The organism is Marivita sp. S2033 (assembly GCF_046592965.1).
Taxonomy (GTDB): Bacteria; Pseudomonadota; Alphaproteobacteria; order Rhodobacterales; family Rhodobacteraceae; genus Marivita.
Map to the genome: position 1 here is coordinate 1 of NZ_JBISBV010000001.1, position 55,612 is coordinate 55,612.

Consider the following 55,612-nt stretch of genomic DNA (forward strand, 5'->3'; position numbering starts at 1 on the left):
CGTCCGTCCCGTCAACCGCCCCAACGTGCACCTCAGCGCCGCCGGTGAAGGGGGTTCTAAGCCTACCAACCCAAACCCGCAAGCAGAAAATGAAGAAAAATCGGTAAAAAATGAATTTGTCATTTTCTATTGGAAATCATGCGCTTGGCGTAACTTTTGTTTGCAAAAGTCTGAGTTGGTGAAAGTTTGCGTCCCGCACCGCAATATCTAGCGACGTGGCTCGGAGCGCTCACAAGACCTACCGTGCCTCTGCATTGATGAAGTTGCTCAGATCAGGGTGGATTGCCGGAGATTCGGTGGCGACTCGGCTCGATTTGCGGTGCCCGATCGGAATCACCCGGCCAAACCCACCTGCCGCGCCGCTCCTCACATTCAATTCGTTGCATTGGTGCGAGGCATCGCGCTACACATGAAAGGTGTATGCCGTTCGCTGCCACCCTTCCGATATGCAAAAGGAAAGATCATGAAAAAACTTCTCCCCTCATTAGTACTGGCTATCGTCGCCTCCTCCGTGTCCGCGGCGGACCTGGTGACATACGAGTCCGATCAATCCTTTGAGGACGTCACTTTCGGGCTTGAGAACGCCATACTCGACGCCGGTCTGGTGATCGACTCCGTCAGCTATGTTGGCGATATGCTTGAGCGCACCCGCGGCGATGTCGGCTCTGACGTCACATTGTATGAGCACGCCGATGTTTACAGTTTCTGCTCTGCCCAGGTATCGCGCGAGGTGATGGAGGATGATCCGATGAATATCGTGTACTGTCCCTACGATATCTTTGTCATGGTACGCCCGGACTCGGCGGATGTCACAACCATTGGCTACCGTACCTTTCCTGAGGGTGCGATGAAGAAGGTCGAGGACCTTCTTGACAGCTTGAGCCGTGCCGCGATCGGGCTGGAAGAGTGACGAAATACTGACGTGACATCACAAGGAGTTCATTTGAATTCCTGAAGGGCGCGGGCTTAGCGGCTCGCGCCCTTTCGTCAAGCGGGACCGGCGGGTTTCCCCGCTCATCCAAACCCGCCTCTCCTTCGTTAAAGGTATAGGACGCGCAGGACGCCTCCCAACGCATGACGAAAGGACGACTTAAATGTTTCGCAAGACAACTCTCGCTCTGACCACTGCTGCAACCATGTTCGCCGGCTCCGCTTTTGCCGAAGGCCATTCCATGGATATTGTCGACACGGCAATTGACGCCGGGTCTTTTGAGACACTCGTGGCTGCGGTGCAAGCCGCCGGTTTGGTTGACACGCTGAAAGGTGATGGCCCGTTCACGGTTTTCGCCCCGACTGATGAAGCGTTCGCCGCATTGCCCGAAGGGACCGTGGACACTCTTCTTCAACCGGAAAACAAAGATCAGCTCGTTTCGATCCTGACTTACCACGTCGTGCCGGGCAAGGTGATGTCAACCGATTTGACCGACGACATGGAAGCCGAGACCGTGGAAGGCTCCACAGTCATGATCGATCTTGATAACGGTGTGATGGTCGACGGTGCCACCGTCACCACCGCCGATATCGAAGCGTCAAATGGCGTTATCCACGTCATCGACAAAGTGATCATGCCCGACAGCTAAATTCGGCAATCGGACTGATGCTTGGAGAGGCGGCATTCTTGTCGCCTCTTTTCTTGAGCCCCGAGCCATACACTTGCAGCCGCTGATTGCGTCGTTATGGATTGGGGATGTTCCAACGGCTCTCTGAAAATGGTTTCGACATCGCAATCCGCAATCATGCGGGTGCCATTCTTGCCGTAGATTTCCCCCACATCGCTGACGAACTGATTGACGCGCTGTTGGACCTGACGATTCCGGCGACCGAATTGATCGGATCGGGGGGTGGGGAGGCGCCGTCAACGCAGCGCTTGCGCCGCCGTCTTTACGACGCGCACTGGCCCAAGCACAATTTTGAATTCAAACTGATCGTCGATGGCGTCGAAAGGGTGTCTCAAAGCCACGAGATCGACCATGTTCGACTAACCGAGTCGGGCACGATTGCGCTGGAAATAGAGTGGAACAACAAGGATCCGTTCTTTGATCGCGACCTCGAGAACTTTCAGCGCCTTCATGCCCAGTCCGCGATTTCCGCGGGTATTCTGATTACGCGGGGACAAAGCCTGCAAGACCAAATGCTCGCCATCGTCCAGCGGTGCATCGAAACGCACGGTTTCGTGGACGAGGCCGAGATGGTCACCGCTTTCCAGATGAAGGATCGGACCAGACGTCAGCGGGACGCGGTGCAAAGACACCTGCACCGGCAGGTTCCATTTGCCGAGGCATTTGCCAGACAGTTTGTGAGCGACAAGTTTGGTGCCGCAACCACCCATTGGAGCAAGCTCAAGGATCGCATCGACAGAGGTGTCGGAAATCCTTGCCCGCTGTTGCTGATCGGGTTGCCCGCATCAATCATTCAGGAGTGATCACTCCGCCGCAGTGCTGACCCCGGAATTGTGTTTGTAGGTTTTCCATGTGGGCTTGTAATCATCGTCAGCCTGGTTGCCCCAAACGGTCCAACCGTCACGCACACCACGACCGAACAATTCGAGATACGGACCCCAAGAGCAATTCTCGATGATCTTGTACTGTTCGTCCGGCTTGCGGCTATGCTCGCGTTTGCGCGTTTTCAGAACGTCGCTATCGGGCTCTTCGGCTTCGATGTAATTCACCTGCGAGCGCCCCGGTCCAAGCGTTCTGACGTTCTTGCCGCGCACTCCGAACAGCAAAATCTCGGTCACATTGCGGAAGTAGAACCCGACGCCGCGCCCGTCCGGTCCGCCGTCCTTGCGAATCTTCTCCCACACGATGTTGGATTTGTATTCAAACCCCCAGGCATTGAGGACCTGAAGCCCTTCGGGCAGCAGCGCATTGGGGACCCAGAGATAACAATGGGCACGATCTTCCATGTGCTCGGCCACTGGCAGCGCACAGATGTCATCCAGCGTCATCGTTGGATATCGGGCCAACCGCTTGTGTTCGGGCGCGATTTTACCGGTTCGGTTCTGAAACCGCCAAGGCGGATCAGCCATAACGGTGGCAAACCGGTCGTCGCCCAAGAACGTGCGGAGATCATTCGCAGCCGTCATGTGTCACCTTCGGTTGTGGTTTCGCTCCTGTCTAGATCAATATTTTGTATCGGGCAAACAAAGAACGCGGCCATGACCAGCATAGCATCATCCGATATCGACCTGTCCAAGGATGCCCGACACCCCTTAACAAATCATCAAATTGATCCGACAGGTTTTAAAAATTATGGCGACCGACACTATCCTCCCCGCAACATAGAAAAAAGGCGGGGATTGCCCCGCCTTTTTAGCCACGATGCACTGTGAACGTCAGTGAATAACGGCATCTTCCGGCCGCGGCCGGTTCGAAGCCGCGACGCGATCGCCGATTATCAGACCGTCCGCTCCGGCGCTTACCGGAACCATGTCGCCATCCGATACATCGCCTGCCAGCAGCATCTCGGCCAGCGGATCCTGTAGCGTCCGCTGGATCACTCGCTTCAAGGGCCGTGCGCCGAAGACCGGATCATATCCTTCCTCCGCAAGCCACTTGCGAGCACCGTCGTCAAGCCGAAGGTCGATCTTCCGCGCCGCAAGGCGCTTCAGAAGCCGGGCCATCTGGATGTCGACGATCCCGTCCATATCCTCGCGCTTGAGCCGATCAAAGATGATCGTCTCGTCCAGTCGGTTGAGGAATTCGGGCCGGAAATGCCCGCGCACCGCTTCCATCACATCGCGTTTCGCCTGTTCGGGATCGGCCCCGTCGGGCAGGCGCGACAACGCTTGCGACCCAAGGTTCGACGTCAGGATAATCAAGGTCTGCTTGAAATCCACAGTTCGGCCCTGCCCGTCGGTCAGAACGCCATCGTCCAGAACCTGAAGCAGCACGTTGAAGACATCGGGGTGGGCTTTTTCGACCTCATCGAACAGCACCACCTGATACGGACGCCGCCGAACCGCCTCGGTCAGAACACCACCCTCGTCATATCCGACATATCCCGGAGGCGCACCGATCAGCCGGCTGACCGCGTGTTTTTCCATGAACTCGGACATATCGATCCGGACCATTGCATTGTCGTCATCGAACAAAAACTCGGCCACCGCCTTTGTCAGCTCTGTCTTGCCAACGCCAGTCGGCCCCAGAAACAGAAACGACCCAAGAGGACGGTTTTCGTCGTTCAGTCCGGCCCGCGCACGGCGCACGGCGTTTGAGACGGCACGCACTGCCTGCTCCTGTCCGATCACCCGCTTGTGCAGACCGTCTTCCATGCGCAACAATTTCTCGCGCTCGCCTTCCAGCATCTTGGATGTCGGCACACCGGTCCACCGCTCGACAACACCGGCGATCTGTTCGGGGCGCACGGCCTCTTCGACCATGACGTCGTCATCGGACTCCTCGGCTTCGGACAGCTGCTTTTCCAAGCCCGGAATGACCCCGTAGGAGAGTTCACCAGCCTTGGCCAGATTGCCTTCGCGCTTGGCGATCTCAAGTTCCGCCCGCGCCTTGTCCAGTTGCTCTTTCACATCGCGCGCAGAAGCCAGCTTGTCACGCTCCGCTTGCCACTTGGCCGTCATCTCGGCCGACTGCTGTTGCAGCTCCGACAGATCTTTCTCCAGCTTTTCCAAACGATCCTTGGACGCCTGATCGTCCTCAAGCCGCAACGCCTCGACCTCGATCTGCTTTTGCAGGATGTCACGGTCCAGCGCGTCCAATTCCTCGGGCTTGCTGTCCACTTCCATCCGCAGTCGCGACGCCGCTTCGTCCATCAGGTCGATCGCCTTGTCGGGCAGGAACCGATCGGTGATGTAGCGATGCGACAGGGTCGCGGCCGCCACCAAGGCCGAGTCCGAAATCCGCACACCGTGGTGCAGTTCGTATTTTTCCTTGATGCCACGCAGGATGCTGATCGTATCCTCGACCGTCGGCTCCTGCACCATCACCGGCTGGAACCGGCGGGCCAATGCCGCGTCTTTTTCGACGTGCTTGCGATACTCGTCAAGCGTGGTTGCACCAACGCAGTGAAGCTCTCCGCGAGCCAACGCAGGCTTGAGAAGGTTCGACGCATCCATCGCGCCATCGGCCTTGCCTGCGCCAACCAGGGTGTGCATCTCGTCGATGAACAGGATGATTTCACCGGCAGCAGCGGTCACTTCGGACAACACGCCCTTGAGCCGCTCTTCAAACTCACCGCGATATTTCGCACCGGCGATCAACGCGCCCATGTCCAGCGACAAAAGCCGCTTGTTGCGCAGGCTTTCGGGCACATCGCCGTTGATGATGCGCAGGGCCAGACCTTCGGCAATCGCGGTCTTACCCACGCCCGGCTCACCAATCAGAACAGGGTTGTTCTTGGTTCGACGGCTCAACACCTGCATCGCACGACGTATTTCATCGTCGCGCCCAATGATCGGGTCGATCTTGCCTTCGCGGGCACGCTCGGTCAGATCGAGGGTGAATTTCTTCAGCGCCTCGTATTGATCCTCGGCACTCGCGGAATCCGCCGTGCGCCCCTTGCGCACGTCGTTGATTGCAGAGTTCAACGCCTGCGCATTGACAGCGCCCGCTTCCAAGGCTTCCTTGGCCGGGCTCTTCACCATTGTCAACGCCATCAGAATGCGTTCGACGGGTACAAAGCTGTCACCGGCTTTCTTGGCGATCTTTTCCGCCTCGTCCAGAACCTTGCCGGTTGCACTGTCAAGGAACACCTGACCGGCGTCACCCGTCACTTTCGGAATTTTCGCAAGTTTGCCATCCAGAGCCTGAACCACACGCTCCGGCGCACCGCCTGCATGTTTGATGAGGTTAGAGGCCAACCCCTGTTCGTCGTCCATCAAAGCTTTCAAAATATGTTCGGGCGCAAGCCGCTGATGGCTTTCCCGCATCGCAATCGTCTGGGCCGCCTGAATGAAACCGCGCGACCGTTCCGTGAACTTCTCTAAGTTCATGGTATTCTCCTTCATGTTAAGCGCCCGGATGATCAGGAACCCGCTGTTGCAGCGTCCCTACTGCGTGGGCCTCAAAGGATATTTGGGGAGAGTCCCACTCGTTCGCAAGCCCTCTGGCGCTTGATACAGACCGACGCAGCGCATAGGACATCAAAAACTTTAAGGAATGCGCAAATGTCCGATGACCGCCTGATTGTCGCCCTCGATGTGCCGAATGCCTTGGCTGGAATGGCGCTGGCTGAAAAGCTGGGCGATGCCGTGTCGTTTTACAAGATCGGTCTCGGGATGCTGACCGGCGGCGGCCTTGCACTGGCAAATGAGCTGAAGCAGGAACATGGCAAACGCATCTTTCTTGACATGAAGCTGTTCGATATCGGGGCCACAGTCGAATCCGCCGTGCGCGGTCTGGCCCAGTTCGATCTCGATTTCCTCACCGTGCACGGCGATCCGCATGTTGTGCGCGCCGCCAAGGAAGGTGCCGCGCGGTCGGACATGAAGATCCTTGCCGTGACGATCCTCACCTCACTGGAGCGGTCCGATCTTGACGACTGCTTGATCCGCGATGGCGCCATTCCGGATCTTGTTGCGGAACGCGCGGGGCGCGCTTTTGAGGCGGGTGCCGACGGCGTGATCGCCTCGCCCAATGAAGCAGCGATGATCCGCTCTTTGCCACAGGCAAAGGGACGTCTGATCGTAACTCCCGGCGTGCGCCCGGCAGGGTCGAGACTCGACGATCAAAAGCGGGTGGCGACGCCAGCCAATGCGGTGAAGGACGGTGTTGACCATATCGTCGTCGGCCGGCCGATCTGGCGGGCCGACGATCCGCGTGCCGCAGCCGAGGCGATCACCGCCGAGATGCGTCAGGCGGACGCAAAGGCACCCGACGCTTGATCTTTGCCGCGCGCGGCAAGCGGCCTATACTGAGGCACTTCACCCGGAGCGTTTGATGCCCGCCCTTTGCCGCGATTGCCTGCACGAGTTTGACCACGGCACACGCTGCCCGATGTGCCGCAGCCCGCGCGTGCTGGCGCATGACGAACTGTTCGACCTGAGCATCGCACACATGGACTGCGATGCGTTCTACGCCTCGGTCGAGAAACGCGACAATCCCGAACTTTCAGACAAGCCGCTGATCATCGGCGGCGGACGGCGCGGCGTCGTTTCTACCGCCTGCTACGTCGCGCGGATCAGGGGTGTTCGCTCGGCGATGCCGATGTTTCAGGCTTTGAAACTGTGTCCCGACGCGGTCATCGTAAAGCCGCGCATGGACGCGTATGTCGACGCCTCGCGCGCGATCCGCGCCATCATGGAAGAGCTCACGCCTTCGATTGAGCCGCTCTCGCTCGACGAGGCGTTTCTTGATCTCACCGGAACCGCCCGCCTGCATGGTCATCCACCTGCGGTAATGTTGGCCCGGTTGGTCAAGCGGATGCAGAATGAACTGGGCCTGTCCGGCTCGATCGGGCTGAGCCACAACAAATTTCTGGCCAAGATCGCCTCGGATCTTGATAAACCTCGCGGCTTTTCCGTCATCGGGAAAGCCGAGACCGAAGCGTTCCTGCGGCCGAAATCGGTCCGCATGATCTGGGGCGTTGGTATGGCCATGCAAGGAGCTTTGGAGACTGCGGGCATCAGGACGTTCGAAGATCTTCTACGCTGGGATCAAGACGACCTGACCCACCGCTTCGGCAGTATGGGGAACCGGCTCTGGCATTTGGCACGCGGACAAGATCAAAGGCGCGTGTCTGCCCACGCGCCGATGAAATCGATCTCCAACGAGACAACCTTCCACGAGGACATCAGCGATCCAGACCTGCTTGACGGTCACTTGTGGCGGATGTGCGAAAAGGTGTCAGACCGGGCCAAGGCCAAAGCGCTGGCGGGCCGGGTGGTCACGTTGAAACTCAAGCGGTCAAACTTCACGCTGGTCACCAAACGCACGTCACTGAGTGATCCGACGCAAATCGCGGATCGCATCTATCGCACGGCTCGGGGGCTTTTCGATCAGGTGGGCGACAACGGGCCATACAGGCTTTTGGGTGCCGGCATAAGCGACTTGCGTGCGGCCGACAGTGCAGATGTCTCAGGCGACTTGCTTGATCCAAATGGTGTGAAGCGCGCGCTGGCCGAACGTGCAACAGATTCGATCCGCGAGCGTTTCGGGCCCGGTTCGATCCTCAAGGGACGCGCGCTCAGATAGCTGTCACATCAGTTGGTTTTCTTCGTCAACCGCGGACACTCCAAGTGCATCCAGACCCGACTCCAGATGATCGGCAAGATGCGGAGTGCCAATCAGATAATCCGCCGTCGGCGTGGTCGCTTCGGTCACGGCGGTGTTATAGGCCTCGTCCCATTCCTCAACTTCGAACACACCGCGCCCGATCCACATCACGGCGACAAGTGCGGCCTGTTCTTCTTCGTCCATCCGGTCGATAAAACCGCGCATCTCGCCTTCGGCGCGGTCCAGTTCGCGCGCCATCACGATCACTGCGGCGACCTTGGTTGCACTGATTTTTTCCATCTCGATTCTCCCATTCGGTCAACCATACCATGATCCGGCGCAATGCCTGCGGCATTGATCTTACGCAAACAGCCGGTAGTAGAGCCAATCCGGCAAGAATTGGCTGCCCCGGAACACCCAGGAAAAGACCGCCGGAAAACTGCGTTTGAACGTGTCGGTGGTCATATGTTCGAAAATCTGTTGCGCTGCCTCTTCCGGCTGCATGATGAATGGCATCTTGAAATCGTTCTTCGCCGTCAGCCGCGTTTTCACGAAGCCTGGATTGATCAGCTGAACCTTCACGTTTGTCTTGTGCAAATCTGCGTGCAACGACTCCGCCAGCACCATGATGCCTGCTTTCGACGCGGTGTAGGCCGCCGCTCCGGGCAGGCCGCGGAAACCGGAAAGCGATCCGGTCAACACGATATGGCCCTTGTCCCGCTCGACAAATTTCGGAACAACCGCCCCCATGAGCCGCATCGCGCCGGTGAAGTTCACATCCGCCATCGCATTGGCTTGCTCGGCGTTCCATTCCTTGGCACCAAAGGGCCAATAGACGCCAGCCAGCTGCACGACGCCATCGACCTCACCAATCTTTTCAGCAGCGCTGTTGATCGAATCCATGTCCGAGACGTCAACCGTCACAACCTCTGCACGCCCCGGCAGGGAGTCGGCCAGTTCGTGCAACTTGTCCTCGCTTCGGGCGGACAGAATCAGATGCACGCCGGCTGCACTCATCTTGCGCGCCAGCGCCTCGCCAAGGCCTTCGCTCGCCCCGACCAACCAATACCGTTTGCCCGCCCAATCACTCACATCGTATCCTTCCTACGCAGTCCGGCCTTCAGATCGGCCATCGTCATTCCATACTTTCGAAACTGGACGCGACTCACAATGGTTCCAATTGGCGCAACACGAACCCTGTCGTGGATCGCCCTAGTTTTTCGCAATCGGCGTTGCGCTCAAAAGCGCGATCGCCACCAGCTTCAACAGACACGGCACGCCAGCATAAAGAAGTGTCAGCATCCGTAACGCAGAGGCACTGTTATCCTGCCCCGATTGAAAGCCGCTGGCCTCGAGCGCAGGCAGCAGTGCAATGGCGGCGAATGCCAGGGTGAACTTTGATACAAAGCTCCACAATGCAAATCCCTCGGTCGCATTGGGCGCAACGCGTTCCATGCGTTTGGCAAAGATCGCCGGAAGCAGGGTGAGGTCCGCCCCAACCGCGGCTCCCGAACCGACGCATATGATCGCGAACCAAACGGTGTCTCCGGCACCCAGCAACATCGCAAAGCTGAACGCAACGATGGCAAGCATCATTGCAACCATCAGCGCCGCTTTCGCGCCGACCCGTTCCGCCATAACGCCCCAAAGCGGTGCGGCGGCAGCGGCGGACACAAAGAACAGCAGCAACAGCGGCCCCTCCCATCCGGGGGCGAGAAGGCGGCTTTCCACAAAGAACAGAAACAAAGTCGAACTCACCGCCACCGGTGCGGCATTCACCAAAGCGATGAGCAACAGTCGTCTCGAAATGGAATCTCTGAGGATGACTCCAAAGCCTGTCGATGGCGCGGAGGTGCCGCCGCGCCATTCGGCGTGCATCGCAACGCCAGCGATCAGACACGCCAGCGCGAATACCATCGCATAAACAACAAATTCAGGCCAGGCGAGCGCCAGAAACACCGATGGCAAAACCGAGGCGATACACACGCCCAGAAGTGCGCCGGTCTCGCGCCACCTCGCAAGTCTGAGGTGACCAAAGCCAGAACCAAGGGTTTCGGCTTTCTGAACTCCACGCGCATAGAAATTGATCGTCAGAAAGCTGAAGGTGGAAAAAACCAGCGTCAACATCAACGCGAACCAGACGAGGGGATCGACCGGCGGCGCAATCGCGAACAGACCGATCATCGCAGCCCCCATGATCGCCAAGGCACACGCAACTGCGGCGGCTTGATAGCGCCGTACCAGAACTGCCAGTTTGCCCAAAAGCGGATCCTGTATCACGTCCAGAAGCCGCAGCGCGAACAGCACGGCGCCCAATGCGGCGAGGTTTACCCCGTACTCGTCGACATAAACTTTCGGCGCGTGGATATAGATCGGCAAACCGGCAGCGGCGAGAACGGCCGCGAACACAGCGTAGCGACCCAACGATTGATTTTGGTCCGACACTATCGGCTGACATCTTCCATCGGCGGCTCGGGGCGGGTGCGGTAGCGCACGCCTTTCCACCAAAGCTTGAGCGCTTGCCAATGGATCAATGCCAGAACGCGCCGCGATCCCAAGGGGCGGCGCAGCATCGAATGCAGTATCGAGCCGTTGCTGATTGGCTTCCGCGGCCCAGTCAGCGTGGCGATCAACCCTCCGGCGCCTTGGGTGTAGTCGATCCAGATGCCGATCTTGTCCGGGCGGATATCGAATCTGAACTCATATCCACCCTCGACAGGCTGGAATGGGGAGACGTGGAAAATCTTGGTTGCGCTCAATCGATCAGTCGGGCCGATGGCTGAATTGTCGGGCTTGAAACACAGATAGGAGTGTCTGTCTCCAAAGGTGTTTGACACTTCTGCAATCACGGCAACGAGTTGGTCCGTCTCGTCATGCGCCAGCCAGAACGAGACCGGGTTGAAGACATGCCCCAACATGCGCGGTTGCGCGAGCAACAAAAGTTTGCCCTTGGCGCGCACCTGATGGGCATCCAAAACCTCGCGCGCCCATTCTGCACCACGCCCCTCACCCGGTTTGCCACCATGATCGCAATCCTGAAGGCTGGTCAGGTTGCCGGCATTCCGCGAAAACAAAGCGGGCGTTTCGGGCTCTGCTTCGGCGTCCAGCAAGACGTAGTCGATGGAGTAGCGAAACGCGTTGTCAGGCCCGCCTTTGCGCGCATGATAGGTGTGGCCGATGATGTGATCGACACCGCTCATGCCGCCGCCACCGACGCCGCACTGCGCGCGCGGATTGCCTCGACCACGTCAACAGCACTGCTCAGCCCGTCCTCGTGAAAGCCATGTTTCATCCATGCACCACAAAACCATGTGTGATTCGTACCATTCATGTCGTGAAGCACATCCTGCCCGGCCAGCGCTTCAAGATCATACACTGGATGGCGCAATGTGCATTCATCATAAACAAGATCCTCGCGGATGGGGCGCGTGCTGTTCAACGTGACGAAATGCGGATCGTCATGCGGGATCGGCTGAAGGTTGTTCATCCAGTAGGTCAGATCAATCGTGTTCATGTCCTTGGCCGGGCGTTCCGTATAGTTCCAGGACGACCAGCAAATGCGGCGCGATGGCATCACGCGAGTATCGGCATGTAGCACGACGCGGTTGGGCTGATACCTGATTGCGCCAAGCGCGCGCTGCTCTGTCCGGCTTGCGTCAGACAAAAGCCGCAACGTGTCGTCGGAATGTGTGGCAAAGATCACCTCGTCGAACCGTTGCCATTCACCACCCCGCGCCTTGACTTCGGCACCGTTCATGTCGCGTCGCACTCCGTCAATCGGCGTACCGGGGCGCAAGGTGACACCGCGCTGCGCCATCGAGGCCTCCAGTCGGCGCACATACTCAACCGATCCGCCTTGGACGGTGTACCATTGATGTTGGCCGGAATACGACAACAGCGCATGGTTTTCCATGAACTGGACTAGAGCATGAGCGGGGAAGTCCATCACCTTTTCCGTCGGCGTCGACCAGATCGCTCCGGTCAGGGGCAACAGGTAATAGTCGCGGAACCAGGGACCGGTGCCCAGTTTGTCAAGAAACGCGCCCAGGCTCAGCGTCCGGTCATGCGTCGCGTCGAGCGCATTTTTGTTGAATTTCGCGATGTCGCGCAACATTCGCAGGAATTTCGGATTCCACAGGTTCTTTTTCTGCGCGAAAATCGACCCCAGCGTCGCGAGCGCATACTCGATCCGCCCGCCATCAAGACTGGCTGCAAAGCTCATGTTGCTTTTGGTGACCGGCACATCAAGCGCCTCGAAGAGACGGGCAAGATGGGGGTAATTCGCGTAATTGAACACAATAAAGCCCGTGTCCACGGGCTGATCGCCGCGCTTGCCGGCCATGATCGTGCGCGCGTGCCCGCCAAGTCGCGGTTCTGCCTCGAACAGTGTCACGTGATGATCCTCGGCCAGCATGTGTGCGGCACCCATTCCAGATATACCTGCGCCAATCACGGCAATTCTTCTGGGTGCGCTGGCGCTGGCTTCGAATGGCATAGTCAACTCTCTTTGTGTGGTTATACACAGGGTTACGCAGCCAACGGCACTTCGGATGAGAAAAGAACAAAGAATTTAACTTTGATCCGATTCCTCACCCGCCGCGTAACAGCAGTATGATTCCCGCCACACAGCCAAATTTCGATACCAATGCCGCAACCGTTGCCATCGGTGGCGAAATCGGTAACTCGTATATGAAAGCCGTGAACGGAAGCGAAACCTTGACCAACCGATCACCAGACAGCCTTGCGCCGTGGGTGGATGACCTTCTCGCAGTCCGCGACATGCGCGACGAAGATGCGTTTATCAGAGTGTTTGAGCATTTCGGACCCCGTGTGAAGGCGTTTCTGATGCACACGGGTCTGAACGGCGCGCTGGCCGAAGAATGCGCCCAAGACGTTCTTGTGACGGTTTGGAACAAGGCCCACCTTTACGATGCCACCCGGGCGAGCCCATCGACATGGATTTTCACCATAGCCCGGAACAAGAAGATCGACGTGCTGCGCAAGCAAAGGCGCCCCGAGCCCGAGGATTTGCCTTGGGGCCCGGAAGCAGAGCCCGACCAGACCGACGTGTTGAGCCTGCAACAAGAGAGCAAACAATTGGGTCGCGCATTGCGTGATCTGCCCGACAACCAACGCGAATTGATCGAACGCGCCTATTTCGGCGACCTGTCGCACAGCGAAATTGCCGCCGAGACCGGTCTGCCCCTGGGCACGATCAAATCCCGCATTAGATTGGCGCTGGACCGCTTGCGCCACGCAATGAAGTGAAGACTGATATGAGCATCAACCATCATCTGACCGACGATCTGGTCATGGCCTATTCAACAGGCGCGCTGCCCGAGGCGATGAACCTCGTGATTGCGACACACATCTCGCTGTGTGACGATTGTCGCGCTGCCCTGGAGAGCTATGACGCACTTGGCGGCGCGGTGTTGGAAAACTGCGCCTCTGCCGAGATGTCGGGCGACAGTCTGTTGTCCGTTCTGGGGACAATCCAATCCGGCGCGACATCCATGCCAAAGCCTGTTCAAAGCGCGCGGAAGCAGGATGACGGGCTGCCCCTCCCCCTGTCCGAGTATGTTCCGGGCGGGTTGGAGAAGGTGAAATGGCGTTCCCTTGGCATGGGTGTAAAGCAAGCTGTCTTGCCGACCACCGCTGAGGCGACAGCGCGCCTTTTGTATATTCCCGCCGGTACGGCTGTTCCCGATCACGGACACAGAGGGATCGAACTCACGCTGGTCTTGCAGGGCGCGTTTCAGGACGCAGACGGCTATTTCGCGCGCGGTGACATCGAAGTTGCCAGCGAAGATCTGCATCACACTCCGATCGCGGATATTTCGGAAGATTGCATCTGCCTTGCCGTCACCGACGCGCCGCTGAGGTTCAAAGGGATCGTCCCTCGTATCGTGCAGCCGTTCCTGGGCATTTGACAGACACTGCACGACCGTATCTTGTGGTCTACACAAATTGCGCGAGGATCACATGGGCCCGAGACTTCTGACGACCCTCGCCATAGCGCTGGCATGTCTTTCGGCGCTTTTCGGTCTGATGGAAATGGTGATGTTCGGAGGTCGGATTGGCGACACCGGCGTCGTTCAGGACAGTCTGTTCATGCCTCTGACCTATATCTTCGCGCTGCTGTCGGCTGTTTTCTTCGTTTTGGCGATTGTGCGAAAATTCAAGAAATAGCCCGAGGTTTGTCAGCCTTCGCGATCCATACTCATAACGACCGCTTTCAATGGACAGCGTCCGTTTGAAAAGGGAGCCAGAAGGCTCCCTTTTATTCGTTACTTCTTTTTCTTCTTCGGCGGCATCAGATCGGTGATTGTGCCTTCGTACATTTCGGCGGCAAAGTTCACCGTTTCCGACAATGTCGGGTGCGGGTGAATCGTATGTCCAAGGTCAACCGCATCCGCGCCCATCTCGATGGCCAGGGCCACTTCCGAGATCAGATCGCCGGCGCTGGTGCCGACAATACAGGCCCCGATCACCCGATCATCTTCGGGATCGAACAGCAGCTTTGTGATGCCTTCGCTGCGCGCATTCGACAATGCCTTGCCTGACGCTGCCCAAGGGAATACGCCCTTTTCGTACTTGATGCCCTTGGCCTTGGCCTCGGTCTCGGTCACGCCACACCATGCCACTTCGGGGTCGGTGTAGGCGACCGACGGGATCAGTGACGCATCGAAGAACCGCTTGTGACCGGCACAAACCTCTGCTGCCACCTTGCCCTCGTGCACCGCCTTGTGCGCCAGCATCGGCTGGCCGACCACATCGCCAATGGCAAAGATATGGTTCACGCCGGTGCGCTGCTGTTTATCCACGGCAATAAAGCCGCGATCATCCACCGCCACGCCGGCCTTTTCAGCATCGATCAGCTTGCCATTGGGCTTGCGCCCGACTGCAACCAGGACCTTGTCAAAGGTGTCGGTAAAGCTTTCGCCCTTGTCGTCCTCGAACGTGACCTTGAGACCCTTTTTCTGCGCCTCGACAGCCGTGACCTTGGTCTTGAGAAAGATATTTTCATACCGTCCCTTGATCCGGTTGTGCAGCGGCTTGACGATGTCCTTGTCGGCGCCGGGAATGATCTGGTCCATGAGCTCGACGACCGTGATCTTCGACCCCAGCGCATCATAGACGCAGGCCATTTCTAGACCGATGATACCGCCGCCGAGGATCAACATCCGCTTGGGAATGTCTTTCAATTCCAACGCACCGGTCGAATCGATCACCCGTTCGTCGTCATGTGGAATAAACGGCAGGTTCACAGGTTCGGAACCGGCGGCGATGATGCACTGGTCGAAACTGACCGTCGTCTTGCCGTTTTCGCCCTCGACCTCGATCATGTTCGGCCCGGTGAACTTGCCATAGCCTTGCACCACCTCGACCTTGCGCGCCTTGGCCAGACCGCTCAGACCACCCGTCAATTGGGTGATCACGCCGTCCTTGAAACCACGCAGGTCATCAAGGTCGATCTTGGGCTTGCCAAAACTGATACCATGCGCGCCCATTTCCTCGGCGTCGGTGATCACCTTGGCAACATGCAGCAATGCCTTGGACGGGATGCAGCCTACGTTCAGACACACACCGCCGAGCGAAGAGTACCTCTCGATCAGCACGGCCTTCATGCCCAGATCCGCCGCCCGGAACGCAGCGGAATAACCGCCGGGGCCAGAGCCCAGAACAACCACCTCGGCGTGAACGTCACCCTTGCCCGATGCGCTTCCGGTCGCCTCGACCGACTTCGGCGCGTCCTGTTGCGGTGTGGCGCCACGGTCGCCATAGCCGCCCTTGCTTTCGCCATCCTGACCGCCGGACGCGTCGCCACCTGAACCGGAGTCGGCGCCTTCCAGTATCATGATCACACTGCCCTCGGAGACGCTGTCGCCCTCGGCCACCTTGATCTCTTTGACAACGCCCGCTGCTGGCGACGGCACTTCCATCGTCGCCTTGTCTGACTCCAATTCGATCAACGGATCTTCTGCGGCTACGGTATCGCCCACGCTGACAAGAACGGTGACGACGGGAACATCTTTGAAATCCCCGATATCGGGTACTTTAACTTCCATCATGTCGTCTCCTTACCACATCAACTTGCGCATATCGCCAAGCAGCGTCTTGAGCGTCACGCAGAAGCGCGCGGCCAAGGCACCGTCGACGGCACGGTGATCATAGGATAGCGACAACGGCTGCATCAGGCGCGGGACGAACTCTTCGCCGTTCCAGACCGGTGCCATCTTGGACCGTGTGAGGCCAAGGATCGCCACTTCGGGTGCGTTGACGATGGGGGTAAAACTTGTCCCACCGATGCCGCCCAAGGATGAAATCGTGAACGTCGCACCCTGCATGTCCTTGGACTTGAGGTTGCCTTCGCGCGCGGCCTTGGACAGTTCCATCAGCTCTTTGGAGATATCCACCAGCCCCTTGCGATCGGCATCCTTGATGACTGGCACCATCAGGCCGTTCGGCGTGTCCGCCGCAAAGCCGATGTTGTAAAAGTCCTTCTTGATCAGCTTGTCGCCATCGGGGTGGATCGACGAATTGAATTCCCAATGCTCTTTCAGCGCGGAAACCGACGCCTTGATCACGAAGGACAGCAAGGTCACGCGATAGCCGTTTTCCTTGGCATGGGTGTCCATTTCCTTGCGGTACTTGTCGAGGTCGGTGATGTCGGCCTCGTCATTATGCGTGACATGGGGAATGTTGAGCCACGAGCGGTGCAACGCAGGACCGGAGATCTTCTTGATCCGGGGCATTTCGATTTCTTCGACCGGCCCGAACTTGGAAAAATCCACCGCCGGAATGGGCGGGATGCCCATGCCGACTTGCGCGGATACCGCGCCGCCAGCCGCCGGAGCAACTTGCGACTTGAGCGCCTTTTCCACGTCTTCGCGCAGGATGCGGCCTTTGCGGCCCGACCCGTTGACCTGTGTCAGGTCAACCTCGACCCGGCGCGCATAGGCGCGCACGGACGGAGAGGCGTGAACCTTGCCGAAACCGGCATCCGTTTTCGCCGGAGCGGCAGCCGGTGCCGCCGGAGCCGGCGCCTCCGACTTCGGCGCGTCTTGTTTCGGCGCTTCGGATTTCGGCTCGTCCTTGGGCGCGTCACCTGCACCATCCGCCTCGACGATCAGGATCACCGATCCTTCCGAAACCTGGTCGCCTTCGCTGACCTTGATCTCCTTGACGACACCGGCAGTGGACGAGGGAACTTCCATCGTCGCCTTGTCGGATTCCAGCTCGACAATCGGGTCTTCGACGGCAATCGTGTCGCCCACGCTGACCAGAACTGTGACAACGGGAACGTTGTCGAAATCACCGATATCGGGAACTTTTACTTCTACAGTCATAATTTTTGTCTCCTCCCGCTCACACCAGACGCGGGTTCGGCTTTTCGCCGTCGATGTCATATTTTTTCAAAGCTGTTTTCAGGTCTTTCTCGCTTACCGCGCCTTCGCGGTGAAGATCGACCATCGCAGCTGCTGCAATGTGGTTGGCGTCCACCTCGAAGAACCGGCGCAGGTTCACGCGGCTGTCCGACCGGCCAAAGCCGTCGGTGCCGAGAACCGTGAACCGACCCGGCACAAATGCGCGGATCTGCTCGGCGTAGTTCTTCATGTAATCGGTGGCAGCAATGATCGGGCCATTGGCATTCTGAAGCTGTTGGGTGACATAGGGCACCTTCTCGTCAGCCAGCGGGTTCAGGCGGTTGTGGCGTGCACAATCCTGACCGTCACGGGCCAATTCGTTGAGCGAAGTTGCCGACCAGATATCCGAAGTTACGCCGAAATCCTCTTTCAGCATCTCTGCCGCCTTGATCGCCTGCACCAGAATGGTGCCCGATCCAAGAAGGTTCACGTGCTTCTTGCCGGGCTTGTCCGTCTTCCGCATCCGATAAAGACCCTTGATGATCCCTTCCTCTGCACCCATCGGCATTTCGGGATGCTGATAGTTCTCGTTCATCAGGGTCAGGTAAAAATAGACATCCTCCTGATCTACGAACATCCGCTGCAACCCGTTCTGAACGATCACCGCGACTTCATAGCTGAATGTCGGGTCGTAGGTGATGCAGTTCGGAATGGTGCTGGCAAGAATGTGGCTATGCCCGTCCTCGTGTTGCAAACCTTCACCGTTCAGCGTGGTCCGCCCGGCGGTGCCGCCCAGCATGAAACCACGCGCGCGGCTGTCGCCCGCCGCCCAGGCCAGATCGCCGATCCGCTGGAAGCCGAACATCGAATAATAGATGAAGAACGGAATCATCGGCACGCCGTGGTTGGAATAGGACGTTGCCGCCGCAATCCAGTCTGCCATTGCGCCCGCTTCGTTGATGCCTTCCTGAAGAACCTGGCCGCTTTCGGATTCCTTGTAGTACATCATCTGATCGCGGTCTTCGGGGGTGTAGTGCTGGCCCAACGGGTTGTAGATCCCCACCGAGCGGAACAGCCCCTCCATACCGAACGTCCGGCTTTCGTCGGGCACGATCGGCACCACGTTCTTGCCGATCTGCTTGTCGCGCAAAAGCGTGGTCAGGATGCGCACAAAGGCCATCGTGGTCGAAATCTCGCGGTCACCGGTGCTTTCCAGCTGACCCTTGAACTTGTCGAGCGCCGGAATCTCCAGCTTCGGAGCATTGCGCCATTCGCGTTTGGGGAATTCGCCCCCCAACTCCTTGCGCCGATCCGCCAGATACGCCTTTTGCGCATTGTTCAGACTGACAAACGGAATGTCCTTTTCAAGCTCTTCGTCGGTAACCGGAATCTGGAACCGGTCCCGCATCGCCTTGAGCTGGTCAAGCTGAAGCTTCTTCTGCTGGTGCGAGGTGTTCATGCCCTCACCGCCAGAGCCCATGCCGTAGCCCTTGACCGTCTTCACCAAGAGGCAGGTCGGTTGACCATCCGCCTTGGTGGCCCGCAAAAACGCGTTGTACACTTTCTTGGGGTCATGCCCGCCGCGCCGCAGCGCCCAGATCTGATCATCGCTCCAATCTTCGACCAGCGCCGCGGTTTCGGGATACTTGCCAAAGAAATGCTCGCGGATATACGCCCCATCCTTGGATTTGAACGTCTGGTAATCACCGTCGACCGTTTCGTCCATCAACTGACGCAGCTTGCCGCTTGTGTCTTTCTCAAGCAGCTCGTCCCAGCCGCGGCCCCAAAGCAATTTGATGACATCCCAGCCGGAGCCGCGGAAACCGCCCTCAAGTTCCTGCACGATCTTGCCATTGCCGCGCACAGGCCCATCCAGACGCTGCAAGTTGCAGTTGATGACAAAGATCAGGTTATCAAGGCCTTCGCGAACAGCCAGGTCAATCGCGCCCCGGCTTTCCGGCTCGTCCATTTCGCCGTCACCCAGGAAACACCAGACCTTGCGGTCGCCTGCGTCGATCAAACCGCGATTGTGCATGTATTTCATGAACCGCGCCTGATAGATCGCCATGAGCGGCCCCAGACCCATCGAAACGGTCGGAAACTGCCAGTAATCCGGCATCAGCCAGGGGTGCGGATAAGAGCTGAGACCGCCCCCCGCCACTTCCGAGCGGAACGCTTCGAGCTGCTCTGTGCTGATCCGGCCCTCCATGAAGGAGCGTGCGTAGATGCCGGGAATCACGTGACCCTGAAAGAACACCAGATCGCCACCGTGGATCGCAGATTTGGCCCGCCAGAAATGGTTCAGACCAATATCATAAAGCGCCGCCGAGGATGCGAAAGACGCGATATGTCCGCCATATTCGCTGCTCTCCTTGTTGCGCTTGACCACGGTCGCCATCGCATTCCAGCGGTTGATCGTGCGGATGCGCCACTCCATTTCGGTATCGCCCGGCATCTCGACTTCGTCGTCGGGGGCGATTGTGTTGCGATAGGGCGTGGTTGCCGAAAATGGCAGCTTCGCACCGTTGGCGCGGGCCTGTTGAACGGCTTTATCAAGCAGGAAATGCGCGCGATCCGCTCCATCCCGAAGGATGACGTCCTCTATCGCGTCTTGCCATTCCTGGGATTCAACAGGGTCTATGTCTTGCGGCGTGTCTTTCATTATCCCTCTTCCCTAAGGCTGGCCCTTGGCCAGTAGTTTACATCTGAACCAATCCTGAAAACCGGTTCAGGCCTCGTTCATTCGGCGCGTCTACCACACGGGGTTCCCCCACGGCAGTAGAGCAATGGCATATCGCCCTTGCAAGGAGCGCATGGCAAACTTGTTTAACGCTAAACCATTTATGGCGCGCAGGTTGACAGTTCGGCCTCGTGCCAAACACTTGTCGACAAGCGTTGCGCAGATCAAACCATCTGTAAAGTGCAGACGGCATTTTGGATTTAACAACCTTGGCAGGCTCGCGCCGTTTCGCGCCGGTATCACAGATCGAACGTCGCAAAGACCGGCGCGTGATCGCTTGGCTTTTCCCATCCCCGCGCGTCACGAAGGACTCGACTGGAATGCCCGGCCGCAGCGATATCGGACGTGGCCCAGACGTGATCCAGCCGCCGCCCCTTGTCCGCGGCGTCCCAATCGCGAGCGCGATAACTCCACCAGCTATACAACATGCCTTCGGGGATATCCTGCCGTGTGATATCCACCCAATTGCCCGCGTCTTGAGTGTCTGCAAGATGTTGCACCTCAATGGGCGTATGGCTGACCACCTTGAGCAATTGCTTGTGTGACCACACATCGTCCTCCCGCGGAGCGATGTTCAAATCCCCGACAAGAATCGATCTGTCAAATTGTTCAGCCTTGAACCAATCTCGCATTTCAGTGAGAAAATCGAGCTTTTGGCCGAATTTCTCATTGACGTCCCGATCCGGCACATCGCCGCCAGCGGGCACATAGAAATTATGGATCGTCACCCCGTTCTCCAACCGACCGGCAACGTGGCGCGCATGACCAAGGCGCGCGAAATCCATGTCCCCGACATCCTCAATCGGAAGCTTCGACAGGATCGCAACGCCGTTATAGCCTTTTTGCCCGCGTGCGATCATGTGGCCATAGCCCAGTTCGCGGAACTGATCGGTCGGGATCTTCTCCACCGGGCTCTTGCATTCCTGAAGGCACAGCACATCCGGCCCTTCCTCGGCCAGAAGCCGAGCCACCAATCCTTCGCGCAAACGGACAGAGTTGATGTTCCAGGTGGCAAGGCTAAACGACATGAAGGCAGCTCCATTATGGGTTTCCAGCCCGACACTGCCTACGCCTGCCCCGCATCGCAACCCGGAAACACGCACAAAAAAACGCCCCGAGCTATGGCAGCCGGGGCGTCAGGTATGTCTGCGAACAGACGAGGGAATGGGAATTCACCAGTCGCGCGGGCCCTTGTCGGCGAACTGATGCACCAGAAAGTCGATGAACGCGCGCACCTTTGGCTGAGTGAAGCGACCCGGCGGATACACCGCGTAGATGCCTTGGGTGTCGACAGGCAGGTCCGGGATCGCATCCTCGACCAGGCCTTGATCCATTGCATCAGCGTAGAGAAACGACGGCAAATAGGCGATGCCCAGCCCAGCAATGCAGGCGTTCAACAGGGATTGCCCGTCATTCACCGACAACCATCCGGCCGTACGCACCTGTCGCTTTTCACCCGACGGCGCAGTGACTTTCCAGACGTTGCCGCTTGATTGGTTGGAATAGTGCAGAAGCTTGTGTTCGTTCAGATCGTCGATCCGGCGCGGGCGTCCGTATTTTTCGAAATACCCCGGCGATGCAATCATCCGCTTTGTCGTTTCAGTCAACTTGCGGGCGCGGAGCGTGCTGTCCTCCAGTTCACCGATCCGCACCGCCATATCGAATCCTTCCGAGATCAGCTCGACGTAACGGTTGTTCAAGACCATGTTCACCGTAATGTCCGGAAAGTCGGACAGGAATTCTCCCAATACCGGCGACAGGTGATTCACCCCGAAATCGGTCGCAACACTGATACGCAGCAACCCCGAGGGCGCGGATTGCATGGACGTCACCAGCGCATCTGCCTCTCCGGCATCATTCAGAACCCGCCGCGCCCGGTCGTAATAGGCCAAGCCGATCTCGGTCGGGCTCACACGCCGGGTTGTCCGGTTCAGAAGTCGGGCGCCAAGGCGCGCCTCAAGGCTGGAAACGTGTTTGGACACGGCTGACTTAGAGATGCCCAATTTCTTGGCCGCGTCAGTAAAGCCGCCCTGATCCACAACCGTGGCAAAGGCCTCCATTTCGGTAAGACGGTCCATACAAAATCCTCGTGTTTGTTGAGGAGTGTATGGCGGTCAAATCAGGCGTGACTGCGGCAGGTTACCGACAATATCAGGGTTTTCCAAACCAGTGTCAGCCTCCTGGAAACAGCGCGAACCGCTTGTTTCTTGCGGGCGGGCAAAGGAAATGCCGGGCGAAACACCCGGCATTTCAAAGACCTGTCACGCAGCGCTGCGCTCGTGTTTGCCTTCTTCGATCTCTTCGACAATCTTGGCGACAAACGCCTTGAGATCATCGGGCTTGCGGCTCGTGATGATCGCCTCATCGACAACGACTTCCTTGTCGTGCCATTTGGCACCGGCGTTGATGACGTCGGTCTTGATGGACGGATAGGACGTCGCATCGCGGCCGTCCAGAATTCCGGCCTCGACCAGAACCCAAGGCGCGTGGCACACGGCTGCGATTGTCTTGCCTTGGTCATGGAACGTGCGCACGAGCTCAAGAACGTCCTCGTCAACGCGCAGCAGATCCGGGTTGATCTGGCCACCGGGAATGACCAGCGCGTTGTAATCGTCGGCAGACACGTCCGACACCTTGAGATCGGCCTCGGCTTCGCGCCCCCAATCGGAGCCTTCCCAGCCCTTGATCGCCTTGCCGTCCAGAGTGGCGACATGAACCGTCGCTCCCTTGGCGCGCAGTTGGTCTCGTGGGAATTCGAGCTCTGATTGCTCAAAGCCATTGGTCGAAATGATGAGAATCTTTGCAGTCTCTATTGCAGGCATAGTCGCCTCCTGTCGTTGCTGAACACATGAGGCAGGGCCGCACGCCCCGCCATCTGCACTCTCAACGCACCGGACGCGGTGCCGTTCCGCTACAATGTGGTAGCCAACCGCGTGCCCTGGTCGATCGCGCGCTTGGCGTCCAGTTCGGCGGCGACATCCGCACCGCCGATCACATGCGGGGTGATGCCCTTGGCCTCAAGAGCATCGGCAAGCGACCGGTTCGACACCTGCCCGGCACATAGAACCACCGTGTCACAGGCGATCACCTCGGGCCGCTCGCGCGCCTCTCCGAAAGAGATGTGCAATCCATTCGCATCAATCCGCTCGTAGTTCACGCCGGGGGTCATCTGAACGTCCTTCATGTTCAAGCTCATTCGGTGAATCCAGCCGGTGGTCTTGCCCAGCCGCTTCCCCGGCTTCTCTGCCTTGCGCTGCAACAGAGTGACCTGTCGTGCCGGGGGCGTGGGCTGCGGGCCTTCCGGAGCGAGGCCGGAGCGCGCCTCTTCCGGGTCGGTCACTCCCCACTCCTTTAACCAAGCCGGGAGGTTTTCGGTCGGGCTTTCCCCCTCGTGAACCAGAAACTCCGAGACATCAAAGCCGATCCCGCCCGCGCCGATGACGGCGACCCGCTCGCCCACGGGCGCTTTGTCGCGCAGCACGTCAATATAGCCCAACACGTTGTCGCCATCCTGACCGGGGATCGCCGGATCGCGCGGAAGGACTCCGGTCGCGATCACGACATCGTCGAACCCGTCCAGATCGTTCTCCGTGACCTCACGGCCAAGTTTCACCGTGACACCGGTCTGTTGAACCATCGTTTCATACCACTCGACCAGCCCCCAGAACTCTTCCTTGCCGGGGATCACCTTGGCCATGTTGAGCTGACCGCCAATCCGGTCCGCGCGGTCAAACAAAGTCACATCATGCCCCCGTTCGGCGGCAGTGATCGCCGCCGCCAACCCGGCCGGGCCAGCACCAACGACCGCGATATTTTTCGGAGTGGTGGTTTTTTCGATCAGCAATTCGGTTTCGAAACAGGCTTGCGGGTTCACAAGACACGAGCTGATTTTCATCTGGAACGTGTGATCGAGGCAGGCCTGATTGCACGCGATACAAGGCGCGATATGGGCTGCTTTGCCACTCGCTGCCTTGGCGACGAAATCGGGATCGGCAAGAAATGGCCGCGCCATGCTGACCACGTCGGCGCAGCCGTCCGACAACACCTGCTCGGCCACGTCCGGCGTGTTGATGCGGTTGGATGTAACGACCGGGATTCCCACTTTGCCCATCAGCTTTTTGGTCACCCAAGCAAAAGCGGCGCGGGGCACGGATGTGGCAATCGTCGGGATGCGCGCCTCGTGCCATCCGATGCCGGTGTTGAGGATCGTCGCGCCAGCCGCTTCAATCGCCTGCGCCAGTTGCACAACCTCGTCATGGGTCGATCCGTTCGGCACCAGATCAATCATGCTCAACCGGTAGATCAGGATGAACTCCGGCCCCACCGCTTCGCGCACCCGGCGCACGATCTCGACGGGCAAGCGCATCCGGTTCTCGTACGGTCCACCCCAGCGATCCGTACGCTTGTTGGTGTGGGTCACGAGGAACTGGTTGATGAAATAGCCCTCAGAGCCCATCACCTCGACGCCGTCATATCCGGCCTCTTTGGCACGCGTCGCAGCGGTGACGATATCACTGATCTGTTTCTCGATTCCGTCCTCGTCCAGCGCAATCGGCTTGAACGGTGAAATCGGCGACTTGATCGCACTGGGCGCGACGCATTCCTTGCCGTAGGCGTAGCGTCCGGCGTGCAGAATCTGCATCGCGATCTTACCGCCTTCGGCGTGGACGCGATCCGTGACCATTCGGTGATCGGCAAGATCCTGATCGCTGAACAGCCCCGAAGCGCCCGGAAAGACGCCGCCCTCGCGGTTCGGGGCCATCCCGCCGGTCACCATCAGTGCAACATCACCGCGCGCGCGGGTCGCATAGAATTCCGCCACGCGGTTCCAATCACCCGTTTCTTCCAGGTTGGTGTGCATCGAGCCCATGAGCACGCGGTTCTTGAGTGTCGTGAAGCCGAGGTCGAGCGGCGCCAACATGTGGGGGTAATCGGTCATGACAGTTCCTCCGTTGCACTCACCTGACACGCCTCAAGTTGACGTGTCACGCCCCAACGTCACGTCACGCGGTCGTGGCGTAGCCAGCGGCGTGACGCCCAGCCCAAAGCCCGGTCGCCAGACACGCGTTCAAGAGATACCCTCCGGTCGGCGCATCCCAATCGAGCATCTCGCCGGCGCAGAACGTGCCGGGCCGATCGCGCAGCATTAGTCCTTTGTCCAAGATATCAAACGGCACCCCGCCGGCAGTCGAGATTGCCTCGTCCATCGGTCGCAGACCGGCGCGATGGATCGGCAGAGCTTTCAGCCCGCGCGCAAGGTCCGAGAATGGGAACGGCGTCGGCTTGGCAAATTCATTCCACAGCGCGATCTTGACGGGTGACAGGCGCAACGTGTTGCGCAAAGTCTTTGCGAGACCTTTCTTGAGCGTGGCCGGAAGGCGGCTCTGCACCTCCTCCACCGACAAATCGGGCAATAGATCGACGAACAGACGCGCGCCTTTAGAGCGAAGGGCGGGCGCAAGGCCATAGATACCGCCGCCTTCCAGCCCTTTCTCAGACAGGATCGCTTCGCCGCGCGAGGTCAATGACCCGGCGCGCCACTCAACCGCCTTGATCGGACTTCCGAAATGGTCGGTCATGTGCTCGGTCCAATGGACTTTCAGTCCAACATTGGATCGCTGAAAGTCCGCAACCTTGTGACCCTTGGCTGCAAAGTAGTCGGCCCATTTTCCGTCCGACCCCAGACGCGCCCAACTTGCGCCTCCCATTGCAAATACCGTCACGCGCGGCGTCAGTATGCGTGTGCCGTCGGGCGTGTCGAATGTCAGAGCAGTCTCGTCCCACCCGCTCCATCGCCACCGGGCGTGACGCGTCAGGCCAGCACGATCCAACCGTGCCAACCACGCGCGCAGAAGCGGAGAGGCTTTCATTGCCGTGGGAAACAGGCGGCCCGTCGATCCGGTGAAAGTGGATTGGCCCAGCGCCTCGGCCCATGCCTGAACGTCGGGCGGACCAAACGCCTCCAAAGCGGCGCGCAAGGTCGGATGCGCCGGACCGTCAATGCTGTAAGCGGACAGAAACTGCTCGAACGACTCTAGCTTGGTCAGGTTCAACCCCGACTTTCCCGCCATGAGAAACTTGCGTCCGAAAGATGGCTTGGCGTCAACCAAGGTGACATCGCGTCCCGCATCCAGCAATGCCTCGGCGGCCATCAATCCGGCGGGGCCGCCACCGACCACCAGCGCGTCGGTCATGTCAGCCTGCGCTCATCCGCTCGACATAGGCGCGCATTTCCTCGGCTTCGTGACGGGCATCGCGCAAGCCTTCCATCGCCGCGGAGAGTTCGGCTTCGGTTTGGGCCAACTGGTTCGTCAACTCCGCCTCGCGCTGCTGAAGATAGGTGATCGCCTGATCGCGGGTCTCTTCGGCCTCGTGCAAATCCTGGCTCATCCGCTCAAGCTGATCCATGTCGGCCTGACTGACACGGGTAAAGCGATGGACAAGCCAATTGGCGAACCAGCCAAGGCAAAACGCGACAAAGAGAATGATCGCGGTGGTGATGACAAACTCAGTTCTGTTCATCGCTGGTTCCTTCTGCGCCGTCGTCCCCGGCTGTTTCGTCGGTTGGCGCGGATTGTTCAATGCTTTCCAGAGTCGTTTCCGTCTCTTCTACGGGTTCCGGGCGTTTTAGCTTGAATTCGATCCGGCGATTTGCCTCTCGCCCTTCTTCGGTGTCGTTCGAGGCAATGGGCTGCTCTTCTCCATATCCACGCACTTCATAGCTCGATGTCAGAACGCGCCGTTGACGCAGCGCATTCACGACCGATTGTGCGCGCTCCTGGCTCAACTGCTGGTTCATCACCTCGCGCCCCTGACTGTCTGTATGGCCAGCGATGATCAGAGGAATGTCGCCGCAAAGGTTCAACAATTCAGCGATGTCGTCCATGATGTCGCGTGTGACCGTATCAAGCGTTGCCGATCCGGGCTCGAATGAGATCTTCCGATCGCCGATAATCTCGACGATTTGCGCCTCGCACTGCTCCGGCGTGGGAATGCCCAGCGACGGGTCGAGCTTTTCGACATAGGTCACGTCGATCTCATATTCTTCGGTATCGCCAATCTTTTCGGCCAGAAAGCCCGAGATTTCGGCGCTGGCATTCTGATTGCCGGTGTTGCCGATGACAGACAGGCTATCCGGTGTGACGACGACAGCCCCGTTCGACAAACGTGACAGAGCTTCCAGGCCGGCCAGAACCCGGCTGGCCCAGGATGCCGGCAACGTCTCGTCAACACGCGCGGTGGTGCGCACGGTCGACGAGCCAAATGCAGCACGTGCGAAACTGTCGGCAGTCTGGCGCGAGATTTCGCTGTTGATCCGTCCGCGCAATTGCACCGCCCCTTCCGGGCTGCGGGTTGCAGTGAATTCGGGAACGCCTTGCCCGTCTTCCGCGGGCGGCTTGGGCAAGGTCGCCTTGACGACGAATACGCCCGGCAATCCGGTCTCCAGTTCTCCGACAACCCGGTCGAACAGGGATTGCTCGGTACCCTCCAGCGCGAAAAGCGTCACGTCGGCGTCGGCAAAGGTGATCGTGCCGCCGCCCAGTGCGTCAACCGCGCCGATGCCCATCGCCATGGCCTCGCCCCACCTGCTCGTGGGCGTCCCAAGACCAAGACGACAGTCGACCTTACCTTCAATTCCCGCCTCGGCAGCGGCTTTCAGGATGGTCGCGCGGTCGGCCTCGGTGGGGGCCGAACATGCATCGAACCGCGCGCCGTCGGCATCCTTGATGAACCTCAGGGTAAACGGAGAGATGACCGGCCTCGGTGCGGTGATCTCAAGCGCCAGATGCAGGTCATCACCGGCGCGCCGAGCCAGGTCGGCCTCGATCTTGCGACGTGCATCCTCGTTTTCAGCAGTGCCCTTGATCGACACGCGCCCCGCTTCGACCGAGATTTTCGACCGCTCGAACACCGAAAGCACCGTCACCGCGTAGTTCAAGGCGTCATCCCAGCCTTCGGGCACCGGGTAATCCGCGACCTCAAGCAGATCGGACAACGGTGCGCCGCGTACCGCGCGCTCGATGTCCGCAATCAATTGGTCGCGGTCCGTATCGGCAGGCAGCAGCCCGATGAGGGATACACCGCTATCATTGCGCAACATCTCGATCGAGAACCGCGGCGCAGCGATGCCGTCACCATCCTCGATGTCGATCTGATCGATCACCCGCGCCGAATCGACGACTCGCCCGGCCGCGCTGAGCGCCTGAAATCGCGCCGCCTCGGTGGGCGCGGTTCCGATCAGGAACACCTGCAACCCCACGGTATCAACATCGGCCCAGGTCAGCGCGTCGCGGTCAAGTTCCGTGCGCACCGACCGCTCGGAGTTGTCCTCGATCACACCTACCGAGAACCACGCCGTTCCCAGGCTCAGCAGGGCCGCAGCCGCAAACGTGCATACGAGGATGAAAACAGAGGACAGTCGCATCAGCGTTCCGCGTCAGATGAAGGTGGATCAGCGATACGCCGCAGCGCGCCGGAGTGCAATCATGCCAGAACCGCGATGGCAAAAAACAGCACGGGCAACAGACCCGCATTTCGATTGGATCTGAACAGTTCCAACAGCCTGTCATTGTCGTCCAGCTTGAGCCGCCGCAATTGCCACATCATGTGCCAGCCCATCGCCCACGGCCCGCCCAGCGCAATGACCAGCACTAAGATTTCACCGCGCGGCGCAGCAAGCACGATGGCATAGCCCATCAGCGCTACGGTCAGTACCATGAACCATGCCAGATATTTCGGCGTCCGATCCTCAAACAGCCGGGCTGTCGATTTCACCCCGATCAATGCATCGTCTTCCTTATCCTGATGCGCATAGATCGTGTCGTAGAACAGCGTCCAGGCCATGCCGGCGAAATAGAGACACACCGCAGGCCACTCCAGCCGCCCGGTATGTGCCGTCCATCCGAGCAACGCGCCCCAGTTGAAAGCGATGCCGAGGAAGATTTGCGGCCACCATGTGAACCGCTTGGCGAACGGGTACACCGCCACCGGCACGAGCGCGATGATGCCCAGAATGATCGCCTGCACCGGGAAGGTGATCAGTATGACAAGCGCCGCAAGTGACTGCACGATGGCCCAGAGCAACGCCTGTTTCGCGCTGACCTGCCCCGACGGGATCGGCCGCGAGGCGGTGCGTGCCACCGAGCCGTCGATATCGCGGTCGGTGATGTCGTTCCACGTACACCCGGCGCCGCGCATCAGAAACGCGCCGATTCCGCAGCCTGCGATGATCCACAGGTCGAACAGACGCATTTGCCCACTCTGCACCATCGCCAACAGAACGCCCCAGACGCATGGCAGATAAAGCAACCAAGTGCCAATGGGCCGGTCCGCACGGCTGAGCCGCAGATAGGGCCGTGCCCAACCCGGTGCCCGGCGATCCACCCAATTGCCGGTCACGGCATCGGCGACCTGACCGCTCTGGTCTGGTGTTGTCTGCGGGCCGGACATATGTGTTGCTCCATGAACGCGAAAATCCGGCTTTTTGTAGAGCAGCCTCTCGGGGCGGCACAACCCGTCCCTCTGACGCGGGAGCAGGCGCATTACCTCTTTGGTGTCATGCGGCTTGAAACCGGCGCGCGCGTCGCGTTGTTCAATGGTCGCGATGGGGAGTGGCAAGCTGAGGTGGCCGAGGCCGGGAAGCGGCGCGGCATTTTGATCTGCCTCGAACAAAGTCAACCACAGAGCGAGCCACCGGACCTCTGGCTGCTGTTCGCCCCGATCAAGAAGGCACGCACGGATTTCATCGTCGAAAAGGCAGTCGAGCTGGGTGTGCGGCGCATTCTTCCGGTCCAGACCGCTCACACCAATTCCGACCGTATCCGGCGCGACCGGCTGCAAGCTCATGCCATCGAGGCGGCGGAGCAATGCGGCGCAACCTTCGTGCCTGAAGTGGCAGAGCTTGACCGGCTCGATAAGGTACTGGACGGTTGGCGCAGTCGCAATCTGGCGTTTTGCGATGAGACCCTTGCCGGTGCTTCACACGGCTTTGCGACGAAACCCGAACCGTGGGCGATTCTGATTGGTCCCGAGGGCGGATTTTCCGAGTCAGAGCGCACTCGACTGCGCGCTGCCGACTACACCACCCCGATCAGCCTTGGTCCGCGGATTTTGCGTGCTGACACTGCCGCCGTCGCGGCTATCACGCTGTGGCAGAGTTCTCTTGGAGACTGGAAATGAGGGGGATGTCCGGTTGTCTCGCAGCTTTGAACTAAGGGCAGATTGATGGCCTCTCCCGGCTTCATCCGACCCGGTGCGCGCGCGCACTTGAACCGTTGGCGCGAAGCCCTGATCGGTGCGGGCATCATGGTCCTGGGCATCTATTGGAGCTTTTTCACCGATCCTGGCCTGCTGACATGGGTCGGATACGTCACTTTGGCCATCGGTGCGTTGCTGATCCTTGCAGGATTGCAAAAAGGGTGGTTCCGGCATGGTGGCGGCGGGCCCGGTGTGGTGCAGATCATAGAACGGCGCATCGGCTATTTCGGCCCGCTTGACGGCGGACTGGTCGACCTCGATGCGCTCACCTCGCTCAGCTACGATCCGACTCATCACCCCGCCCATTGGGTGTTGACCCACGATGCTGGCCCAGCGCTTCACATTCCCGTCAATGCCGAGGGTGCGGATGCTTTGTTTGAAGCTTTTGCCAGCCTTCCGGGGTTGCGACCTGGCCGTCTGGCATCGGTATCGCAACAGGAGGGCACGCAACCGATTGCGCTTTGGCGCAAGGCAGAGCTTCAAAATCGCATCACCCGGCTGCATTGACAGCCCGTCGAAATCAGCCCAAGGCTGATCAAACCTGACGAGCAGCATGACCGGAGACACGCCATGTCCATCCCACAATCCGGCGGCGGGCCGATTGAACACCACGACCAGCTTGCGCAATATCTGGCGGACGGATGCAAGCCCAAGCAGGACTGGCGCATCGGCACCGAACACGAAAAATTCGGCTATTGCAAAGACACTCTCGCCCCCCTGCCCTATGAAGGCGACCGTTCGATCCTCGCCGTTCTGAGCGGTTTGCGCGACCGTCATGGCTGGTCGCCGGTGATGGAAGGCGTGCATCTCATCGGACTTGAGAAAGCGGGCGCGAACATATCCCTTGAACCCGGTGGACAGTTGGAACTTTCCGGCGCGCCGCTCGAAACGATCCATCAGACCTGCGACGAGGTGAACAACCATCTGGCCGACGTCAAGGCGATCTCGGACGAGATCGGCGTCGGATTCATCGGCCTTGGTGCGGCTCCGATCTGGACACATGAAGATATGCCGCTGATGCCCAAGGGCCGCTATGCGTTGATGGATCAGTACATGCAAAAGGTCGGCACCGCAGGCCAGACGATGATGCGGCGCACCTGTACGGTGCAGGTCAATCTCGATTTCGAGTCAGAGGCCGACATGGTGCAGAAGATGCGCGTGGCTCTGGCGTTGCAGCCTGTCGCAACCGCGCTGTTTGCGACGTCGCCATTCTTCGAAAACAAGGTAAACGGCCACAAAAGCTGGCGCAGCCGCGTCTGGCGGCATCTTGACGCCGATCGCACCGGCATGTTGCCATTTGTATTCGATGAAGGGTTCGGCTTTGAGGCATGGGTGCAATACGCGCTCGATGTGCCGATGTACTTTGTCTATCGCGACGGCGAATATATCGACGCTCTGGGCCAATCGTTTCGCGATTTCCTAAAAGGTGAACTACCGGCGCTGCCGGGCGAGACACCCACCCTGTCCGACTGGGCCGATCACCTCACCACCATCTTTCCCGAAGCACGGATCAAGAAATTTATCGAGATGCGCGGTGCCGATGGTGGCCCGTGGCGCAGACTGTGCGCGCTGCCGGCGTTCTGGGTTGGATTGACCTATGACCAAAACGCTCTCGACGCGGCCTGGGATCTGGTCAAGGGCTGGGACGCAGAAACCCGAGAAGCTCTGCGCGTTGCCGCGTCGGTCGACGGGTTGCAGGCCGAAGTCAACGGCATCAAAATGCATGACCTTGCCCGCGAAGTTCTGGACATCGCGCATGCCGGCCTGCGCGCGCGTGCCCGACCCGGAGCCGGTGGTCTGGTTCCTGACGAAACGCACTTTCTCAACGCGCTCAAGGAGAGCGTCGAAAGCGGTCAAACGCTGGCTGACGAATTTCTTGAAAAGTACCACGGCGAATGGAATGGCGATCTGACCCGGATCTACGGCGAATACAGCTATTAACTGCTCTGGCGCTCGCCGGTTTCACCCGCGTATGACGCGAAGCGAGGTCTGCTTGAGCTTTGAATTTTGAAAGTGAAATAACCTCGACGTCGTACACTGGTGGGGGCTATTGTTGGCACGACGTCGAGGTGAAGCTATTGCAGCTACCCTTTTCTTATGTCGCCCAACAACGTTCAAAGTTCGGAGCGAATAAGGCTATTCTGGGTCATTGGGGGCGTTGGCGTGAACAGAGTGCTGAAATCCGACCATATTACACACAAGCTTAAGATAATTCGACTTAATGTTTACATTTGAGCAAGCCGATTCGGACGTATCTCAGTCGCAGAGATACAGCGTCAGGCAGTTGCGATCACCGTGCCGAACATAGCGCAGCTCGGTCACTAACGTTCGGATCAGGAACCAGCCATAACCGCCCTCGCAAAGGTCGCGCGGATCAGGCGCGACACCTTCCGGCAATGTCGAGAGGGGGAGACCCCAATCGTTCACCTCGATGGTCACCCCGTTGTCATGTCCTGCCACCCGAACGGCGATCGCGCCGCCTTGCATATCGCGATACCCGTGCTCGATCACGTTATTCAGAGCTTCTGCCAGAGCGATGTGGACGGTGTCACACAGAGCGCCATACCCGCATTTCTCTAAAGCGTGCAAAACCCGCGACAATAGCTCTGGCGTAATTATATCCAACGCCGGCCAGCATAGCGCCAGGACGGTTTGCCCGTGTGCAAGAGTGGTCAGGTCAGCTTCGGTCTTTGACACCGGCGCGATCCGCTTCGTCGTGAATGGCGAAAATCGAATCCATCCGGGTCAGGCGAAAGACCTTTGCCACTATCGGCTGAAGCGCCGCGAGGTCCAGCGTCTGACCGGACCGCAATTGTTTCATCGACGCGACCACTGCGCCCAAGCCGCTTGAGTCGATGAATTCCACCTGCGCCAAATCGAGAACGAAACGGCCGGTGCGCGCATGGGTGATCCGCCGCATCTCCTCTTTGAACTGGAGTGCAACAGGCGCATCGACGCGGGCGGCCTGAACCCTGATGATCGTGGCATCGGCGGTGGTATCAATCGTCAGTTCCATAAAGCCTCAAAAATTGTATGTCATGAAACCCTAGACGCCATTCCTTACCATCCGGTATGCAGGACCATGGTTTTTCGGGAGGTCGAAACATGTCAGAGGTTGTGATCACGGGCGCGGCCCGCACCGCGATGGGTGGTTTTCAAGGCGTCTTTTCAGATGCTACGGCATCGCAACTTGGCGGCACCGCGATCAGCGCCGCGCTTGCGCAGGCCGACAAACCCGATGTTGACGAAGTGCTGATGGGCTGTGTCCTGCCCGCAGGTCAGGGGCAGGCCCCGGCACGGCAAGCCGGCTTTGCCGCCGGCCTTGACGAAAGCGTGCCGGCCACAACGCTGAACAAGATGTGCGGCTCGGGTATGAAGGCAGCTATGATGGCGTTCGACGCCATTGCGCTTGGGCGCGCGACAACCATCGTCGCAGGCGGTATGGAAAGCATGACTAATGCCCCGTACCTGCTGCCCAAGATGCGCGGCGGTGCGCGGCTCGGGCATTCTCGTGTGGTTGATCACATGTTTCTCGATGGGCTGGAAGATGCTTATGACACCGGTCGCCTGATGGGTACGTTCGCAGAAGATTGCGCGGAGACCTTCCAGTTCACGCGCGAGGCGCAGGACGACTATGCGCTGCGGTCATTATCGAACGCGCTTGAGGCTCAGGAGACCGGTGCGTTCCGTAATGAAATCGCTCCGGTGATCCTGAACACGCGCAAAGGTGAAACGACCGTGCTCGAGGATGAGCAACCCGGTTCCGCGCGGCCTGACAAGATTCCGAACCTCAAACCCGCGTTTCGCGCCGATGGCACCGTGACAGCCGCAAACAGTTCGTCAATCTCCGATGGCGCCGCCGCGCTGGTGCTCACGACCGCCAAGGCCGCAGGGCAGTCTGCCCGTGCGCGTATCATGGGACATGCCAGCCACGCGCAGGCTCCGGGCCTCTTCACAACGGCACCGGTGCCTGCCGCGCAAAAGCTGCTGGATCAGATCGGCTGGAGCAGGGAAGACGTGGACCTCTGGGAGGTGAACGAGGCCTTCGCAGTGGTCCCGATGGCGTTCATGCACCAGATGGGGCTGGACCGTGACATCGTGAACGTCAATGGCGGCGCTTGTGCGCTCGGCCACCCCATCGGAGCATCGGGTGCGCGGATCATCGTGACGCTTCTCAACGCGCTTGAGCATCGAAACCTCAAACGGGGTGTTGCCGCGATTTGCATAGGCGGCGGGGAAGGCACTGCGATTGCGATAGAGCGTGTCTGATTTGACGCCGATATGCGCTTTGAAGGACGTGGCATGATCACCGATTACGCTTCATTGTCGAAAACCATCGGCGCTTTGACAGAGGGCGAAACCGATACAATCGCCTTGATGGCGACCGTCGCGTGTGAGGTGCATCATTTCGATAACCGCTTTCACTGGACAGGGTTTTATCGCGTTGTAGCGCCGGAGCTGCTCAAGATCGGGCCGTATCAAGGCGGTCACGGCTGTCTGAAAATCCCGTTTTCCCGTGGCGTGTGTGGTGCTGCTGCGCGAACGCTGGAGCCGCAACTGGTCGCTGACGTCAATGCATTTCCAGACCATATTGCATGTGCATCAACCACCCGGTCCGAACTGGTCATTCCGGTTTTGAACAATAAAGCGCAACTTTTGGGGGTGTTCGATATCGACAGCGATCTGCCGGACGCCTTCACTCAGAACGACCTTAAGGCACTGTCTGGAATACTTGCCCGGACATTCGCCCAAGCCGTTAGGCCCGCACCGTGAATAGATGCGGGCACTGAATAGTTCAAATCAGATTCACGCCAAACCGATGAACGAAAGAATTGCGATGACGATGACGACGAGTCCGACGATATAAATAATGCGATTCATGTTTGGCTCACTTTCTATTGAGTCATAAGTGTTGATTGACATGAAACCCGCGCGACGCAATTTGGTTCCAATAGTCGAACCATACCCGGTTCGATCACCTGCCCTGTGACATCAAACTAAGCGTTCCCGAACTAAGGATAAATGGTGCTGGCAATTCATCGGTGCGGATCAGTCAGCGTCAATGCTGACACGGAGGCAAAGAGTTGATTGATCTTGCCCTTTCAATCCCATTGCTGACCTATGTCACCTTCACCGGCGCCGCGCTCCTGCTCTATCTGACGCCTGGGGCCGACATGATGTTCACGCTCGCCAGCGGCATGCGCGGCGGGGCGCGCTCCGGCATCGCGGCCGCCAGCGGAATCGGCCTTGGTGTGATGGGCCACGTGATCATTGCCGCCGCTGGCCTGGCCGTTCTGCTGCTGACCTACCCTATCGCCTACGATGTCCTGCGCTATGCGGGGGCTGCGTACCTGCTCTGGCTCGCCTGGAACAGCTGGACCGACACATCCGACCCTGCACAGCGCCAAGGCCGGAGCGACACATGGCGTGCCTTCCGGAGGGGATTCATGACCAACATCCTCAACCCCAAAGTCGGGCTTTTCGTCCTCGCCTTCCTGCCGCAATTCGCAGACCCCACCATCGCCCCTGTCTGGCAGCAAATTTTGCTGCTCGGCACGCTCCTCGCGTTGGGAGAATTGCTGGTCTATTGCGTTTTGGGCGCATTTGCAGGCCTCATGGCGGCGCGCATCGAGCGTGCTTCGGGCTGGATCAGCAAACTTGCAGCCATCGTCTTTGGCGGACTCGCGCTAAGGCTTATGTGGGACTAAGACGTTTTGAACGTCGCATCGGCCGGAGACACCCAATGACGAGCAAGATCACCCTTCTGGACGGCGGCATGGGCCAAGAGCTCATTTCGCGCTCCGGTGCGACACCCACGCCGCTTTGGGCCACGCAGGTGATGCTTGAGCATCCGGAACTGGTGCGCGAAATTCATTCGGATTATTTCAATGCCGGAGCGGAGGTAGCGACGACGAACACCTATGCGCTTCACCGTGACCGGCTCGAGGGGACCGGGTTGGAGAGTGACTTCAGCCGGCTCTATCGTACCGCCATCGAGGCGGCGCTTTCGGCGCGTGATCGCCACGGCTCTGGACAGATTGCTGGCAGCATCGGTCCGCTTGGTGCGTCGTATCGCGCCGACGTGCAGCCGCCACATGATCAAGCGGTCGCGCTCTATTCTGAAGTGGCGGCCACGCTCGCGGGCGACTGCGACATTCTTCTCATCGAGACCGTGGCATCGCTCGCGCAAACGCGCGCGACAGTCCAAGCCGCACTCGGGCACGGCAAACCGGTCTGGATCGCGTTCACCGTCGACGATGAAGACGGTGCGCTGTTGCGTTCAGGAGAACCGCTGGCTGATGCCATCCCGCTTTGCACGGACGCAACCGCGATGCTGGCAAATTGCTCCGCTCCCGAAGCCATGCCGGCAGCACTTGATGTCCTCGCGACAAGTGGCAAACCAACCGGTGCCTACGCCAACGCCTTTACCCAAATCACCAAGGACTTCCTCAAAGACAAGCCCACCGTCGACGCGCTTCACCGGCGCCGCGACATGGGGCCGAAAACTTATGCGACTCACGCGATGACGTGGGTCGAGCACGGCGCAACCATCATTGGTGGCTGCTGCGAAACCGGCCCCGCCCATATCGCAGAACTTCGCAACCGTTTTTACGAGAGTTGACCTACAGCAACCTTGAGTTGCCAGATCGTCTCGAAATTGCGCGCATAAATGCCAAAGCGCAGAGCTCTGCTGTCGCTTGCCCACGTGCGGCAAGCTGCGTACACGAGCGCAATGAGTGACTATTGCCCGCCTGAGACGCCGTTGGATGTGCTACACGAGGATCATGAGGTTCTGGTGGTCAACAAGCCGGACGGATTGTTGTCGGTTCCGGGTAAGGGGCCGGATCTGGCCGATTGTCTTTTGGCGCGTATACAGGCCGTCTATCCGCAGGCGCTGCTGGTGCACCGGCTCGACAGGGACACCTCCGGCGTGATGGTGTTTGGGCTGACGCCACACGCGCAGCGCCACCTCGGGCTTCAGTTCGAAAAGCGCCAAACGCGCAAGACCTATCTTGCGCGTGTTGCTGGAACCCTGACGCCGAAGACCGGAACAGTCGATCTGCCATTGATCGTCGATTGGCCAAACAGGCCTTTGCAGATGGTCGATCACGAGACCGGCAAGGCGGCAATTACCGATTTTCGGGTGATAAAATCATCCGAGGCTGAAAGCCGAGTTCAACTATTTCCCAAGACCGGTCGCAGCCACCAGCTGCGCGTGCACATGCTGGCTCTGGGTCACCCAATTCTGGGTGATCCGCTTTACGCGCCCGAAACAGCCGCTGATTACCCACGCATGATGCTACACGCCCAAGAACTCCGTTTTCGTCATCCCGACGGCGGAAAAGGCGTCAGGTTCCGCGCGCAAGCGCCGTTCTGACATCAGTCTCACGCAGCGGCTTTTGTATTTTTTGAAAAGAGATTGCAGCAGGGGACCATACCCCTGCTGCATTGCGTTTACTCGGGCGACCAGCCGGAGACGGATTTGACTTCAAGGAAGTCCTCGATGCCCCAGACGCCACCTTCGCGGCCGTTGCCCGATTGCTTCATGCCGCCAAACGGGGCGCCCGCGCCGCGGCTCTGGCCGTTCATTTCAACCATACCGGAGCGCAGGCTGCGGGCCAGCCGGTTGCGACGCGCGCCGTCCTGGCTTTGGACGTAGTTGGTCAATCCGTAGGGCGTGTCATTGGCGATGCGCACTGCCTCGTCTTCGGTCTCGAATTTCATGATCGACAGCACGGGACCGAAGATTTCCTCGCGTGCGATTGTCATGTCATTCGTGACATCGGCAAAGACGGTCGGGCGTACATAAAACCCCTTGTTCAGTCCTTCCGGGCGACCCGTCCCTCCAGTGACAAGCCGTGCTCCCTCGTCGATACCCTTCTGGATCAAATCTTGGATCTTCTGCCACTGCGTCGCGTTCACCACCGGGCCGATGTGCCGCCCCTCGGCAGACGCGGGGCCAACCGACACCTGCGCCGCGATCTCGCCGGCCTGGTCCACCACGTCATCATAGATCGGTGCCTCGACCATCATCCGGCTGGGGGCATTGCAGGACTGGCCCGTGTTCTGCATCATGTGCATCACCCCGCGCTTGACCGCCTTGTCGTCGGCATCGGCAAAGATAAGGTTCGCCCCCTTGCCGCCCAATTCCAGGTGCACGCGTTTAAGCGTATCGGCGGCGGATTTCGAGATCAGCTTGCCTGCGCGGGTGGAGCCGGTGAAGCTGACCATGTCCACATCTTCATGCGCCGAAAGCTGGCTGCCAACACCGGCGCCGTCACCATTGATCAGGTTGAACACGCCGGCAGGAAATCCGGCCTCGTCCATCATTTCGGCAAACAGCATGGCGTTGAGGGGGCTTTCCTCGGACGGTTTGAGCACCATCGTACAGCCGGCAATCGCTGCGGCACAGACCTTCAGCGTGACCTGATTCATCGGCCAGTTCCACGGTGTGATCAGCGCGCAGACACCGACGGGTTCGTAGATGATCCGGTCGTTCGGGGATTGATCGTTCAGCGGTCGGTCAAACTCGAAATTGCGCGCGGCGTCGATGAAGTTCTGGATGTGGTACGTTCCGGCACCCACCTGACTGGACCGCGACATGTCGATGGGCGCACCCATCTCGAGGCTCATGGCCTGCGCCATTTCCTCGGAGCGCGACTTGTAAACCTCAAGCAATTTTTCGACCAGCGCGATGCGGTCGTCGGGCGATGTGGCCATCCAGTCGGGAAACGCGGCTTTTGCGGCAGCGACCGCGGCGTCGGTGTCAGCCTGCCCGCCCAGAGAAATCACGGCACACGGCTCTTCGGTTGACGGGTCGATGACATGGTGGTCGCGCCCGGCGATCGGATCGACCCAGGTTCCATTGATATAAAATTGGCGTTTCTCAATCATCTGACTGCCTCCGCGCAGAGTTTTCAGACGACATCTTGTCACTGCTCCGTCCACCCCGCAAGGGGGTGCAAATGGCGTGATCTCTTCATATGTAGAGGGGGAACGCATTGACTTAAAGGAGGCATATCATGGCCCTGCGCATCAACGACGAAATTCCGAACCTCACGGTCGAAACAGATCATGGCACGCTGAGCCTGCATGACTGGATTGGCGACAGCTGGGCCATTTTGTTCTCGCACCCGAAAGATTTCACTCCGGTGTGCACAACCGAATTCGGCGCCGTTGCGCGGCTTGCCGACGAGTGGGAAAAGCGCGGCACCAAGGTCATGGGCATCTCGGTCGATAGCGCCGAAGAGCACAAGAAGTGGAAAGGCGATATCGAGGCGACCTCAGGAGCCAAGGCCGGATTCCCGATCATCGCCGACGAAGATCTGACCGTCGCCAAGGAATTCGACATGCTGCCGGCTGAATATGTGCTTCCGGATGGCCGCACGCCAGCCGACAGCGCGACTGTACGGGTCGTCTTTATCATCGGGCCGGACAAGAAGCTGAAGCTGTCCATGACCTACCCGATGAACGTGGGCCGCAACTTTGGTGAGGTGCTGCGCGCTCTGGATGCGTTGCAGACAGCGGCCAAGGAAAATATCGCCACCCCCGCGGACTGGACTGTTGGTGAGGACGTGATTGTCCCGACTTCGGTCAGTGACGAGGATGCAATTGCCAAATACGGCAAAATCGACACGGTACTTCCGTATCTCCGCAAGGCCCAGCTCGCGTCCTGACGTCTTGGGAGTTGCGACACCATTATTGACAGGCCGGGGCAACAGCCCCGGCCTGCTGCATGTTCGAGATAACCCGAGCTACTGAACCGAGATCAGCACCGCTTCAACGCGCCGATTGGCCTCGCGCCCCTCTGGCGTCAGATTGCTGGAGCGGGGCGAGAGATACCCAACCCCATCGGCCGACACCTGCGACGCGGGCACGCCGCGCGCAATGACGTAGGCTTGTGCAGACTCGGCCCGGCGACGCGAAAGCGCAACGTTGGCCGCCAATGATCCGGTGGCGTCTGTATGACCCACGAAGGTGATTTGCCGCGCGGGATTCGCAATCAGATACGCCACGACAGCATCGAGGGATGACAAGGAATCATCACCAAGCGCCGCTGATCCGCTTGCGAAATCAAGGTCGGCCAGAACCGCATGACCGACGCTTTCAAGTTGCGCCACTATATCGCCCGCGCTGGTCGGAACGACACCCGAAGGCTGGGTACTCGTGGCAATCGCAGACCGGCCCGCCGGACCCACTTCGATCACCTGAACAAACACGGTCTCGCTATCGCGGCTGACCAGAAGACTCAGCGCCTGTGTGGCATCCGGTGCCTTGGCTGATAAAAACCGGTAGTCGGTCAGATCGACATACATGTTCGGCGCAAGCAGCACTTCGGTGCCAAACCGAAAGTCGAATCCGCCGCAGCTGCGTGCCGCGCATTCAAAGATGATGTCGTACCCGGCCTCCATGAGCTGACCGCGGATCGGCCCCTTGACTTGTCCGGTGGTGATGCCGACCCCGTTGATGCGCCACGCGGTGCGCCGCACCTCGCCGTCAAGTGCCGCCGTGGGCACGCCTTTCTCCTCGCTCCATGCCCCGATAGGCAGGAGGTACCGCCCGGACGGGGTCACCCGTTCTGCTGTCACACGCGCTCCGGGCGGCAACGCCAGATCAAGCGCCGACGCGCTTGATCCGACGATGGCAATCAGTACCGCGCATAGGCCGACACGTGCGCTAGCGCGACTGCGCGTGATACTCGTCATTGGGCCGCATATCCGTGGCGCTCGCCACGCGATTGGTCATGTTGAAGAAGGCGGTGACGTTGATGATGTCCCAGATGTCACGCTCTGAAAAACCTGCGTCGCGCAGCGCCTCGCGGTCGAACTCCGCAACTTCGGCGCTGGTCTTGGTGATTTTTTCGGCAATCGAGAGCATTGCGCGGTGCCTGTATTCCAGGTCCGCAACACGCCAGTTCATCACCAGCATTTCTCCGAGTTTCGGATCGCCGGACAACTCGCGCACTGCCGCGCCATGCGCGGTCAGACAGTAGAAACACTTGTTGATCGCGCTGACCACGACCGCAATCATTTCGCGCTCCAGCTTGCTCAAACCGCTGTCGGCCAGCATCAGGTTATTATACATGCCGGTGAATGCATTGAGCTTTTCGACGTCGAACGCATATGCGCGCAGCACGTTCGGAACCATCCCGAGCTTGTCCTGGCAGACGTCGAAATATTTCTGCGTCTCCGGCGGCAGCGGGTCTGCCATCGGCAAGTTCAACGCGGTGGGGCGGGTGTCTTGGGTCATGTCTGGTCGCCTGTCTTGGGCAAGATGCGGTAATGGTACTGTCCCACAACCTTCATGCCGAGGGAAGCGTAGAGACCGTTGGCAGCATCGTTGGACTGTGTGCACAGAACGCTAAGCCACTTTGCACCATTGGCCCTGGCCCAGAATGCCGCTTGTCGCATCATCCAGACGCCCAATCCATTGCGGCGGTGATCCGGCGCAATTTCAATGGCGTGCACCATCGCGATGTCCTTGTGCATTGCGCAAAACGCGGCCCCTGCGGATTTATCATTCATGCGTCCGAAAATCCCTGTCTTGGGGCCGGTCACACGCTCCATCACGGCAATGCGGGCCTCGTCTATTCCACCCGCGTGCCAGATATCGCGCATGATGTTCAAAGGTTCCCAGATAGGAAAGGCGGTGAGTCGCGGTACGGCGATGTCGGTCAGCAGGTCCACCGGACACAGCCAGAGGTTCACCGGGTCGATGAGTTGATACCCGCGCGCCTCCAAAGCGCGATCGAGGTTTTCCTCGCCTTCGCGGATCATGAACAACGGATCCTGATCGAGCATGCGCATGGCGCTTTCTGCCGCCGGGAGGTCATCCTCGCTCCAATCGTCTTGCGCGGTCGCCGCACTCACCCGTTTGCCTCCGCCGGCACCGTTGCGCAGAACCCAGGGTCCTGCGGGCGTGCGATCGGCGGGTGGCCATGTCGCCTCTGTGACTTCATAGAGCGTTTCAACCGTTGGCGTCATAGGGCGAATACCTCGGCCAGCTGCGCCATGGCCGCATCGACGCGTGCGCCGTCGCTGCCACGGATCACCACATTCGATCCATACGCGCCGTTGAGCTGAAACGGATACGAGCCAATGGACAGGTCGGGAAACGCTTGCGCGATGACCGCCAGCGGACCGGCAATCTCGCCCTCGCCACGATCAATACGCAACGTTTGCGACAATAGCGGCGCCCCTCCCGAAAGCGTCGGGACCACGGTCGCCACCATCGCCTGAAACACCGAAGGCACACCGGCCATGACATAGACGTTTTCGATTGCGAACCCTGGCGCGATCGAGACCGGATTCTCGATCAGCGTCGCTCCGTCCGGAATACGCGCCATGCGTTTACGCGCGTCGTTGAACTCCATTCCTCGGCTGTCGTAATGCGCTTGCAACAACGAGCGGGCATCCTCGCGCACGTCAATCGGCACACCAAACGCCGCGGCCACGCAATCGGCGGTGATGTCGTCATGTGTCGGCCCGATGCCCCCGGATGTCACGACACTGTCATAACTGGCGCGCAGCGCGTTGAGCGCGCCGACAATGGCATCTCGGTCATCGCTGACAACCCGAACTTCACGCAGGTCAATCCCCACCTTGGTCAATTCCTGCGCCAAATAATGCATGTTCGCATCGCGCGTTCGTCCCGAAAGGATTTCGTCTCCGATCACCAGCATGGCGGCTGTTGGATTGGGCATAAACTGCCTCCTTGATCCCTTGATTTCACAGGTATAGGCGGGGCTCATGCGCTTTCAAACCCCTCTTGTGCCGGGCATTTTGATCCGGCGATACAAACGGTTTCTGGCCGATGTGACCTTGGCAGACGGGCGCGAGGTCACGGCGCATTGCGCCAACCCCGGCTCCATGATGGGGCTGGCCGATCCGGGAACGCGCATATGGCTCGAGCCGAATGACGATCCGAAGAAGAAACTGAAATTCGGGTGGCGTCTGGTTGAACATGGCAATGGACATTTCACCGGCGTGGATACGGGCGTTCCCAACCGAATGCTGCGCGCCGCGCTGGAGGCGCGCGAGGTGCAGGGGCTTGACGATTTCGATACGTTGCGTGCCGAGGTTCCGTATGGCGAAAACAGCCGGATTGATTTCCTACTCTCTCAGGATGCGGGGCGCGACACATATGTCGAGGTCAAATCGGTCACGCTTTCGCGCCGCGAGGGGCTCGCCGAGTTTCCCGACAGTGTTACGAAACGCGGCACCAAACACCTGATGGAATTGTCCGAAATGGTGCGTGCTGGCCATCGTGGGGTGATGCTTTACCTTGTTCAGCGCACCGATTGTGAAAATATGACGCTCGCCGCAGATATCGACCCGACATATGCACAAGCCTGGGCCGCTGCCACCACGGCTGGAGTTGAAACACGCGTGTTTGATTGCCGTATCACACCCGAGGGGGTCACCTTGGGCAAACCAGTGAAGATGAAAGACACCGATTTGACCTGATACCGCGCCTCTGGCAATGGGGCGCTTACGGGTTTAAAATATCGCAACCATTTTGGGAGACGCATCCGTGAACAATGACGCTGGCAATCGCTTGACCCGTGAAGGCATCCGCATTCACAGCCCGTCTGACTTTGCCGGAATGCGCAAGGCCGGCGCGCTTGCCGCCCGGATACTCGACGATGTGGCCGACCATGTTTTTGTCGGTCAAACCACCGGAGCATTAGACGATTTCATCCGCACCAGCGTGGAAAACGCGGGCGCGAAATCGGCGACGATTGGGTACAAGGGATATCAGCACGCAAGTTGCATCAGCGTGAACCATGTGATATGCCACGGCATTCCCGGTGACAAGAAGCTCAAGGACGGCGATATTCTCAACATCGACGTGACCGTTATTGTCGATGGTTGGTTCGGTGATACAAGCCGCATGTACGTTGCCGGAAAGCTGAGCCGCAAGGCAGAGCGGTTGGTTCAGGTCACTCATGACGCCCTGTTCAAGGGGATCGAGGCCGCAAAGCCGGGAAACACGTTCGGCGATATCGGACATGCTATCCAGACCTTTGTCGAAGCCCACCGCATGTCTGTGGTGCGCGATTTCTGTGGCCACGGGTTAGGGCGCGTGTTTCATGCGCCGCCCAACGTACTGCATTACGGGCGCGCCGGCACCGGACCCCGACTGGAAGAAGGCATGTTCTTCACCATCGAGCCGATGGTGAACCTCGGCCGTCCTGAAACCAAGGTTCTTGCCGATGATTGGACCGCGGTGACCCGCGATAAATCCCTCTCGGCCCAATTCGAACATTCCATCGGAATCACGTCAGACGGATGCGAGGTGTTTACGCCCTCTCCCGGCGGTCGGTTTCATCCAACTTACGAATCCTGACCGGCGTTCAAATGGTCGACGCCCTTCCGACGCGCATCCTGTCCATAGGGTCAAGCTGCATCAACCGGTTCCAGTTCGAGCATTTCATGACGCGGCACCCCGCCACGGCACCGTCGTTCGTCAGAGGTTTGTTCGACTGGAATATCGCGTCTCTCGATGCGACGCTCAACATAATGCGGCTGGCGACCGAAGGCGCTCTGGAAGAGATTCTGGCCGATCCAGACCGGTATTACGTCGGATGGGACGCGCTGATTTTGAACACCGGTCTGCCGGGGTTTTCGTTTTTTCACGAAACGGACCCCGCAATCACCCTGAAACATGCCGCGCGACGCAGTGCCTTCTTGGGCAAGGTTGCACATCTTTCCGCGCCGTTCACGTTTGCGGTAAGCGCGGCACACACCCATCTGGTGTGGTCCAACGTGCAACCCAACTTGCCGGATACGGTCGAAAATGTTTTCCCTTGGGAAGCGTTTCGCCTGACCAGAGAGCGCTACACGCTCGCCCGCAAACTCGGCCGACAAATCTTTGGGCAACAGACAACCTTTTCCTTCATCACGACGCGCGAAGATGTCGAAATGGCGGTTACCGAGCACGCCGATGTTCACGTCTTGGATATACGCCGCGATGAAACCTATGAGGGTCCGCCCCTGCTTTATGAAGAGATGTTGAATGGCATTCTGCGACCCTAAACTCCGGCGCGCTCTGCGGGTGGGGTCGTTTGTCGCTTTCCCTGACCGTCGCGCACCGCTAAACCGTGGTCCACAGCGGAGGCACAGATGACAAAGATAACACCTCAACCCGGCATCATGGACATCGCTTTGTATGTTGGCGGCATCTCCCATGTCGACGGTGTGTCCAATGTGGTGAAGCTCAGTTCGAACGAGAACCCCTTCGGCCCCTGCCCTGCCGCGCAAGAAGCGGTGCGCCGGTCGGTACTGGAACTGCATCGTTATCCCTCGACCGACCACGCCGGACTCCGCAACGCCATTGCGGACGTGCACGGCCTCAATGCCGACCAGATCATCTGCGGTGTCGGCTCAGACGAGATCCTGACGTTTCTCTGCCAGGCCTATGCCGGACCGGGCGATGAGGTGATCCACACCGAGCACGGCTTTGCGCTCTACAAGATTTGCGCTCTTGCCTCCGGCGCAACGCCTGTCGAAGTGCCCGAGCATGAACGTGTGACGGATGTCGATGCGATCCTGTCGGCCTGCAATGACAAAACGCGGATTGTCTTTATCGCCAATCCCAACAATCCGACCGGCACGATGATCGGCTTGGCAGAGATCGAAAGATTGGCGGAAAACCTGCCGGCGCAAGCTCTTTTGGTTCTCGACGGTGCGTATGCCGAGTTTGTCGAGGGCTATGACGGCGGCGCGGCACTGGTGGAAACGCGCGACAACGTCGTGATGACGCGAACGTTCTCCAAGATCTACGGTCTGGGCGGTCTCCGGATCGGGTGGGGCTACGCTCCGAAGGCCGTGATCGACGTGCTTAACCGCATCCGCGGCCCGTTCAACCTGTCAGGAACTGCCCTTGCCGCCGCCGAGGTCGCAGTGCGCGATACAGCATATATCGAAAAGTGCCGTTTGGAGAACACACGCTGGCGCAGTTGGCTTGCCGAAGCACTGGCCGAGCATGGTGTTCCGTCCGACACGTCGATGGCAAACTTCATTCTGGCCCGCTTCAGCGATGCCGCCGAAGCCGACGCGTGCAATGAATACCTGCAAAAGCAGGGGCTTATCGTTCGCCAAGTCGGATCGTACAATCTACCTCACGCGCTTCGCATCACTGTCGGTGACGAGGCCAGTTGCCGCCGGGTGGCGCACGCAATCGGGCAATTCAAGGCAGGTGCGCGATGACCCAGACCTATGAGCGCGTCGCTCTGATCGGCTTGGGATTGATCGCATCTTCGATGTTCTGGGCGATGAAACGCGCGGGCGCGGCGCGCCATGTCACCGGCTATGCGCGCAGTTCCGAAACCCGCGATACCGCGCGGCGCATCGGCCTGTGTGACCAGATCTGCGACACTGCAATCGAGGCGGTCAAAGACGCCGATCTCGTCGTTCTTGCCGTGCCGGTCGGCGTTATGGGGCACGTCGCGGCAGAGATCGGGCCTCACCTCAAACCCGGAGCGACGATCACCGATGTGGGATCGGTCAAGCGCCAGGTGATCGACGACGTGTCGCCGCATGTTCCTGAAACCGTTCACTTTGTTCCCGCACACCCGTTGGCCGGAACCGAACATTCCGGCCCCGAATCGGGGTTCGCCACGCTGTTTGACAACCGCTGGTGCCTGATTGTGCCGTCCGAAAATAGCGACACGCGCGCGGTCGAAACGCTCGAAGCATTCTGGCGGGCGCTCGGCTCGAATGTGGACGTGATGGACCCGGATCACCACGACCTTGTCCTTGCCGTGACGTCGCATTGCCCGCACCTGATCGCCTATACGATGGTCGGAGTGGCCGATGATCTACGGCGTGTCACCGACAGCGAAGTCATCAAGTATTCGGCTGCGGGTTTTCGCGACTTCACGCGCATCGCGGCCTCGGACCCCACAATGTGGCGAGACGTTTTCTTGATGAACAAAGACGCAACGCTGGAAATCCTCGGACGCTTCACCGAGGAATTGTTCGCGTTGCAACGCGCCATCCGACAAGGGGACGGTGATCTGCTGCACGATTATTTCACCCGAACGCGCGCAATCCGGCGCGGGATCATCGAAGCTGGACAGGACACGGCGGCGGCGGATTTCGGACGGTCCAGATAGGAGGCGGAATGCGATTATTCAGTAGTTTGGTGAGCGCTTGCATGTTGATCGCGGGGGTTGCCATTGCTTCGCCCGACACCTCCTTGCGCCCCCTCGCCCGGCCGGAAGTGCTGGAAACAGCCTTGGCCAGCCAACTTGCCCGCCAGTTCCAGCGCGAGAGCTATCCAGATCACAATAGCATCCCCTTAGTGGCCAGTACCGCACATCATCGCGCTTTTGCAGCATTCTCACCGCAAGCGACCGGTCTTTCCCTTCGTCCTTTCGTGCGCCCAGATGCCATCGTCAAAAAGGCGATGGCCCAACGCCAGATGCGCGCCAAGGGTGCCGTTTGCGGCGATCCTGCCATTCAGGGAGAGACAGTCGGTCTTGTTCCGGGACGGATATCGGGGTGCGGCGTGAATCAGGGCGTTCGCGTGCGGTCTGTGTCGGGAGTGAGCTTGAGCCAACAGGCGGTTATGGATTGCGCGACCGCACAGGCTCTCAAACGCTGGGTCGACACGGGCATGAAACCCGCGGTCGGCACGTATGGTGGAGGCATCACGCAAATCAGGGTCGCCGCGCATTACTCTTGCCGGACCCGGAACAACCAGCGCGGGGAAAAAATAAGTGAACATGGCAAGGGGCGGGCGATCGACATCGCGGGTTTCCGTTTGCAAGACGGGCGCAGTGTGTCGTTGCTGGACGGGTGGGGCGAAACGGGCACCGGTGCGATTTTGAAGAAGATGCATCGCAGCGCCTGCGGAATCTTTGGGACCGTTCTGGGCCCGGCCGCAAACAAGTTTCACCGCGATCATTTCCATTTCGACACTGCGCGATATCGAAGCGGCTCATATTGCCGCTAGCGTCATTGGTAAGACCGGACCAGGCTTTCCGCCACCAATGACCACCCGTTCGCCACGACGAAAAACGCGAGCTTGAACGGTAGCGATACGATCGCCGGCGGCACCATCATCATTCCCATCGACATCAGTACAGCTGCGACAACCAAATCGATAACCAGAAATGGCATAAAGATCAAAAACCCAACCTGAAATGCGCGCGCGAGTTCCGAGAGTAAAAATGTCGAGATCAGGATTGAAATCGGTGTATCGGCGTTGGGCTCGGTCAGTTCGAGATCAGATCGTATGCGCGCCATGGTCGCGAACGTATCGGGATCGACCTGTGCTGCCATGAACGCCCGAAACGGTTCAAAACCGCGCCGAAATCCTTCCTCCGCTTCAATCTGCTCATCAAGCAACGGCTGAACGCCCTGCTCCCACGATTGCAGAAGAACTGGCTCCATAACGAAGAATGTCAGGAACAGCGCGATACTGACGATCAGCATGTTCGGTGGTGATTGCTGCAACCCGATGGATTGGCGCAAAATGGACAAGACCGTCAAAATGAACGGGAAGCACGTGACTGTCACGACGATCCCCGGCGCGACACTCAAGACCGTGATCAAGGCAATCAATTGCAGCGTCGTGCCAGCCACCGACCCGCCACTGCCAAAATCGAGCGATATACTTTGGGCGAAGGCCGGACCAGCCGATAAAAGGCACAGACACAGTGCCGTCGATACCGCCCTTGTCATGGCCTAGTCACGCGCTTTGCCGAAATCGTTAACTTCAAGCAAACGCACGGAAATCTGGCCCTGCTTTTCTCCGGCACCGGCGATTTCAAGAACGCCCGTGCCGATCAACCGATCCCCGACATAAAGGTCCACCGGATCCTCGACACGCTTATCCAGTACAAGGATCGAGCCCTCTTCCAATTGCAGCAAGTCTCTGACCAATGGCCGGGCACGGCCTACAGACACCGTTATCTCGATCGGCACCGTCGTGAATGCCGCATCGGACCGCTGCTTTTCGAGCAAGTCGCTTGATTTATCCATGCGAACGAACCTCCGTTTCCTTGTGTATTACGGAACTCACTGCTTGAGTGATTTCGCGCACGGCTCCAGCCAGATCGATGGAAAGCTCCTTTTCGCCCAGATGTATTTCGGCCTGACCTTCGGCGACGTTCGTCGATTCAGTCACGGTTACCGGCAAACCACCTGCCCAATCGCTGAGCAATTTCGAAACCTGTTCGCCCGAGCCGGGCGAGACAACTATCGATATCGTTGTGGTGCCTGTTTCCTTGGCCAAACTCGTCAATTTATCGCAGATATGCGCTCCAAGCGTGTCCTTCGCGAGTGCAGGCAACATCTTCCGCATGATTTCATCAAACAGCGGCGTGAGATTGGATAGAACCTGCGCGTGCACGTCGTGATAGGTAAACGAAAGATCCTGCAAATTTTGCGAAAATGCGACAGACAACTGTTCTGCATCGTCTGACTTGGCTTTGATCGCATCGTCCCAGCCCGCTCGGTAGCCCTTGTCAAACGACTCCAACCGTTCTGTTTCCAGCATTTCATCTGAATAGGTCTCCATCGAACCTGGGTTGGTTGATGTGCCGAAATCTTCTAGATAAACGGTCATTGCGGTCATCTTGCATCCTCCGCGTTCGGCTCATCAAGCCAGCTGCGCAAAACCTCGACGGTTTCACTGCGCCGCTCTTCAATCAGGGATTTCAAACGAGACACCGCATCCTCAGCTGACGATCCATCCTCTCCGGACTGTGCATTCCTCAACACGGGCAGCGACATGTCTCCATCCGGCTCGATGGTTCCCGTCAGAACCGGCATCGCGTCGTCAGACTGTGGTCGATCGATCGCAGACAGATTTGACGTTCGGCGCGACGAAAGGAGCAGCGGTCGAACGACGAACAGACCCAGAACCAACGCAACCACGGCCAAAACAGCGATCTGAATCATCGACATGGCATCCAGCCGGCCAGCGAACCAAGGGGTGGGAACCGGAGAGGAACCCAAGACTTCGCTCGCTTCGAATGACAAGGATTTGAGAGTGATGACATCGCCTCGCGCTTCGTCATATCCAACTGCCGAAGCAACTAGATCGCGCAGCGCTTCAACTTCTTCGTCGGGCATTGGAACAAAGACTTCCGCTCCTTGGTCATTGATTTCGGTCTTGCCATTCACCAATGCTGCGACGGTCAAGCGCTTGATCGCTCCCGGAGCCTTTACGATCTCGCGGGTGGTTTGCGAAACCTCGTAATTCAGACGCTCGCGCGTCTCCGAACTTTGGCTGGTCTCTGTCTCCGATCCGTTGGCATCACCATCCGGCAAGTTTGATGCAACCGTAACATCGCCCGAACCCGCGTTTTCCGACTGATCTGAGCGTTCTTCGGTATCGGAGCTGATGACAAAGCGACTGTCGGGATCAAAACGCCGCTCTGTAATTGCCTCGCTTTCCATGACCCTATCAATACTGACTTCAACAACAGCGTTCCCACGACCAACGCGCGCTTCGATCAAACGAAGCACCTTGTCGCGCAGGGATTTCGTGCGTTCTTGGTCGTTCATCCCTGACATTGCATCGTCTTGCGATGACAAAAGTCCAGCTTGGGCATCGACAATCGCCACGTCTGTCGGCGCCAAACCAGCTACAGCCGAAGCAACCAAATGCCGGATGGCCTGTGCCTGTAACTGGTCAATTCGACCGGACCGAGCCGTCACATGGACAGAGGCGCTCGGCGAGAGATCGCGACGGAAGGGGCTGTCGCTGCCCGTTGCGATGTGCACGCGAGCGCTGGCGACGTCCGGCGATGACACAATCGTTCGGGCCAGTTCTCCCTCTTTCGCACGCAGATAGGCCGCGTCGAACATCTGCGAGGTCGTTCCGAACCCGGTCAGGTTGTCGAGCAGTTCATAGCCTTGACCCGAACTTGCGGGAAGACCTTCGCTGGCCAGGGTCAACCGCAATTCATCACGTTCCGCGTCGGAGACGAAGACGGAATTGCCGCGCACTTCGAATGCCGCGCCCCTCTGCTGCAAAGCTTGAACGACTTCGCCTGCCGCAGCAGGGTCGAGCCCGGAATATAAAAGAGTCATTCTCGGCTGTGTCACCAATTGGGACATGCCAAGAACTGCTAGAAAGATTGCGATCGTCGATCCAATGACAACCAATTTGCGTGCGGTGTTCAAACCGTTCCACACTGCCAGTATTTGCTGCACCTCTACCCTCCGACCCAAAAACATTCTGTTTCTTTGCTAAGACCCCTTATTGCCGCTTCGTGTTAACAATCGGTTAGTGCCTGACCGATAAAAGCATGATCGAGACTCATGAAGTGGACTGGATGATGGCAGCGGCGGCTGAAAGCGATGACCAAATACAAAACGGAGAGGCGCAAAAATCATCGAAGCTTGGCCTTATCCTGTCGGTCGCTCTGTGCTTCCTTGGAGCGGGGCTGGGATATGTCGGCGTCTCGACGGGCGTGATTCCAATCGGGGGCGGCGAAAAAACCTCGCCCGGTCCGACCCAATCGGTTGAAGAGCGTCCCGATATCGCCTTCGTACCAATCCCCACACTGATCGTGACGCTCCCTCCGGATGCAAAAAACGATCACCTGCGGTTTTCCGGGCAGATCGAGGTTCCTGCAGAATATAAAAGTGATGTCGAATTTCTGTTGCCCCGCATTCAGGATCTCATGAACGGATATTTAAGAGCATTGACAGCAGAAGATATCGAAGGTGTAGGCGCTTTATTCAAAATTCGACTGCATCTTTTTCGCCGGATCGTCATGGTGGTGGGCCTGGGTAAAGCCAATGGCCTCATGGTGACAGAATTCATACTAAATTGAGGGGTTCAGATGGATCTTGTCGCAGATATCCTATTGGTCGCCGGCGCGCTTGGTGCGGGACTATATTGTTTCGTTTTATCACGCCGCCTAACCAAATTTACCGATCTCGAGAATGGTGTAGGAGCAGCTGTCGCGGTTTTGTCCGCACAGGTCACCGATCTGCAATCCGCGCTTGAGGCTGCTCAAGGCACTGCATCTCACTCAAGCGATACGCTAAAGAACCTGACCGACCGCGCAGAAGGTGCCGCCAAACGCCTAGAGCTGATGGTCGCCGCGTTGCATGATTTGCCGCAGGCTTCGGAAGAGGTGTCGCCGCCCCCGGCCGAGCCGGTATTTTCACGTTATTCCGGAGATCCACGATGAAAACCGACAGCCATCGCAAACGCCCGCGGAAGGCCAAGCCGGCGAAAGGGACACTCGCGATTGTGGGGACGCTGCTCGTTCTGTCGGCGCTGTTGCGCATTTCAACTGAGGCGGGTCAGGTGATTGCAAGCGAAACGGCCCAACAATTGCCTGAAACGACTGACGTCCCCGCAAACAAGGACTTGGCCAGACCCGAGCATTTAAATGTCGCGCTGGCCGCGATCAAAGAGAGAGAGGCGCGTCTCGTTGAACGTGAAAAGGAAATCGCCGAGCGCGAAGAGGCTGTTAATGCCGCCGAAACCGCTATAGAAAAGGAGCTCGAAAAACTGGAGTACGCCGAACAAAGCCTGCGAAAGACAATAAGTATTGCATCTGATGCGGCTGAGAACGACGTGGCGCAACTTACCCAAGTATATTCAAACATGAAGCCAAAACAGGCGGCCGCATTATTCGAACAAATGGACGCCAGCTTCGCCGCCGGTTTCCTTGCTCGAATGCCTCCCGACAGCGCGGCTCGAGTGATGGCTGGGCTTACACCTGAAAAAGCTTACAGCGTCAGTGTTGAGCTGGCCGGTCGAAACACAGGTATAAAACTCGAATGATACTGTTATGTGTATTTCGAGAACCCGTTGTTGGACAAATCTTGTGACAACAGTCTGTATTAATAGACTAGTCGGTCGGTTGGCAGCCCGCAGGTTTTCGAAGTTCTACTCCAAGTTCTTGCCTTGGTGAACAACCCGAAAGAAGTGCCAGCTTTGGCGACCCCGGCAGGATTCGAACCTGCAACCTGCCCCTTAGGAGGGGGCTGCTCTATCCAGTTGAGCCACGGGGCCACAAGGGATAGCTCTAGATGCACGAAGCGCATTTGTCATCACTTCCGTTGCCCTGAGTTCCGCGCAATGGCTTGCTGGTTTACGACGGATTGGGGTAACGTCGATTTGGCAGCAACAGGATCACGCACTTGGCACATGACGATACCCGCCCGCTCACGCTCCGCGATGTTTCGGAGGCGTCGGGCGTTTCGGAAATGACCGTTAGCCGCGTCCTCCGCAATCGAGGGGACGTTTCGAAAACGACGCGCGAAAGGGTTTTGTCTGCGGCAAAATCGCTTGGCTACGTTCCAAACAAGATTGCCGGTGCACTGGCGAGCCAACGGGTCAATCTTGTTGCAGTGATCATTCCCAGCCTGCGGAACATGGTATTTCCCGAAGTCATGTCTGGCATAAGTTCGATTCTGGAAGAAACCGAATTGCAGCCTGTTGTCGGCGTGACAGACTACCTTCCTGAAAAAGAAGAGCGCGTTTTGTACGAGATGCTATCCTGGCGGCCGTCAGGCGTGATCATTGCCGGGCTTGAGCACACCGATGCCTCGCGGGCAATGCTCAAGGCAAGCGGGATTCCGGTCGTAGAGATCATGGATGTTGATGGCACGCCGATTGATGCGATGGTCGGCATCTCGCACCGGCGTGCCGGGCGGGTCATGGCGCAGGCTATTCTCAAAGCCGGGTACGAACGCATCGGATTTCTGGGCACAAAGATGCCGCTTGATCACCGGGCCCGCAAACGTTTCGAAGGGTTTACCGAAGCGCTGGCCAAGGCGGGTGTCGAGGTGGCGGATCAGGAATTTTACTCCGGTGGCTCTGCATTGGCCAAAGGTCGGGAAATGACAACGACAATGCTTGAACGCGATCCCGAATTGGATTTTCTTTATTATTCCAACGATATGATCGCCGCAGGAGGGCTCTTGTCACTGCTCGACAAAGGCGTGCCGATTCCGGACCAGATCGGGCTGGCGGGCTTCAATGGGGTCGAGTTGCTGGAGGGTCTGCCCAAACAACTCGCGACGATGGATGCGTGTCGAACTGAGATCGGCGAAAAGGCGGCCGAGATCATAGCTCAGCGCGTCAACTCTCCGGAAATCGAAACTCCACAAGTCATCGAACTGACGCCGAAAATCAGCTACGGTGAAACGCTCCGTCGATAAAAAAGGGCCCGCAGGCCCTTTTTTGTTGGGCCCTGTTCAATTCAGAGCATCCGTTATTGCGTGCGTCCAAGCACTGTCACCGGGATCCTCGGTAATTACGGGATCAGACTCTCCGGTCAAAAGGGTCTTCACCGTACGCTGGTAATCGGCCGGATCCAAAGCGCCGTTCGATCCCGCAGTCAGTTTCGCGACTTCGCTCATCATTCGTTTTTGATGAACCTCGGTTTGCGCGCCTGTCTCGTCATATTCCAGCACGATCATCGCGGCCTCTTCGGGATTTTCTTCCGCCCACTTCCAACCCTTCATCGACGCTTGAACGAAGCGCTGCATCTTATCAACGAACTCCCGGTCGTCGAGTTGGTCTTCAAGAACGTAGAGGCCATCCTCCAGCATCGCGACGCCCTGATCCTCGTATTTGAACGTGATGAGGTCGTCCGGGCTCACTCCGGCGTCAATCACCTGCCAGTACTCATTATACGTCATCGTCGAGATGCAATCGGCCTGTCGCTGCAGAAGTGGGTCGACGTTGAAGCCCTGCTTGAGCACTTCGACACCGTTCTCACCCTTGCCGTCGGTCGATACGCCGAGGTGGCTCATCCATGCCATGAACGGGAATTCGTTGCCGAAAAACCAGACGCCAAGCGTTCGGTTCTTCAGGTCTTCAGGGGATTCGATCCCGGCATCCTTCCAGCAGGTCAGCATCATGCCAGAGCTCTTGAACGGCTGGGCGATGTTGACCAGTGGCAGACCTTTCTCGCGAGCAGCCAGCGCGGCAGGCATCCACTCGACAATCACATCAGCGCCGCCCCCCGCGATAACTTGCGTTGGCGCGATGTCGGGACCTCCGGGTTTGATTGTGACGTCGAGATCTGCATCCTCGTAATAGCCATTCTCCAGCGCGACGTAATATCCGCCGAATTGCGATTGCGT

Annotated in this window: 58 protein-coding genes and 1 tRNA gene (1 of these 59 cut by a window edge); 28 read left to right on the forward strand and 31 right to left on the reverse strand. The window is 58.7% G+C overall.

Going from position 1 to position 55,612, the window contains the following annotated elements:
• From ACGKZZ_RS00005 to ACGKZZ_RS00020, 4 genes are all read left to right on the forward strand, one after another.
• Positions 1–211 (forward strand): hypothetical protein (locus ACGKZZ_RS00005; RefSeq protein ID WP_411221369.1); only part of this gene is annotated, 211 nt, incomplete at its 5' end.
• A 252-nt stretch (positions 212–463) separates the two neighbouring features.
• The gene (locus ACGKZZ_RS00010) at positions 464–910 is read left to right on the forward strand and encodes a DUF302 domain-containing protein (protein WP_411221370.1); all 447 of its coding nucleotides are present in this window, start codon (positions 464–466) and stop codon (positions 908–910) included.
• Between the two features lie 184 nt (positions 911–1,094).
• Entirely contained in the window at positions 1,095–1,580 is a 486-nt protein-coding gene (locus ACGKZZ_RS00015; protein WP_411221372.1) for a fasciclin domain-containing protein, read from the forward strand.
• Between the two features lie 107 nt (positions 1,581–1,687).
• Positions 1,688–2,422: a BglII/BstYI family type II restriction endonuclease gene (locus ACGKZZ_RS00020; RefSeq protein WP_411221374.1), complete on the forward strand. Its 735-nt coding sequence runs from the start codon at positions 1,688–1,690 to the stop codon at positions 2,420–2,422.
• Here the strand turns inward: ACGKZZ_RS00020 and ACGKZZ_RS00025 are convergent, their stop codons facing one another.
• Together ACGKZZ_RS00025 and clpB are read right to left on the reverse strand one after the other, a co-directional pair.
• Positions 2,423–3,085, reverse strand: coding sequence for an MT-A70 family methyltransferase (locus tag ACGKZZ_RS00025; RefSeq protein ID WP_411221376.1), 663 nt, complete (start codon positions 3,083–3,085; stop codon positions 2,423–2,425).
• Positions 3,086–3,334: 249 nt separating this feature from the next.
• Positions 3,335–5,950: an ATP-dependent chaperone ClpB gene (gene clpB, locus ACGKZZ_RS00030; protein WP_411221377.1), complete on the reverse strand. Its 2,616-nt coding sequence runs from the start codon at positions 5,948–5,950 to the stop codon at positions 3,335–3,337.
• Positions 5,951–6,124: 174 nt separating this feature from the next.
• Between clpB and pyrF the strand changes: the two genes are divergently transcribed.
• Positions 6,125–6,841, forward strand: coding sequence for an orotidine-5'-phosphate decarboxylase (gene pyrF, locus ACGKZZ_RS00035; protein WP_411221379.1), 717 nt, complete (start codon positions 6,125–6,127; stop codon positions 6,839–6,841).
• A gap of 55 nt (positions 6,842–6,896) precedes the next feature.
• Positions 6,897–8,150 carry a DNA polymerase IV gene (locus ACGKZZ_RS00040; RefSeq protein WP_411221381.1) on the forward strand — a complete coding sequence of 418 codons (1,254 nt, stop codon included), beginning with the start codon at positions 6,897–6,899 and terminating at the stop codon, positions 8,148–8,150.
• Positions 8,151–8,153: 3 nt separating this feature from the next.
• Here ACGKZZ_RS00040 and ACGKZZ_RS00045 read toward each other — a convergent pair whose 3' ends face one another.
• The 5 genes from ACGKZZ_RS00045 to ACGKZZ_RS00065 all read right to left on the reverse strand — a co-directional run bounded on the left by ACGKZZ_RS00045 (position 8,154) and on the right by ACGKZZ_RS00065 (position 12,666).
• A complete protein-coding gene (locus ACGKZZ_RS00045) occupies positions 8,154–8,471 on the reverse strand; it encodes a DUF3775 domain-containing protein (protein ID WP_411221383.1) in 318 nt (105 codons plus the stop codon).
• Positions 8,472–8,531: 60 nt separating this feature from the next.
• Positions 8,532–9,263, reverse strand: coding sequence for an SDR family NAD(P)-dependent oxidoreductase (locus tag ACGKZZ_RS00050; protein ID WP_411221385.1), 732 nt, complete (start codon positions 9,261–9,263; stop codon positions 8,532–8,534).
• Between the two features lie 120 nt (positions 9,264–9,383).
• Positions 9,384–10,616, reverse strand: coding sequence for an MFS transporter (locus tag ACGKZZ_RS00055; RefSeq protein ID WP_411221386.1), 1,233 nt, complete (start codon positions 10,614–10,616; stop codon positions 9,384–9,386).
• On the reverse strand, positions 10,616–11,371 hold the full coding sequence (locus ACGKZZ_RS00060; protein WP_411221387.1) for a DUF1365 domain-containing protein: 756 nt from the start codon (positions 11,369–11,371) through the stop codon (positions 10,616–10,618). The genes ACGKZZ_RS00055 and ACGKZZ_RS00060 overlap by 1 nt, the downstream gene beginning before the upstream one ends.
• The gene (locus tag ACGKZZ_RS00065; protein WP_411221388.1) at positions 11,368–12,666 is read right to left on the reverse strand and encodes an NAD(P)/FAD-dependent oxidoreductase; all 1,299 of its coding nucleotides are present in this window, start codon (positions 12,664–12,666) and stop codon (positions 11,368–11,370) included. The genes ACGKZZ_RS00060 and ACGKZZ_RS00065 overlap by 4 nt, the downstream gene beginning before the upstream one ends.
• A gap of 116 nt (positions 12,667–12,782) precedes the next feature.
• Between ACGKZZ_RS00065 and ACGKZZ_RS00070 the strand changes: the two genes are divergently transcribed.
• The 3 genes from ACGKZZ_RS00070 to ACGKZZ_RS00080 are packed head-to-tail and all read left to right on the forward strand — an operon-like array spanning position 12,783 to position 14,360.
• Positions 12,783–13,439, forward strand: coding sequence for a sigma-70 family RNA polymerase sigma factor (locus ACGKZZ_RS00070; protein ID WP_411221389.1), 657 nt, complete (start codon positions 12,783–12,785; stop codon positions 13,437–13,439).
• 8 nt (positions 13,440–13,447) lie between these two features.
• Positions 13,448–14,101: a ChrR family anti-sigma-E factor gene (locus ACGKZZ_RS00075; RefSeq protein WP_411221390.1), complete on the forward strand. Its 654-nt coding sequence runs from the start codon at positions 13,448–13,450 to the stop codon at positions 14,099–14,101.
• Between the two features lie 52 nt (positions 14,102–14,153).
• Positions 14,154–14,360 carry a hypothetical protein gene (locus ACGKZZ_RS00080; RefSeq protein WP_411221391.1) on the forward strand — a complete coding sequence of 69 codons (207 nt, stop codon included), beginning with the start codon at positions 14,154–14,156 and terminating at the stop codon, positions 14,358–14,360.
• 98 nt (positions 14,361–14,458) lie between these two features.
• Here ACGKZZ_RS00080 and lpdA read toward each other — a convergent pair whose 3' ends face one another.
• The 11 genes from lpdA to ubiA all read right to left on the reverse strand — a co-directional run bounded on the left by lpdA (position 14,459) and on the right by ubiA (position 29,729).
• Positions 14,459–16,240, reverse strand: a complete 1,782-nt coding sequence (lpdA, locus tag ACGKZZ_RS00085) for a dihydrolipoyl dehydrogenase (RefSeq protein ID WP_411222175.1) — start codon at positions 16,238–16,240, stop codon at positions 14,459–14,461.
• Positions 16,241–16,252: 12 nt separating this feature from the next.
• Positions 16,253–17,521, reverse strand: a complete 1,269-nt coding sequence (gene aceF / locus ACGKZZ_RS00090) for a dihydrolipoyllysine-residue acetyltransferase (RefSeq protein ID WP_411221392.1) — start codon at positions 17,519–17,521, stop codon at positions 16,253–16,255.
• Positions 17,522–17,540: 19 nt separating this feature from the next.
• Positions 17,541–20,201 (reverse strand): pyruvate dehydrogenase (acetyl-transferring), homodimeric type, encoded by a 2,661-nt coding sequence (gene aceE, locus ACGKZZ_RS00095; protein WP_411221393.1) that lies wholly within the window; start codon positions 20,199–20,201, stop codon positions 17,541–17,543.
• A 317-nt stretch (positions 20,202–20,518) separates the two neighbouring features.
• Entirely contained in the window at positions 20,519–21,307 is a 789-nt protein-coding gene (locus ACGKZZ_RS00100; protein WP_411221394.1) for an exodeoxyribonuclease III, read from the reverse strand.
• Between the two features lie 144 nt (positions 21,308–21,451).
• A complete protein-coding gene (locus tag ACGKZZ_RS00105; RefSeq protein ID WP_411221395.1) occupies positions 21,452–22,357 on the reverse strand; it encodes a LysR family transcriptional regulator in 906 nt (301 codons plus the stop codon).
• Between the two features lie 183 nt (positions 22,358–22,540).
• Positions 22,541–23,101 carry a type 1 glutamine amidotransferase domain-containing protein gene (locus tag ACGKZZ_RS00110; RefSeq protein ID WP_411221396.1) on the reverse strand — a complete coding sequence of 187 codons (561 nt, stop codon included), beginning with the start codon at positions 23,099–23,101 and terminating at the stop codon, positions 22,541–22,543.
• An 89-nt stretch (positions 23,102–23,190) separates the two neighbouring features.
• A complete protein-coding gene (locus ACGKZZ_RS00115; RefSeq protein WP_411221397.1) occupies positions 23,191–25,218 on the reverse strand; it encodes an FAD-dependent oxidoreductase in 2,028 nt (675 codons plus the stop codon).
• Between the two features lie 64 nt (positions 25,219–25,282).
• Positions 25,283–26,473 carry a TIGR03862 family flavoprotein gene (locus ACGKZZ_RS00120; RefSeq protein ID WP_411221398.1) on the reverse strand — a complete coding sequence of 397 codons (1,191 nt, stop codon included), beginning with the start codon at positions 26,471–26,473 and terminating at the stop codon, positions 25,283–25,285.
• A 1-nt stretch (position 26,474) separates the two neighbouring features.
• Positions 26,475–26,801, reverse strand: a complete 327-nt coding sequence (locus ACGKZZ_RS00125) for a hypothetical protein (RefSeq protein ID WP_411221399.1) — start codon at positions 26,799–26,801, stop codon at positions 26,475–26,477.
• Positions 26,788–28,704: an OmpA family protein gene (locus ACGKZZ_RS00130; protein ID WP_411221400.1), complete on the reverse strand. Its 1,917-nt coding sequence runs from the start codon at positions 28,702–28,704 to the stop codon at positions 26,788–26,790. Before ACGKZZ_RS00130 ends, ACGKZZ_RS00125 begins: the two co-directional genes overlap by 14 nt.
• A 59-nt stretch (positions 28,705–28,763) precedes the next feature.
• Positions 28,764–29,729, reverse strand: coding sequence for a 4-hydroxybenzoate octaprenyltransferase (gene ubiA, locus ACGKZZ_RS00135; RefSeq protein WP_411221401.1), 966 nt, complete (start codon positions 29,727–29,729; stop codon positions 28,764–28,766).
• Between the two features lie 12 nt (positions 29,730–29,741).
• Here ubiA and ACGKZZ_RS00140 point away from each other — a divergent pair, with 12 nt between their 5' ends.
• The 3 genes from ACGKZZ_RS00140 (at position 29,742) to ACGKZZ_RS00150 (ending at position 32,477) form a co-directional block, all read left to right on the forward strand.
• Positions 29,742–30,458, forward strand: coding sequence for a 16S rRNA (uracil(1498)-N(3))-methyltransferase (locus ACGKZZ_RS00140; protein ID WP_411221402.1), 717 nt, complete (start codon positions 29,742–29,744; stop codon positions 30,456–30,458).
• A gap of 45 nt (positions 30,459–30,503) precedes the next feature.
• The gene (locus ACGKZZ_RS00145; RefSeq protein WP_411221403.1) at positions 30,504–31,043 is read left to right on the forward strand and encodes a hypothetical protein; all 540 of its coding nucleotides are present in this window, start codon (positions 30,504–30,506) and stop codon (positions 31,041–31,043) included.
• A gap of 63 nt (positions 31,044–31,106) precedes the next feature.
• Positions 31,107–32,477 carry a glutamate--cysteine ligase gene (locus ACGKZZ_RS00150; RefSeq protein WP_411221404.1) on the forward strand — a complete coding sequence of 457 codons (1,371 nt, stop codon included), beginning with the start codon at positions 31,107–31,109 and terminating at the stop codon, positions 32,475–32,477.
• Between the two features lie 315 nt (positions 32,478–32,792).
• Here the strand turns inward: ACGKZZ_RS00150 and ACGKZZ_RS00155 are convergent, their stop codons facing one another.
• Together ACGKZZ_RS00155 and ACGKZZ_RS00160 are read right to left on the reverse strand one after the other, a co-directional pair.
• A complete protein-coding gene (locus ACGKZZ_RS00155; protein ID WP_411221405.1) occupies positions 32,793–33,233 on the reverse strand; it encodes an ATP-binding protein in 441 nt (146 codons plus the stop codon).
• Positions 33,214–33,552 carry an STAS domain-containing protein gene (locus ACGKZZ_RS00160; protein ID WP_411221406.1) on the reverse strand — a complete coding sequence of 113 codons (339 nt, stop codon included), beginning with the start codon at positions 33,550–33,552 and terminating at the stop codon, positions 33,214–33,216. Before ACGKZZ_RS00160 ends, ACGKZZ_RS00155 begins: the two co-directional genes overlap by 20 nt.
• 89 nt (positions 33,553–33,641) lie before the next feature.
• Between ACGKZZ_RS00160 and ACGKZZ_RS00165 the strand changes: the two genes are divergently transcribed.
• The 5 genes from ACGKZZ_RS00165 to ACGKZZ_RS00185 all read left to right on the forward strand — a co-directional run bounded on the left by ACGKZZ_RS00165 (position 33,642) and on the right by ACGKZZ_RS00185 (position 37,914).
• Positions 33,642–34,805 carry an acetyl-CoA C-acyltransferase gene (locus tag ACGKZZ_RS00165; RefSeq protein WP_411221407.1) on the forward strand — a complete coding sequence of 388 codons (1,164 nt, stop codon included), beginning with the start codon at positions 33,642–33,644 and terminating at the stop codon, positions 34,803–34,805.
• 33 nt (positions 34,806–34,838) lie between these two features.
• Positions 34,839–35,309 (forward strand): GAF domain-containing protein, encoded by a 471-nt coding sequence (locus ACGKZZ_RS00170; RefSeq protein ID WP_411221408.1) that lies wholly within the window; start codon positions 34,839–34,841, stop codon positions 35,307–35,309.
• Positions 35,310–35,620: 311 nt separating this feature from the next.
• Positions 35,621–36,244, forward strand: coding sequence for a LysE family translocator (locus tag ACGKZZ_RS00175; RefSeq protein WP_411221409.1), 624 nt, complete (start codon positions 35,621–35,623; stop codon positions 36,242–36,244).
• 35 nt (positions 36,245–36,279) lie between these two features.
• The gene (locus ACGKZZ_RS00180; protein ID WP_411221410.1) at positions 36,280–37,158 is read left to right on the forward strand and encodes a homocysteine S-methyltransferase family protein; all 879 of its coding nucleotides are present in this window, start codon (positions 36,280–36,282) and stop codon (positions 37,156–37,158) included.
• Positions 37,159–37,269: 111 nt separating this feature from the next.
• Positions 37,270–37,914, forward strand: a complete 645-nt coding sequence (locus ACGKZZ_RS00185; RefSeq protein ID WP_411221411.1) for an RluA family pseudouridine synthase — start codon at positions 37,270–37,272, stop codon at positions 37,912–37,914.
• A gap of 77 nt (positions 37,915–37,991) precedes the next feature.
• Here the strand turns inward: ACGKZZ_RS00185 and ACGKZZ_RS00190 are convergent, their stop codons facing one another.
• Positions 37,992–39,431, reverse strand: a complete 1,440-nt coding sequence (locus tag ACGKZZ_RS00190) for an aldehyde dehydrogenase family protein (protein ID WP_411221412.1) — start codon at positions 39,429–39,431, stop codon at positions 37,992–37,994.
• Between the two features lie 128 nt (positions 39,432–39,559).
• On the opposite strand from ACGKZZ_RS00190, the gene ACGKZZ_RS00195 reads away from it, so the two are divergent.
• Entirely contained in the window at positions 39,560–40,213 is a 654-nt protein-coding gene (locus ACGKZZ_RS00195) for a peroxiredoxin (RefSeq protein ID WP_411221413.1), read from the forward strand.
• A 78-nt stretch (positions 40,214–40,291) separates the two neighbouring features.
• Here ACGKZZ_RS00195 and ACGKZZ_RS00200 read toward each other — a convergent pair whose 3' ends face one another.
• Genes ACGKZZ_RS00200 through ACGKZZ_RS00215 form a run of 4 tightly spaced genes read right to left on the reverse strand, consistent with a single transcriptional unit; the run spans position 40,292 to position 43,239 of the window.
• On the reverse strand, positions 40,292–41,242 hold the full coding sequence (locus ACGKZZ_RS00200; RefSeq protein ID WP_411221414.1) for an OmpA family protein: 951 nt from the start codon (positions 41,240–41,242) through the stop codon (positions 40,292–40,294).
• On the reverse strand, positions 41,214–41,786 hold the full coding sequence (locus tag ACGKZZ_RS00205; RefSeq protein WP_411221415.1) for a peroxidase-related enzyme: 573 nt from the start codon (positions 41,784–41,786) through the stop codon (positions 41,214–41,216). Before ACGKZZ_RS00205 ends, ACGKZZ_RS00200 begins: the two co-directional genes overlap by 29 nt.
• Positions 41,783–42,520, reverse strand: a complete 738-nt coding sequence (locus ACGKZZ_RS00210) for a GNAT family N-acetyltransferase (RefSeq protein ID WP_411221416.1) — start codon at positions 42,518–42,520, stop codon at positions 41,783–41,785. Before ACGKZZ_RS00210 ends, ACGKZZ_RS00205 begins: the two co-directional genes overlap by 4 nt.
• Positions 42,517–43,239 (reverse strand): competence/damage-inducible protein A, encoded by a 723-nt coding sequence (locus ACGKZZ_RS00215; protein ID WP_411221417.1) that lies wholly within the window; start codon positions 43,237–43,239, stop codon positions 42,517–42,519. Before ACGKZZ_RS00215 ends, ACGKZZ_RS00210 begins: the two co-directional genes overlap by 4 nt.
• A 46-nt stretch (positions 43,240–43,285) precedes the next feature.
• Between ACGKZZ_RS00215 and sfsA the strand changes: the two genes are divergently transcribed.
• From sfsA to ACGKZZ_RS00245, 6 genes are all read left to right on the forward strand, one after another.
• Positions 43,286–44,002 carry a DNA/RNA nuclease SfsA gene (gene sfsA / locus ACGKZZ_RS00220; protein ID WP_411221418.1) on the forward strand — a complete coding sequence of 239 codons (717 nt, stop codon included), beginning with the start codon at positions 43,286–43,288 and terminating at the stop codon, positions 44,000–44,002.
• Between the two features lie 67 nt (positions 44,003–44,069).
• On the forward strand, positions 44,070–44,885 hold the full coding sequence (map, locus tag ACGKZZ_RS00225; protein ID WP_411221419.1) for a type I methionyl aminopeptidase: 816 nt from the start codon (positions 44,070–44,072) through the stop codon (positions 44,883–44,885).
• A gap of 11 nt (positions 44,886–44,896) precedes the next feature.
• The gene (locus ACGKZZ_RS00230; protein WP_411221420.1) at positions 44,897–45,574 is read left to right on the forward strand and encodes a hypothetical protein; all 678 of its coding nucleotides are present in this window, start codon (positions 44,897–44,899) and stop codon (positions 45,572–45,574) included.
• A gap of 87 nt (positions 45,575–45,661) precedes the next feature.
• Complete coding sequence (gene hisC / locus ACGKZZ_RS00235) at positions 45,662–46,747, forward strand: histidinol-phosphate transaminase (RefSeq protein WP_411221421.1); 1,086 nt, start codon at positions 45,662–45,664, stop codon at positions 46,745–46,747.
• The gene (locus ACGKZZ_RS00240) at positions 46,744–47,655 is read left to right on the forward strand and encodes a prephenate/arogenate dehydrogenase family protein (protein ID WP_411221422.1); all 912 of its coding nucleotides are present in this window, start codon (positions 46,744–46,746) and stop codon (positions 47,653–47,655) included. The genes hisC and ACGKZZ_RS00240 overlap by 4 nt, the downstream gene beginning before the upstream one ends.
• A 263-nt stretch (positions 47,656–47,918) precedes the next feature.
• Entirely contained in the window at positions 47,919–48,497 is a 579-nt protein-coding gene (locus ACGKZZ_RS00245; protein WP_411221423.1) for an extensin family protein, read from the forward strand.
• Positions 48,498–48,499: 2 nt separating this feature from the next.
• Here the strand turns inward: ACGKZZ_RS00245 and fliP are convergent, their stop codons facing one another.
• Genes fliP through fliF form a run of 4 tightly spaced genes read right to left on the reverse strand, consistent with a single transcriptional unit; the run spans position 48,500 to position 51,709 of the window.
• Entirely contained in the window at positions 48,500–49,228 is a 729-nt protein-coding gene (fliP, locus tag ACGKZZ_RS00250) for a flagellar type III secretion system pore protein FliP (protein ID WP_411221424.1), read from the reverse strand.
• Positions 49,229–49,231: 3 nt separating this feature from the next.
• Complete coding sequence (locus tag ACGKZZ_RS00255) at positions 49,232–49,528, reverse strand: FliM/FliN family flagellar motor switch protein (RefSeq protein ID WP_411221425.1); 297 nt, start codon at positions 49,526–49,528, stop codon at positions 49,232–49,234.
• On the reverse strand, positions 49,521–50,123 hold the full coding sequence (locus tag ACGKZZ_RS00260) for an ABC transporter ATP-binding protein (protein WP_411221426.1): 603 nt from the start codon (positions 50,121–50,123) through the stop codon (positions 49,521–49,523). The genes ACGKZZ_RS00255 and ACGKZZ_RS00260 overlap by 8 nt, the downstream gene beginning before the upstream one ends.
• Complete coding sequence (fliF, locus tag ACGKZZ_RS00265; RefSeq protein WP_411221427.1) at positions 50,120–51,709, reverse strand: flagellar basal-body MS-ring/collar protein FliF; 1,590 nt, start codon at positions 51,707–51,709, stop codon at positions 50,120–50,122. Before fliF ends, ACGKZZ_RS00260 begins: the two co-directional genes overlap by 4 nt.
• A 95-nt stretch (positions 51,710–51,804) precedes the next feature.
• Between fliF and fliL the strand changes: the two genes are divergently transcribed.
• The 3 genes from fliL to ACGKZZ_RS00280 are packed head-to-tail and all read left to right on the forward strand — an operon-like array spanning position 51,805 to position 53,300.
• Positions 51,805–52,335 (forward strand): flagellar basal body-associated protein FliL, encoded by a 531-nt coding sequence (fliL, locus tag ACGKZZ_RS00270; RefSeq protein ID WP_411221428.1) that lies wholly within the window; start codon positions 51,805–51,807, stop codon positions 52,333–52,335.
• Between the two features lie 9 nt (positions 52,336–52,344).
• Complete coding sequence (locus tag ACGKZZ_RS00275) at positions 52,345–52,698, forward strand: hypothetical protein (RefSeq protein WP_411221429.1); 354 nt, start codon at positions 52,345–52,347, stop codon at positions 52,696–52,698.
• Positions 52,695–53,300 carry a MotE family protein gene (locus ACGKZZ_RS00280; RefSeq protein WP_411221430.1) on the forward strand — a complete coding sequence of 202 codons (606 nt, stop codon included), beginning with the start codon at positions 52,695–52,697 and terminating at the stop codon, positions 53,298–53,300. Before ACGKZZ_RS00275 ends, ACGKZZ_RS00280 begins: the two co-directional genes overlap by 4 nt.
• A gap of 154 nt (positions 53,301–53,454) precedes the next feature.
• On the opposite strand, the gene ACGKZZ_RS00285 is transcribed toward ACGKZZ_RS00280, so the two are convergent.
• Positions 53,455–53,531 (reverse strand) — tRNA-Arg (locus tag ACGKZZ_RS00285).
• Positions 53,532–53,659: 128 nt separating this feature from the next.
• Here ACGKZZ_RS00285 and ACGKZZ_RS00290 point away from each other — a divergent pair.
• Positions 53,660–54,682: a LacI family DNA-binding transcriptional regulator gene (locus ACGKZZ_RS00290; protein ID WP_411221431.1), complete on the forward strand. Its 1,023-nt coding sequence runs from the start codon at positions 53,660–53,662 to the stop codon at positions 54,680–54,682.
• Between the two features lie 36 nt (positions 54,683–54,718).
• Here ACGKZZ_RS00290 and ACGKZZ_RS00295 read toward each other — a convergent pair whose 3' ends face one another.
• On the reverse strand, positions 54,719–55,612 hold the 3' portion of the coding sequence (locus tag ACGKZZ_RS00295; protein ID WP_411221432.1) for an ABC transporter substrate-binding protein. It continues 93 nt past the right edge of the window; 894 of the gene's 987 nt are visible here — the last part of the coding sequence; the start codon falls outside the window, past its right edge — the gene reads right to left on this strand; its stop codon occupies positions 54,719–54,721.

Coding starts and splice junctions, on each gene's coding strand:
- sfsA (WP_411221418.1), top strand. CDS start 43,286: ATGCGCTTTCAAACCCCTCTTGTGCCGGGCATTTTGATCCGGCGATAC.
- ACGKZZ_RS00240 (WP_411221422.1), top strand. CDS start 46,744: ATGACCCAGACCTATGAGCGCGTCGCTCTGATCGGCTTGGGATTGATC.
- ACGKZZ_RS00010 (WP_411221370.1), top strand. CDS start 464: ATGAAAAAACTTCTCCCCTCATTAGTACTGGCTATCGTCGCCTCCTCC.
- pyrF (WP_411221379.1), top strand. CDS start 6,125: ATGTCCGATGACCGCCTGATTGTCGCCCTCGATGTGCCGAATGCCTTG.
- ACGKZZ_RS00125 (WP_411221399.1), bottom strand. CDS start 26,801: ATGAACAGAACTGAGTTTGTCATCACCACCGCGATCATTCTCTTTGTC.
- ACGKZZ_RS00140 (WP_411221402.1), top strand. CDS start 29,742: ATGAACGCGAAAATCCGGCTTTTTGTAGAGCAGCCTCTCGGGGCGGCA.
- ACGKZZ_RS00280 (WP_411221430.1), top strand. CDS start 52,695: ATGAAAACCGACAGCCATCGCAAACGCCCGCGGAAGGCCAAGCCGGCG.
- ACGKZZ_RS00110 (WP_411221396.1), bottom strand. CDS start 23,101: ATGCCTGCAATAGAGACTGCAAAGATTCTCATCATTTCGACCAATGGC.
- ACGKZZ_RS00160 (WP_411221406.1), bottom strand. CDS start 33,552: ATGGAACTGACGATTGATACCACCGCCGATGCCACGATCATCAGGGTT.
- fliL (WP_411221428.1), top strand. CDS start 51,805: ATGATCGAGACTCATGAAGTGGACTGGATGATGGCAGCGGCGGCTGAA.
- ACGKZZ_RS00045 (WP_411221383.1), bottom strand. CDS start 8,471: ATGGAAAAAATCAGTGCAACCAAGGTCGCCGCAGTGATCGTGATGGCG.
- ACGKZZ_RS00255 (WP_411221425.1), bottom strand. CDS start 49,528: ATGGATAAATCAAGCGACTTGCTCGAAAAGCAGCGGTCCGATGCGGCA.
- ACGKZZ_RS00115 (WP_411221397.1), bottom strand. CDS start 25,218: ATGACCGATTACCCCCACATGTTGGCGCCGCTCGACCTCGGCTTCACG.
- ACGKZZ_RS00205 (WP_411221415.1), bottom strand. CDS start 41,786: ATGACCCAAGACACCCGCCCCACCGCGTTGAACTTGCCGATGGCAGAC.
- ACGKZZ_RS00150 (WP_411221404.1), top strand. CDS start 31,107: ATGTCCATCCCACAATCCGGCGGCGGGCCGATTGAACACCACGACCAG.
- ACGKZZ_RS00015 (WP_411221372.1), top strand. CDS start 1,095: ATGTTTCGCAAGACAACTCTCGCTCTGACCACTGCTGCAACCATGTTC.
- ACGKZZ_RS00165 (WP_411221407.1), top strand. CDS start 33,642: ATGTCAGAGGTTGTGATCACGGGCGCGGCCCGCACCGCGATGGGTGGT.
- aceE (WP_411221393.1), bottom strand. CDS start 20,201: ATGAAAGACACGCCGCAAGACATAGACCCTGTTGAATCCCAGGAATGG.
- ACGKZZ_RS00025 (WP_411221376.1), bottom strand. CDS start 3,085: ATGACGGCTGCGAATGATCTCCGCACGTTCTTGGGCGACGACCGGTTT.
- ACGKZZ_RS00215 (WP_411221417.1), bottom strand. CDS start 43,239: ATGCCCAATCCAACAGCCGCCATGCTGGTGATCGGAGACGAAATCCTT.
- ACGKZZ_RS00080 (WP_411221391.1), top strand. CDS start 14,154: ATGGGCCCGAGACTTCTGACGACCCTCGCCATAGCGCTGGCATGTCTT.
- ACGKZZ_RS00145 (WP_411221403.1), top strand. CDS start 30,504: ATGGCCTCTCCCGGCTTCATCCGACCCGGTGCGCGCGCGCACTTGAAC.
- ACGKZZ_RS00180 (WP_411221410.1), top strand. CDS start 36,280: ATGACGAGCAAGATCACCCTTCTGGACGGCGGCATGGGCCAAGAGCTC.
- ACGKZZ_RS00105 (WP_411221395.1), bottom strand. CDS start 22,357: ATGGACCGTCTTACCGAAATGGAGGCCTTTGCCACGGTTGTGGATCAG.
- ACGKZZ_RS00185 (WP_411221411.1), top strand. CDS start 37,270: ATGAGTGACTATTGCCCGCCTGAGACGCCGTTGGATGTGCTACACGAG.
- ACGKZZ_RS00065 (WP_411221388.1), bottom strand. CDS start 12,666: ATGCCATTCGAAGCCAGCGCCAGCGCACCCAGAAGAATTGCCGTGATT.
- ACGKZZ_RS00120 (WP_411221398.1), bottom strand. CDS start 26,473: ATGACCGACGCGCTGGTGGTCGGTGGCGGCCCCGCCGGATTGATGGCC.
- ACGKZZ_RS00200 (WP_411221414.1), bottom strand. CDS start 41,242: ATGACGAGTATCACGCGCAGTCGCGCTAGCGCACGTGTCGGCCTATGC.
- hisC (WP_411221421.1), top strand. CDS start 45,662: ATGACAAAGATAACACCTCAACCCGGCATCATGGACATCGCTTTGTAT.
- ACGKZZ_RS00060 (WP_411221387.1), bottom strand. CDS start 11,371: ATGAGCGGTGTCGATCACATCATCGGCCACACCTATCATGCGCGCAAA.
- ACGKZZ_RS00020 (WP_411221374.1), top strand. CDS start 1,688: ATGTTCCAACGGCTCTCTGAAAATGGTTTCGACATCGCAATCCGCAAT.
- ACGKZZ_RS00070 (WP_411221389.1), top strand. CDS start 12,783: ATGATTCCCGCCACACAGCCAAATTTCGATACCAATGCCGCAACCGTT.
- fliP (WP_411221424.1), bottom strand. CDS start 49,228: ATGACAAGGGCGGTATCGACGGCACTGTGTCTGTGCCTTTTATCGGCT.
- ACGKZZ_RS00075 (WP_411221390.1), top strand. CDS start 13,448: ATGAGCATCAACCATCATCTGACCGACGATCTGGTCATGGCCTATTCA.
- ACGKZZ_RS00190 (WP_411221412.1), bottom strand. CDS start 39,431: ATGATTGAGAAACGCCAATTTTATATCAATGGAACCTGGGTCGATCCG.
- ACGKZZ_RS00275 (WP_411221429.1), top strand. CDS start 52,345: ATGGATCTTGTCGCAGATATCCTATTGGTCGCCGGCGCGCTTGGTGCG.
- ubiA (WP_411221401.1), bottom strand. CDS start 29,729: ATGTCCGGCCCGCAGACAACACCAGACCAGAGCGGTCAGGTCGCCGAT.
- ACGKZZ_RS00040 (WP_411221381.1), top strand. CDS start 6,897: ATGCCCGCCCTTTGCCGCGATTGCCTGCACGAGTTTGACCACGGCACA.
- ACGKZZ_RS00130 (WP_411221400.1), bottom strand. CDS start 28,704: ATGCGACTGTCCTCTGTTTTCATCCTCGTATGCACGTTTGCGGCTGCG.
- aceF (WP_411221392.1), bottom strand. CDS start 17,521: ATGACTGTAGAAGTAAAAGTTCCCGATATCGGTGATTTCGACAACGTT.
- ACGKZZ_RS00170 (WP_411221408.1), top strand. CDS start 34,839: ATGATCACCGATTACGCTTCATTGTCGAAAACCATCGGCGCTTTGACA.
- clpB (WP_411221377.1), bottom strand. CDS start 5,950: ATGAACTTAGAGAAGTTCACGGAACGGTCGCGCGGTTTCATTCAGGCG.
- ACGKZZ_RS00260 (WP_411221426.1), bottom strand. CDS start 50,123: ATGACCGCAATGACCGTTTATCTAGAAGATTTCGGCACATCAACCAAC.
- lpdA (WP_411222175.1), bottom strand. CDS start 16,240: ATGGAAGTTAAAGTACCCGATATCGGGGATTTCAAAGATGTTCCCGTC.
- ACGKZZ_RS00100 (WP_411221394.1), bottom strand. CDS start 21,307: ATGTCGTTTAGCCTTGCCACCTGGAACATCAACTCTGTCCGTTTGCGC.
- ACGKZZ_RS00210 (WP_411221416.1), bottom strand. CDS start 42,520: ATGACGCCAACGGTTGAAACGCTCTATGAAGTCACAGAGGCGACATGG.
- ACGKZZ_RS00195 (WP_411221413.1), top strand. CDS start 39,560: ATGGCCCTGCGCATCAACGACGAAATTCCGAACCTCACGGTCGAAACA.
- ACGKZZ_RS00230 (WP_411221420.1), top strand. CDS start 44,897: ATGGTCGACGCCCTTCCGACGCGCATCCTGTCCATAGGGTCAAGCTGC.